The following is a 57671-nucleotide window of genomic DNA, read 5'->3' as shown; positions in this document are numbered from 1 at the left end:
TGCTGGGCATCACCGAAGGCCGCGAATACGCCGAGCCCGAGTGGTATGTCGACCTCTGGCTGACAATCGTGTGGGTCGCGTATCTGGTCCTTTTCCTCGGCACCATCCTGAAGCGCAAGGAACCGCATATCTACGTCGCCAACTGGTTCTACCTCTCCTTCATCGTGACCATCGCGATGCTGCATGTGGTCAACAACCTGTCGATGCCGGTCTCGTTGCTTGGCTCGAAGAGCTACTCTGCCTTCTCCGGCGTTCAGGACGCCCTGACCCAGTGGTGGTACGGGCACAATGCCGTGGGCTTCTTCCTGACGGCCGGCTTCCTCGGCATGATGTATTACTTCGTGCCGAAGCAGGCGAACCGGCCGGTCTATTCCTACCGCCTGTCGATCATCCACTTCTGGGCGCTGATCTTCCTCTACATCTGGGCCGGGCCGCATCACCTCCACTACACCGCGCTGCCCGACTGGGCGCAGACGCTCGGAATGGTGTTTTCGGTGATGCTGTGGATGCCTTCATGGGGCGGCATGATCAACGGCCTGATGACGCTGTCCGGCGCCTGGGACAAGCTGCGCACCGATCCCATCATCCGCATGATGGTCGCGGCCGTCGCCTTCTACGGCATGTCGACCTTCGAAGGTCCGATGATGTCGATCAAGACCGTCAACTCGCTCTCGCATTACACCGACTGGACCATCGGCCATGTCCACTCCGGCGCGCTTGGCTGGGTGGGCATGATCTCGTTCGGCGCGATCTACTACATGGTGCCGAAACTCTGGAACCGCGAGCGTCTCTACTCGCTGCGCCTCGTCGCCTGGCACTTCTGGCTGGCGAGCCTTGGCATCGTCGTCTACGCGGCCGTGATGTGGGTTTCCGGCATCATGCAGGGCCTGATGTGGCGCGAGTACGACGAGCARGGGTTCCTTGTCTACACCTTCGCCGAAACGGTCGCCGCCATGCATCCCTACTATGTCATGCGCGCCGCAGGCGGCGCCATGTATCTGTCCGGTGCACTGATCATGGCTTGGAACATCGCAATGACCATCTTTGGCCACCAACGTGAAGAGGATCCGATGCCGGGCTCAATCGACGCCCTCCAGCCCGCCGAATGAGGAGCCAGACATGGGCCTGATGGATAGACACGCGCTGATCGAGAAGAACGCCACGCTGCTTCTCGTCGGATCCCTGCTGGTCGTGACCGTCGGCGRCATCGTCGAGATCGCGCCGCTGTTCTATCTCGACAACACGATCGAGAAGGTCGAGGGGATGCGCCCGTACTCGCCGCTCGAACTCGCAGGACGCAACATCTACGTGCGCGAGGGATGCTATCTCTGCCACAGCCAGATGATCAGGCCGTTCCGCGACGAGGTCGAGCGCTACGGCCACTACAGCCTGGCGGCCGAGTCGATGTACGACCATCCGTTCCAGTGGGGGTCCAAGCGCACCGGGCCGGATCTCGCGCGCGTCGGCGACCGCTACTCCAACAGCTGGCACGTCCAGCATCTTACCGACCCGCGCTCCGTCGTGCCGGAATCCATCATGCCAAGCTATGCCTTCCTGAAGGATAGGCCGATCGACGTGAAAGACTTCTCCATGCACCTCGTCGCCAACCGGCGCGTCGGTGTCCCCTACACCCACGACCTAGTCGTGCAAGCCAACGCCGACCTGATGGCGCAGGCCAATCCTGACGCCGACACGTCCGGACTGGAAAGCCGCTATCCGAAAGCCAGGGTCGGCGACTTCGACGGCAACCCGCAGCAGGTCACCGAGATGGACGCCCTGGTCGCCTATCTGCAGATGCTCGDCACTCTTGTCGACTTCAAGAACTACGACGAAGCCGTTGGCTACCGCTGAGGAGAACAAACAGATGGACTACAACCTGATGCRCGAGTTTGCCGACAGCTGTGGCCTGCTTGGCATGGTGCTCTTCTTTGCTGGATGYGTTGCCTTCGCGCTCCGACCGGGCGGTCACAGTCAGGCTCATGAAGCCGCACACATCCCCTTCAAAGACGACTGATCATGAGCACGCAGTATATCGATGATATGTCGGGCGTCTCAACCACCGGTCATGAGTGGGACGGCATCAGGGAACTCAACAACCCCCTTCCACGCTGGTGGGTGATCACCTTCTACGTCACCATCGCCTGGGCGATCGGCTACACCATCGCCTACCCCGCCTGGCCGATGCTGAGTTCCGCCACCAGGGGCGTTCTGGGCTTCTCCAGCCGTGGCGAGGTCAAGAACGAGATGGCGGCGGCGGAAGCCGCCAAGACCAAATATGTCGCGGCGATCAAGTCCAAGAGCGTCTCCGAAATCGCCGGCGACGATGCCCTGCGCGAGTTTGCCGTCTCGGCCGGCGGCGCGGCGTTCAGGGTCAACTGCGTGCAATGCCACGGATCCGGCGCGCAAGGATCGAAGGGATTTCCGAACCTCAACGATGACGATTGGCTCTGGGGAGGCAAGATGGAGCAGATCCAGCAGACGATCACGCATGGCATTCGTTTCACCGCGGATGGTGACACCCGCCAGTCGGAGATGCCTGCCTTTGCCGATGTGCTCCAGCCCGAGCAGATCGCTCAGGTCAGCGCTTTCGTTGCCAGCCTTTCGGGGGCCGTCARGGACAAGAGCATGAGTGAGCCCGGCGGCAAGGTCTTCGCGGAAAACTGCGCTGTCTGCCATGGCGAGAACGCAAAGGRCAACAGAGAATTCGGCGCACCCGATCTGACCGATGCGATCTGGCTCTATGGGCCTGGCGAAGCTGCCATTGCTTCGCAGGTACGAGCCCCGAAGGGCGGGGTGATGCCCGCCTGGATCGAGCGCCTCGGCGAGATCAAGGTCAAGGAACTTGCAGTCTATGTCCATTCGCTTGGCGGCGGAGAATAGGCGGCGGCCTGTTCTCGGCCCTCCCCCCGCCAAGCGACGAGGCCCGGCGCGAGCCGGGCCTCGACCGCGTTGCGGCAGTCCGCGATTGAACTTCCTCAACCCGACGCTGCTCGCCATGCGGCAAGGGTCTCCCGACCATCGCCCAGAACCCGTGGTCGAGTGTCGGCCGCGAACATCGTCGCTGGTCCCCGGAGCGTCTCGTGCTTGATAACAAGCAGATAAAACGACTGGAGGCCGAAGCRGTCAACTCCGCCAAGACGCGACAGCCGCTCTACGCGGCGCGCAGAAAGATCTTCCCCAAGAGCGCCTCCGGCCGTTTCCGCCAGTTCAAATGGCTGGTGATGGCGATCACGCTCGGCATCTATTACCTGACGCCCTGGCTGCGCTGGAACCGTGGTGCCTTCGCACCCGATCAGGCCGTTCTCATCGATCTGGCAAACCGCCGTTTCTACTTCTTCTTCATCGAGATCTGGCCGCAGGAGTTCTACTACGTCGCCGGTCTTCTCATGATGGCAGGCGTCGGCCTTTTCCTAATCACGTCGACGGTCGGGCGAGCCTGGTGCGGCTATACCTGCCCGCAGACTGTCTGGGYTGACCTGTTCCTGGTCGTGGAACGCGCGATCGAAGGCGACCGCAATGCGCGCGTGAAGCTCGATGCCGCGCCCTGGAGGGCGCGCAAGCTTTTCCTGCGCGGATCCAAGCATGCCATCTGGCTCGTCATCGCGGTCGCCACCGGCGGCGCCTGGATCTTTTATTTCGCCGACGCGCCCAAGCTGCTTGGCGAAGTCTTGAGCGGCACGGCCGCCCCCGTCGCCTATGCCACGATCGCCGTGCTTACCGGCACCACCTATGTGTTGGGCGGGCTGATGCGCGAGCAGGTCTGCACCTATATGTGCCCCTGGCCGCGCATCCAGGCCGCCATGCTCGACGAAAATTCGCTGACGGTGACGTACAATGACTGGCGCGGCGAACCACGTTCGCGTCATGCCAAGAAGGTCTCGGCCGAAGGACGAGCGGTCGGCGACTGCGTCGACTGCAAGGCCTGCGTCGCCGTCTGCCCGATGGGGATCGACATCCGCGACGGCCAGCAGCTGGAGTGCATCACCTGCGCGCTCTGCATCGACGCTTGCGACGGCATCATGGACAAGCTCGGCCGCGAACGCGGGCTGATCTCCTACGCAACGCTGGCGGATTACAACRCCAACATGGCGCTGGCGACCGCCGGAGGCGCAAACCCGGTCGATCCGGCGCTCGTGAGAACGGCGAGCGGCGGCTTCGTCGACGGCCTCGCACATTTCCACCTGGGCAAGATCTTCCGGCTGCGCACCTTCATCTATCTCGGCGCATGGTCGGCGATCGGGCTGGTGCTCGTCTATTCGCTGCTGACGCGCGAGGGGCTGGAGCTGAACGTCCTGCACGACAGGAATCCGCAATTCGTGACGCTTTCGGACGGCGCGATCCGCAACGGCTACACCGTCAAGCTGCTCAACATGATCCCCGAGCCGAGGACGATCGAGGTCACGCTGGAAGGCCTCGACGGCGGCGAGATGAGCATCGTCGGCATCGACCAGGCCCCGAGCCGCTCTTTCTCCATTCCAGTCGAACCCGACCGGCTGAAGACGCTGAAGGTTTTCGTTCGTCAGCCGGCAGGCCAGATCAAGAAGCCGGTTCAACGCTTCGAATTCCGCATCGAGGACAACGCGAGTTCCGAATCCGCCGAATACACCGCCAGTTTCAACGCGCAGGAGAACGGCAGATGAGCACTGATACACAGAAGTCGCGGGAGTTCACCGGGAGCCACATGCTGATCGTCATCGTCAGCTTTTTCGCGGTGGTGATTGGAGTCAACGTCACCATGGCAACGCTTGCCCGAAAGAGCTGGACCGGCCTTGTCGTCGAGAACACCTACGTCGCCAGCCAGCAGTTCAACGAGGAAGCCAGGAAAGGAAGAGCGCAGGCCGCACTCGGCTGGAAAGGCAAACTGACCATCGCCTCCGGCGAGGTCCGCTACGGTCTTGTCGACCCCCAGGGAAAGCCGGTGCCGCTRCACGGCGTCAAGATACTGTTTCGGCATCCGGCCTACGAGGCCGAGGACGAAGTCGTAACCCTTGCCGCCCCCTCCGGCGGCGCCGCTGCGAAGACCGAGGAATTTGCCGCCCGGCACACGCCGAAGGATGGCGTCTGGATCGTCGAGATCGATGCCGACGCCGGGCTGGCCACTCCATTCCGCGATGTCCGCCGCGTGATGATCTCGAATGGGGCCCTGCAATGAGCTGCTGCGCGCCGGGATCTGAAATAGCATTGGAGGTCGCAGCGTCGGCTTTGCCCTCCAGTGACGAGATCAAGCTGGCCAGCCGTTCGTTGGGCGGTGACAGCCACCAGACGGATTTGTCGGTGCCGGCGGTCCATTGCGGTGGCTGCATCCAGGCGATCGAGGYCGCGCTCGCCAAGCTCGAAAATGTTGAATCCGCCCGCGTCAATCTCTCGACGAAACGCGTGTCGGTTCGCTGGCATGGCGACCAAGTCCCTCCGTTGTTCGCCACGCTTGGCCGGCTGGGCTATCAGGCGCACCTGTTCGACCCGGAAATTCACGAAAAGGACAAGACGCTTTCGGAGTTGATCCGCGCCGTCGCCGTGGCCGGCTTCGCGGCCGGCAACATCATGCTGCTTTCGGTGTCGGTCTGGTCCGGCGCCGAAGGCGCGACACGGGATCTGTTTCACTGGATATCGGCGCTGATCGCCATCCCGGCGCTCGCCTTCGCTGGCGGGATCTATTTCCGCTCCGCGGCGAATGCCCTTAGCCACGGCCGTATGAACATGGATGTGCCGATCGCTGTCGGTGTGTCGCTCGCCTACGCGATGAGCCTCTATGAGACCATCAATCAAGGCGAGCACGCCTATTTCGACGCCTCAGTATCGCTGCTTTTCTTCCTGCTGATCGGCCGCACGCTGGACCATGTGATGCGCGAGCAGGCGCGAACGGCCGTCAATGGCCTGTCGCGGCTTGCCGCGCGAGGGGCCGTCGTCCTGCGGGACGACGGAATACGCGAATATGTGCCGGTCGCCGAACTTGCGCCGGGAATGCGCCTGCTCATTTCGGCCGGAGAACGGATACCGGTTGACGGTGATATCGCCAGCGGGAATTCCGACCTCGATTGCTCGATCGTCTCCGGCGAGAGCGCGCCAAAGGCCGTCGGGGCCGGCGCCCATGTGCAGGCTGGCACGCTCAACCTGACGGGTCCGCTGACGATGCGGGCGACCGCCGCCGCGAAGGACTCCTTCCTGGCGGAAATGGTTCGGCTGATGGAAGCCGCCGAAGGCGGCCGCTCGCGCTACCGCCGGATCGCCGACCGGGTGTCGTCGCTCTATGCGCCCGTGGTCCATCTGGCGGCCTTTGTGACATTCCTCGGCTGGATGGTTGCGTCCGGCGATTGGCATCGCGCCATGACCATCGCCATCGCCGTGCTCATCATCACATGCCCCTGCGCGCTCGGCCTTGCGGTGCCGATCGTCCAGGTCGTGGCGGCGCGACGCCTGTTCGAGGCCGGCGTGATGGTCAAGGACGGCTCGGCCATGGAGCGCCTCGCCGCAATCGATACGGCCGTGTTCGACAAGACCGGGACACTGACTTTGGGGCGTCCGAAGCTTGTAAACGCGTCTGCGATCGATCCCGCCATGCTTGCAATAGCGGCCGACATCGCTGCTCATTCGCGCCACCCGTTCTCAAAAGCCATTGCCGCCCATGGCGGATCTGCCGATCAGCCTAAGCTTCTCTCCGTGCGGGAAGAACCGGGCTTCGGCATCGAAGCGCTCGCAGGGGACGACGTCTGGCGCCTTGGCCGACGCGGATGGGCCGGGTGGAAGGCACGCACCGGCAGCGAAGGCAAGCCCGGCGGCTATGGCGGCACGGTGYTTTCGAGGAATGGCAGCATTGTCGCATGTTTCGCCTTCGAGGACGCGGCCCGATCGGACGCCAAGGCGGCAATCCAGCAGTTGAAGGGCGCAGGCGTGTCGGTCGATATGTTGTCCGGTGATACCGAGAGGGCCTGCAGCGAGGTTGCCGACGCATTGGAGATCGACAATTTCGTGCCGGCGCTGCTGCCCTCGGGCAAGGTCGAGTGGATCGAAGCGCTGACCCGTGCCGATCATAAGGTGCTGATGGTGGGCGACGGCCTCAACGACACGCCGGCACTGCGCGCGGCGCATGTCTCGATCGCCCCGGCGACCGCGGCCGACATCGGCCGCAAGGCCGCGGACTTCGTCTTCCTGCGCGAAAGCCTCCTCGCGGTCCCACTCGCCATGGAGGTCTCGCGCAGGGCCGGCGGGCTCATTCGCCAGAACATCGCCATCGCGATCGTCTACAATGCCTTTGCCGTGCCGATCGCTATTCTTGGACACGTCACGCCGCTGATCGCCGCCATCGCCATGTCCGCTTCCTCGCTGCTTGTCATTGGAAACGCCCTGCGCCTGCAAGGCTTTGCAACCACCACGACGGCTCCTTCGGCAACGGGCGCGGGCTCATGACGACGCTCGTCTACCTGGTACCAGCAGCGCTGTTCCTTGGCGCGCTCGGGCTATCCGGCTTTCTATGGGCGTTGAGCAGTGGTCAATACGAGGATCTCCACGGGGCCRCTGAACGCATCCTCATCGACTGGGACGACAAGCTGGAACGCTGACCTGATCACTGTGCTGGCAATTGTGCGGATGGCGATGGTCAGCCGGGTCGACTTGGTCGCRGCCAGACTGCCAAGGCTCCCACAGCGAGCTCGCCAAGCCACGTTCAATTAGTCCTACCGCTCGAAGGACTTGTCGCCCGTTCCTCCGTGCGGGCGGCTCACGTGCCAAAGTACCTCGCATGGCAGATAGGAGCGTCCGATGTTTGCTTGAAAAATGCTGCCGAGCCGATGCGACTGGCGCGAAAAACGGATCAGCCAAGATTAAGTTTGCCGAACGTACGCCGCAGGGGCGCCCGTCATTCCAGGATGACGTGACCACATCGCATTTTCTTGGGCCGTTGACCAGTCGAGCATAAAAGCCGCCGCTGTCGACTTTGCCGCGCCTGGCTGATCCAGATCAAGGTTATCTTCTGGCCGGCGTGGTTACGTCGACCAATCCTTCAAGGGAGAGGGAGAATGTATGTCTAACGGACAGTGTGGTCGTTACGTTCAGCGAATAGCGGTGGTGAGAATCCCCCTTTCTGGCTGGCAATCTGCCTGGCTCGGCCCGTGGCTTAAGGCGATGCGGCGCACAACGGCAGCCAGGCCAACCGGTCCACGGGTTGCGGCTCAACAGAACCAGCAGCTCACCCAGATATCCGACGCGATGGCAGCGCGCTGATGGCCAGTTGCGACGACAGTTTCGACATCATCGTCGCCGGAGCCGGACCGGTTGGACTTTCCTTCGCCGCATCGCTTGCAAGGAGCGATCTCAAAGTGGCGGTGGTTGAGCAGCAGCCCTTCGAAAGCCTGGCAAAGCCGCCTTCCGATGGTCGCGAGATCGCGCTGACCTTCGCCTCGATCAACATCCTTCGCGAGCTCGGCGCCTGGGATGCCATCTCCGTTAATCACAAGTCACCAGTGCAAGGCGCGCGCGTGCTCAACGGATCGAGCCCTTTCGCTCTGTGTTTCGATCCTCCGAGAAGATCTGCAGAACCACTCGGATTTCTGGTCCCAAATTGTCGGATCCGCGATGCCCTGTTCAAGATCATCCGCTCGCACCACCGTGTCCAGCTGCTATGCGGCCACTCGGTCGTTGCTGTAACCAACAGCCGCAAAGGAGCGGTCGTAAAGCTTTCCGACGGCAGGCGGTTGACCGCTCGGCTTTTCGTCGCAGCAGATTCGCGTCTGTCGCGAACGCGCGACCTGCTCGGCATCGCCGCCGATATCAATCGGCTTGGCAGCTCGATGGTGATTTGCCGGGTCAGGCACGAACGCGCCCACCATCAGCTCGCAATCGAATGGTTCGATCACCATCAGACCATAGCGATCTTGCCGCTGATGGAAGGCGAGTCGTCATTGCTTGTCACATTGCGCGCAAACGACGCCAATAGACTTCTTGCCTTAGATGACGATCTGTTCCTGATCGAATTGACGGACCGGTGTCGAGGGCGCCTCGGAAAAATGGCCCTTGCAAGCAAGCGCCATATCTATCCGTTGGTCACGACTTGGGCGCACAGCTTCTGGGCTCCAAGCGCCGCACTCGTCGGCGACGCTGCCGTCGGCATGCACCCGGTGACCGCCCATGGCTTCAACATCGGCCTCGACGGCCAAAAGCAACTCGCCCACGGAATACTGACGGCTATTCGCAATGGTCACGACATCGCCCACCCAGACATGTTGCGCAGATACGAGAGCCGCCTGCGCTTGAGGGCCGCACCTCTTTATCACGCTACCAATCTACTGGTCGGGATCTACTCCAACGAGCACCCGGCGGCCCGATTCGCAAGACATGTGGGGCTTCGCTTGGGGCAATATCTTCCGTTCGTCCGACACGGCATTGCGAACATGCTTGGGCGATGAAAAAGCTGCCAGCAGATTTCGGGCTATTGCGGCGGATGAATTGCCAGGTGCGCTGCGACATTCCCCCGAGCAAGTTGCTGTCCCTGGCGCGCGGTTCGGCGGGGATTTCCGGCTGCACGTCCTTCGTTCCCGAGTTTCTGGGTGACATTTCGTCGGCCGCCGCGTCGCGTTGGCYGAAGGAAACGGAGCCTCCGCCGGACCTTGCCTCAGCCTGCATCGCCGTATGTTGGCACAAATGATCCCGCCCGCAGGATGAGGCGAAGCGCCCCGGTCCATATCTCGCCACTGGCACCGCCCCCCGGTGTCGGCCTGCCGTCTTTTTTCTTGTCGGAACGCCAGTCAGCCGGCGAACAATTCCCGGTAGCCGGTCGCCACCATCCAGTTCGCCCGATCGAGATGGCTGCGGGCCGCATTGCGGGCCCGTTCCGGTTCGCGTTCGGGATCGATGCCGAGGATCAACTGTGCCATTTCCTCGTAACTGGCACTGTCGGCGGCGGCGTCCAGAAACCGCATATAGGTCGTAAAATGCTCTTTGTCGTAAGCCGTGAGGCTATCCGACCAGGGAACTTCGTCTTGCATTTCGATGTCCAAGTGGCTTTGTGCGAGTTCGGATTCCGGGCGCGTCTTCCACGATCCCAGATGTGTTTTGAGGGCCTCACTATAACGAATAGGCACGATCGTTCCTAGAACGATAGTTCCGGTTCTGGTCCGTATACCGCCATGGACCTCAAAGAGGTGATGGCGATCAACATGCGTCGCGTGCGCCATCATCAGGACTTGACGCAGGAGGAATTGGCGGCTCTCGCGCAGCTCAGCATGCGTTATGTGGGCTCAATCGAGCGCGGCCGCGTCTCCGCGAGCGTAAGTGTCCTGGGCCGGCTCGCAAAGGCTCTTAATGTTGATCCTTGCGAATTGATCAAGCCGCCCCGGTGATCAAGCAATCCATATTCCCCGGTCGGCATGACTCGTTAGATGGCGGCGTTCAACCCCTTGAACTGAGCGGCGCCTGCGCGCAGACGGCGCTCACCGGACGCTCAGGAAATCGCGCCTGCTCGGCGATCGGCCCAATGGCCGCGTCAGTCTTTTCCACTGTAGCAAAACAGTAATGTCGTTGAGGGGCTGGGTAGCCGTGAGTGATTGTGGTCGATTGTTTAACAATGCCTCGGAGTTCCACAATAATTAAACAATGGTGTAACGCAAGTTTCACAAAAATCTGGCTTTTATTGTTAGGCATATCGTGTAATGTGCTAAGATGCTTTGGTGAGCCGGAGGAAGATTGTAAACATATTGGGTCGCCTACGTTATTGGTCTAAGGTCGGCAACCGGATTCCTAGGTATGATAAGAGATGTGACCGTAACCGCGAAYGCTAACAATGGAACTCGCCAAGCATCCACCGCATCGGCGTTGCGGTCTCTGGTATGTTCGAGTGAAATCGCTTTCCTTATGGAAGCCCACGACGCCCTGTCGGCGTCGGTCGCGGAGGCCGCAGGCTTTCGAGGTCTGTGGGCCTCAGGACTGTCGATCTCGTCCTGCCTGGGCTATCGCGATGCGAACGAAGCGTCCTGGACCGAAATCGTCGATGCTGTGCACAGAATCGTCGAGGCCACGCAAATACCTGTTCTTGTCGACGGCGACAGCGGATTCGGGAATTTCAACAACGCGCGCCTGTTCGCGCGCAAGCTGCACCAACGCGGGGCGGCCGGGGTCTGCGTCGAGGATAAGAGCTTCCCAAAAAAGAACTCGTTTGTCGCAGACCGGCACCCACTCGCTGAGATCGGCGAGTTCTGCGGACGTCTGCAAGCTATTCGGGACCACGTGCCGGATCCGGAATTTGTTGTGGTCGCCCGGACAGAGGCACTCATCGCCGGACATGGTCAGGATGAGGCGCTGACGCGGGCACATGCTTATGCTGAGGCCGGTGCCGACGCGATCTTGATCCACTCGCGCAAACCAGACCCAGCCGAAATTCTCGCCTTTAGCCGCGCCTGGGGGAACCGTCTTCCGGTAGTGATCGTCCCGACGAAATATTACCGCGCGCCGGTCGCGCAATACAGAGCGGCACAAATCTCAACCGTGATTTGGGCGAACCATAATATGCGTGCTGCGATCTCGGCCATGCGCCAGGTTTGCGACCGCATCATCCGCGAAGAGAGCACCGCCGGGATCGAGCGCGACGTTGCGACGCTCGAAGAGCTCTTTGATCTGCTGAAATATCAAGAGCTCTCCGCGGCCGAACAAAAATATCTGCCGCAAATAGCGAGCGGTGCCCCATAAGCGGGCCTGACTTCCCAAATCAAGGCAAGGAGGCGCCGATGCTTGCTCGACGCACAAGCTCGTTCGGTTCCTCTGGAACCGCCGCGGCGCGGGCCGCCGCAAGACAGGCAGCCCATAGCCGCCAAGAGGTGATCGACCTCACCGCTGGCGAGATCTGGAGCGAGCTCGCTCCGACCATTCGCGAAGGCGCGATCAATGCTATCAACAACGGCGTCAATCGATACACCGATACGCTCGGCATGATGGAATTGCGCGAGGCGCTGGCGCGGAAGGTCTCCTTCGATACGGGCCAAACCTGGAAAGCCGACGAGATCGCGGCAACGACAGGCGCCAAGCAAGCGCTCTTCAATGCAACCATGGTGCTGCTCAATCCAGGTGATGAGGTGATTATCCCTTCTCCCTACTGGACGACGTTCTCGGCCCAGGTCGTGATTGCAGGTGGCAAGCCGGTTTTCGTCGATACGCGTTCCAACGCCTACGTCCCGCGGATCCAGGACATCGCTGCGGCATTGACCGAAAAGACCCGAGCGATCGTCGTCAATACGCCCGCCAACCCGTCGGGTGCGGTCTACGATTTTGATACGCTGACGGCGATCGCCCAACTGGCGATCAACCGCGACCTCTGGGTCATTTTCGATGAATGCTATGCCAATTTCGTCTACGGTCATCATGCCCATCACCCGATCGTTTCGGTTGTGCCCGAAGTCAGGTCTCGAACAATTATCGTCAACGGATTCAGCAAGTCGCTCGCCCTGACGGGCTGGCGGATCGGCTATCTGGCGGCTCCAAAGGAAGTTGTTGATGCCGTCAGGGCCTTGCAGTCCCATACCACCTCAAATCCCAATGTGATCGCCCAACATGCGGTACTGRCTCACGTTGAGCGGGCAGACGGCCGCCATGAGAGCAAGCTGGCCTTGCAACTGGCAAGTTCCAGACAGATCGGTCTCAGCATCCTGTCCTCATTGAGGCGGATTCCCGCGCCTCGGGCGCAGGGCGGCATTTATTTCTATCTTGATCTTTCCAACTTGCGACCCGCATTCAAGAATGGTGCGGCGACAGCAGATGACGTTGTGACCTCGCTCCTTGCCGACGCCGGCGTCGCAGCCGTATCGGGCACCGCCTTCGGCGACCCCCTCGGTCTGCGCCTGTCCTATGGAATTCCTCCCGAAGAACTCGAAACCGGACTAACCCGGCTGGTTGATGTCCTCAACGGCTGGAAATGACACTCCCAAGAAAGGCAGATCGACATGCCTGTCGCCGCGCCCAAGAAAGCCGTCATCCTCGCCGCCGGAATGGGCTCCCGTCTGCGCCCGCTGACCGATCTGCGGCCGAAGCCCCTGATCGAAGTCAACGGCACATCGATTCTGCACAATGCGCTGCGAAACCTCGCGGCAATCGGCGTGGAAGAGGTCATAGTCGTCGTCGGCTACCGCAAAGACGCTATCCAATACGCATGCGGCAACCGCTTCCACGGCGTCCAGATCACGTATGTGGAGTCAACGGTTTTCGACCGCACCGGCAGCGCCTATTCGCTTTGGCTAGCCCGCGATATGCTGCTTTCGGGGGATTTCTATCTACTCGAAGGCGACGTCTTCTTTGAACAGAATGCACTCCACTATCTTAACATGGCCGATGCCGCCGATGTTGCCGCCGTTGTAACGTTCGACGCCACCATGCAAGGGTCGGCGGCGGTGCTTTCGGCGCGCGGCTTGATCTCGACTTTCCGCACAAAGCAGACCGCGGCAGATCTTGCCGCAAGCGGACCCAAGCTGTTCAAGACGATGAATCTACTGCGCTTGGCCGCGTCTACCCTCAGAGGCCTCATCGTTCCCGCGCTCGACGAGGTCATCGGCTCAGGTGCTACTCAGGCTCACATTGAGGAACTTCTTGCCTATCTCGTGGAAAGGCGCGGGCTCCAACTAGCCGCGGCCTGTTGCGATGGCGTGAAATGGTGCGAGATCGACAGTGCCGAGGATCTTAACAGCGCGCACAGCATCTTTGCTGATGCCGCGCAGCCGCTCCACCCCGCCCGGGCATAGCGCCTGCGATAATCACAGAGGAAGGTCTGGATGATCCGCCTTTTTGTCGATCCGGCAAATGCAATGACCGCCATGGGCCTCGCACTCTCCTCGATCGGCATCGATTTCTCGATCGCCGGGTTTCCGGAGATCGGCGTGGCAATCGTTTTGTGGGCGCTCTTGGCTGATCATTTTGACGGTGTCGTCGCGCGGCGAATGCGAGGCAGCCGGTCGGCGCAAACGGYAGAGGTCGGCAAGAATTTGGACTMGCTCGCCGATCTCGTCAGCGCTGGAATTTTCCCAGCCGTGACCCTGATCGTCGTCGGGCACGGATCGCCACTTTGTGTTGTTTCTGGAGCCGTTCTCGTCGTCGCCAGCGCCTTGCGGCTGAGTTTCTTCAACGTGGTCGGGTCTCCGACAGGGCGATTCGTCGGAGTGCCGACCAGCTGGGTCATGCCGGTGACGGCGATTGTGTTCTTGCTTCGCCCCACTCTCCCCGAAACTATTTTCGCAAAGCTGTTCGCATCCCTCCTCATCCTGCTCGCCATTCTCCACGTCTCGCCGGTCCGTGTGCCTAAAACGGCGGGCTTCATGTATTTGGTCGTGACGGCGTTTTGCGTCGTAGCATCCGCCGCGCTCGCATTTCGGGGCGCATCTTGAGGCCGCGGGAAGTGCCGCGAGCACGACAGGCCGAGGGTGCCCTTTGTGTCCGGGCGAGCGTGCTCAGCCATTGCGGCAGGCTGAACAATCGATAGGCATGTCCACATCGCGCTTTGTATCCTCATTCGTCCATCGCCAATGTTGCAATGATGCAGCTTCGCGTTTGGCTCTGTCGTTCCCGAGGTCGCGCGCCGTTCGCAAACGAAGACAGCCACGACTTCAATTTTCTTGCCCCTTGTCGGCACCCACGAAAACCAGGGAGCGCCTCATGAGCCGTCAGCAGACCAGCGCAATCGATCTTTCCACCGCGCTGCCGCCGTGCCCATCTTTTCTGGGAGAGGCTTTGTCTCGATCCCTCATCGAACTGGCCTCGCAATCGCAGCTCCACTGGCGGATCCGGAAAAATCGGCCCGGTGGAGAGGAACGCGATCGCCAGATCGGCTCCATATGGATAAGCCCGCGCGTCTGTGAGATCCTCCCCGCCGATCGCATCCTGGTGACCAACGGCACCCAAAACGCGCTCGTCGTCATACTGCGGCACTTGTGCAAACCGGGTGACGTCATTGTGGCCGAAAAGCTGGCTTATCTCCTGATACGCCCGATAGCCTTGTCGCTCGGCTTAATCGTAATCGGTGTCGAAATGGACGCGGAAGGGGTCGAGCCGGCCGCGCTCGAGGCTGTATGTCGGCGAGCCAGTCCCAAACTTCTCTACTGCACCCCGACAGTCCAGAATCCCACCACGGCAGTCATGTCAGCACGTCGGCGAGCCGAGATTGTCCGCGTGGCWCGAGCGCACAACATTGYGATCAYCGAAGACGATGTGCTCGGCCGTCTCCATCCGGAAGCACCACCATCTCTGTACGCCCACGCCCCGGAAATCACCTGGTACATTATGAGCGTTTCCAAGTGCTTCGCCATGGGCCTTAGACTGGCCTATCTGGCGATACCCGAGGGCCTCGCGGCGGCAGATGTATTGAGGCCGCATCTAAGGTCGTCGTCGATGTTTGCCAACTCTTTGTCCTGCGAGCTCGTTGCGCACTGGATCGAAGGGGACAACGCTCGGCAAATCGTCAACACCGCGCGTGTCGAAGTCACGGCAAGGCAACAATTGGCCCTTCAGCATCTTGGCCGATCCGGGGCCAAAACCGTGCCSGGGGCTTTGCACTTGTGGATAGAACTGCCTGCCAAGGCGAGCTGTGACGCAGTCGTCGAAGCCGCTCTGGCGGCTGGCGTCCAGATTAGATCCGCCAGGGTTTTTTCGGTGGACGATCAGCCACCTCCCAATGCGATACGCGTGGCGATCACAGGTCCCCAGGATCACGCGCAGCTTCATGCCGGATTGTCGGTCGTCGCGGAAATCCTTTCCGCCCATCTCTCACACGACCCACCATGAAGACGTTAAACAGTCGATCCATCAAGACAAGGAATACGGGAAATGAGCACAACAGGCCGTCAAATAATGACCACCGCGCCTGCGGATCTGTTTGCGGGAGCCGCTTACTATTTTGCGCGCTACCAAGCAGACTATCCGGCCGCGATGTTCGATTTCTTGACACAAAATTACCTTTCTGGCCGAGAGCCCGCCATCTTGCTCGATTTAGGCTGTGGAACGRGCCAGATCAGTGTTCCGCTTGCTCGAGTTGCCAATGAAGTCATCGCTGTGGACCCCGATCAAGATATGATCGGTGAGGCACGCCAATACGCCGCCAGGTCCGGCGCTCGCAACGTCTCCTTCGTGACCGGAAAATCCGAGGAGCTTGGCTTGGACATCGGCCCGTTCTCACTGGTCACGATAGCGGGCGCGTTCCATTGGATGGATCGGGAGCGGGTCCTGAACTACCTTGAGAAGGTGGCGGCGCACGACTGTGCTATCGCTGTCATTTCGAGGCACCGGTCGAACTGTTCACCCAATGATTGGTGGTTGGAACAACTCGCCTATACCGAGGCTTTCTGGGGCGGTTTCTTTCCGGCGGGGAGGCAAGGTATCCGACCTGCCTTGAAGGAATCGAATGGTGTCATCCTTGCCCGTTCCGCCTTCAGCGACATTCAGGACAAAAGCTTTCCTTACGAGCATCATTGGGATCTGGATTCGCTCGTCGGCTATATCTTGTCCACATCCAAGGCTTGCCCCGGGGTACTCGGAGACCGACGGCGCTTATTCGAGGATGGCTTGCGGTCCCGACTCTCGGCGATGTCGCCCGCCGGGACGTTCATCGAGCGCGGCGTCGCTTCTTTGCTCCTGGCAGCGCGGCCGTAACGAGCAGTGTCCGCCCGTATATGGCGAGCCTCATCTCAGCGTCGTTCAGCATGTCACGCCGAGGCTTGGCAGGCCATGCTGAACGGCTGACATCATGCAGAAACCGCTTCCAGTTTATATGGCGACTGCTTCAAACGACCAAGGAACTCACGAGCGCCATAGCTCAACATATGGTTCGCATGATCATAAACGAGCCGAACGCCCTTATCGACGAAGGACCCCACGTCGCTGTGGTTGACGAGCGTGCCGCAGATCTTGCCTGCGTCCACTATCGTTTTGATCGCACGATCGACGACTTCTGCAACGGCTTGCGGCATGTTGCCTTGCTGCCATTCGTAGGTGATGGGCTGAGCGCCGATCGTGAGGGCCAGGTCCCCAGGGGCAACCAGATAGGCGTCGACGCCTTCGACGGCCATGATTTGCGGCAAGTTGTTGACTGCCTCGATGGTCTCAATCATCAGGATAAGCAACCGGTCCTGGTGATCGAATGGCGCGGAGAACCTGAACCGGTCCACGATGCTCTGCGCTATTTTCGCGTCCGACACCAGCGGGATCATCAGACCATCGACACCGCATTCGAGATACTTGGTCACCATCCATGGCGAGGGATCTTCCGGCCGCAGGATAGAAACGGCTCCGGACAGACTCGCAGCGCGCGCCATCTCTTCCACCCGTTCCGGACCGGCCGAACCGTGTTCACAGTCGATGAGGACGGCATCGAACCCGCATTCAGCCAATTTTTCCACCAGGCTCGGCGAGGGATGACTGGAGTGTACCAGGGTGCCGATGCCCCCGCAGCGGAGTTTTTCTTTTAGCGCGCGAGAAGCCGACAAGTCACGCTTCAGGAATGATGCCATTTGATAACACCTTTGATTGAGGAGTGGTTGGGGTCAGGACGGTCAATGCAATGGCAAGAGATCGGAGACGTCACGTCCCATCTGCTCCAGTGCCTGCTTGGGTGCGACTTTCAGCAAAACCACCGACGCCAAGTGGTTCTTTATCACGGTGGTGATCTTGACTGAGTTCTCGCCCGGGAACGCTTCCCATGGTCCCATCGCCGACAAGGCCGGGATCAGAGCCTGGAGGTTGGGACGCGATGCATAATATTGCCGGAGTGCTTCAGTGGTGAGCGCGAGATCGTTGGCCGGCAGATAAGCCGTGCGCGTTGCCACGATCGTCTGCCCCGCGACACCTGAAGCGAACTTCATGAACTCCCATGCCTTTTGTCGCTGCTCCGGATCCTTGGAGAACATGATGCTGATGGGKCCGGCGGCGGGCAGGTGACCGGCTCCATTCGCAACCGGGAACGGCCGCATCGCAATTTGAAACTGCCCTTCGGCGCGCTTGGCGATGGCCGCGTAACTGCTGCTTGACGTACACAGGATGCCGATCTGGCCCGCGGAAAATGCCTGTCGTGCCTGATCGCGTGACATGTCCACTCGCGCTTGTCCGCATGCGCCGAAATCCCGCAAAATTCCGAGAGCGGCGAGCCCTTCGGGCCCGACAAATCCGACGTTGCGTTCGTCATCGGCCAAGATGCGGCCGCCAAACCCATTCAAGAGGCAATGGAACGTCCAGTTGCCGCCGTTGTCGTACTCCATAAACGCGCCCACGACCTCGCCTTTGCCCATGGCATCGAGGTTGCGGCCCAGCGCCGTGATTGCTTCCCAGGAGTCCGGCGGCTCGCTGACGCCAATTCGCTTCAAGAGATCGAGGTTATAGAGGATCACCGGCATCGAGACCGCAAAGCCAAGGCCATGCATGCTTGCTCCAAAGCGGCCGATTCGTGTCACGGCCGGTGAGAAACTTTGTCCCCAACCGGCCTCGTTGCGCTGGTAATCATCCAGGCTTTGCGCAAGCTTTCTGTCGGCGAATACACGAAGACAGTTCGGGCTGATGAACAGGACGTCCGGCAGTACCCCAACCATTGCCGAGCGCAGCACGGTGGTGACGGCGGTCTCATCCTCTCGAATCGAGGTGTCTATGTTCAACGCAACGTCATGTCCCGCCTGATAGGCAGCGCCCAGCGCAAAATACATGTCGGCGAATATGGAGGGGAGCGCGACTACGCGCAGCGCATCCGAGGGCGCCGCGCGCGCGAGAGACCCAGTGGTAAGGAAGATGGATGAACCGGCGAGAAAATGGCGCCGCGTGATTTCGGACATTGGTCGATCCTCATTGTATTTGTGAGCTGCGTTCATTTCACCGAGCCACCAGTCATTCCCTCCACGAACCACTTCTGCGCGGCCAGGAATGCGATGAGCAAAGGAGCGACGACCAGTGTCGATGCCGCCATCAATGGGCCGTAGTCATTCCCGGCCTCTTCGTTCTTGAAGGCCATGATCCCGAGCGGCGCAGGCATCAAGTTGCCGTCGCGCACCGCAATCAGCGGCCAGAAAAGATCGTTCCAGTGAGCGACAACCGAGAAGAYGGAAAACGCGATGACGGCAGGCAGCGCCATCGGCACCATGATTTTCCAGACGATGGCAAGTTCGGTCAGGCCATCAAGCCGCGCCGCGTGGACAATGTCGTCCGGAATCTTCCTGAAGAATTGGCGGAAGAGAAAAATGCCGAACGGTGAGACGACGTAGGGAATAACCAGCRCCAAATAGGTGTTCAGGATACCGAGCTTGTAGCACAGGATGAACAAGGGAAGGGACAGCACCTGGTGCGGCAGAAGCAACCCGACGAGAACCATGGCGAAAATGAAATCGCGACCCCAGAACTTGAGCTTGGCCAGAGCGTAAGCGGCCGGCGCGCACACGAGAATTTGTGCTGCCAGGATCAGAGCGCAGACAAGAAGGCCGTTGCCCWTATAGCCCGGCAGAGGCACCGAAGTGATCGCCTTGGCGTAATTGTCGACACCGTAAAATTGTGCCGGAAGGACCGAGAAGGTCGCCCGAAAAATCTCACCAGGCGATTTGAGCGACAGGCTGACCATCCAAACGAAGGGCACGAGAATGAATGCGGACGTGAGGACCAGCACGCCGTGGCGCAGGATAGCGGCCGCAGGAGAAAGGCGGATCGCGCTCATTGATAGTGWACCCGTTTGTCCATGCTACGCGCTTGGAGCAGGGTCAGCGCCACGACGATTGCGAGAAAGACGATGGCGACCGCGGCGCCATAGCCCGCGCGCAAATATTCAAAACTTTCCCGGTAGATCGTGTAGAGCAGCATTTCCGAGGAGTGGCCCGGGCCGCCTTGGGTCAGGATCTGGACCGTGTCGAAGGTTTCGAAAGCTCTAAGCGCCACAACAATGACGACGAACATGGACACCGGTCCAAGCATTGGAATGGTGACGGTTCGCAGGCGATCGAGCCAGTGATCGGCCCCGTCAACATCAGCGGCGTCGTATAGATCGAGCGGGATCGACTTCAGCCCCGCCATGAAGAGCACCATGGCGTAACCGAGATTCTGCCAGATGCCGATAACGGCGAGAACAGGCAGGACCGTCGTTTCGTCGCGCAGCCAGTTGGCGACAGGTAAATCAAGGGCAGCCAGGCTGTGGTTGACCAGGCCGATGGTGGGATGGAGCAAGGCCTCCCACGAGATCGCCATTGCAGTTGCCGTGGCCATGAAGGGCAAAAAATGAACTGCGCGATAAAGAGCGCGGCACGAATGGCTGCTCTCTATGAGCAGCGCGATCAAAAGTCCTGCAAGTACGGTTCCTGGAACAACCATCACTACATAGACGACAGTATTGATCAGCGACGCTCCAAAACCCTCGTCAAAGATGACTTCGCGGAAGTTTGCCAGGCCGACGAAGGAAAGCGAGCTGGCGCCGAACTGCCAGTCGCTAAACGCTATGACAAAGACGCCGATAACCGGCAGGAAGAACAGAACGACCAGAAAGACGAGAGCGGGCGCAATAAGTGCCCAACCCCACATCGCCTCATAGAACGAGTGTCTTCGTGGCAGCGACACGCGCGACGATAGCTTCGCCGCGGCCCCTTCCGCAGACTGCGCAAGCCGACTGACAGCAGGCAGGCTTGCGCTCATCAGGCCCACTCCCTCACTGGCGTGGACGGGTTCGTGCGCGAGACGTCTCGCGCACGAACCCGACGACCGTCGCGGTTGAAGACGAGCAGCTGGTCCGGCCTGACTGAGACATGCAGCGTCTGTCCGGCGACAATATGGGGTGCGCGCTCGGCGGAAAGCCTGGCTATCAACGGATGCTCGAGGCCGCACGGGTCGAAATAAACGTACAGATCGGAGCCCATATGCTCGACCATGCGTACCGAGCCGGTGATTACCCCCGGGCCGGAATGTTCAGCAAACTGGAAAGCCTCTGGGCGAATGCCGACAGTGAATTTGGATCCCGGCGCTATCTCGCAAGCAACCGAAAGGGCGGAGCCTGCAAGATCGACCAAGCCGGGTTCGCGCATTGTTGCGTCCACCATGTTGATCTTTGGCGATCCGAGGAACTCAGCCACGCGTATGTCGTTCGGATCGGCATAGATCTCCTGGGGTGGGGCAACTTGCAAAATCTCGCCGTCGCGCATGACTACGACTCGATCAGACAGCGTCATCGCTTCCGCCTGGTCGTGCGTCACATAGACAAATGTCACCCCAAGGCGCCTGTGCAGGTCCTTGATCTCGGCACGCATTTGGACCCTCAACTTGGCGTCGAGATTGCTGAGCGGCTCGTCCTTCAAAAACACGGCAGGATGGCGCACCATGGCGCGACCGACCGCCACCCGCTGACGTTGTCCGCCGGACAGTTGTCCCGGTCTGYGATTGAGCAGATGCGCAATTCCCAGCGCTTCGGCGGTGCGAGAAACCTCCATCTCGATCCCGCTTATCACCGGCCCGGAGCCTGGTAGCCATCGGCCGATGAGCGGCAGGCGCTGCGCGCGGCTCAGCCGTCGCATTCGCAACGGCAGGGCGATGTTCGCGGCGACACTCATATGCGGGTAAAGCGCATAGGATTGGAACACCATCGCCACGTCGCGACGCTTCGGGCGTATTCCATCCACCACACGACCGCCAATCTCGATGCTGCCCGTATCCTGGACCTCGAGCCCGGCCAGTATGCGCAACAATGTCGATTTTCCGCATCCTGACGGGCCGAGCAGGGTCAGGAACTCGCCATCCGCAATCGAGAGCGAAACGTCATGCAGCACCCTTGTGGCCCCRAACGACTTGCGAATATTTCYGATAGCAATCCCACTCACGCGRCAGCCTCCTCATTCCTCACGCGCGACGACACGGCCAACCGACCTCGTCGCCGCGCACCTCGGATGCAAAGGACGCAGCGCTCAAGCGGTCCGATAGACCAGCTGTCAAACGTGCCCAACGCAAGACCATTGGGTGCCTGCGCCAGATTTGACGGCGACATGCAATGCGAGCTGTCGGCTCACGTTGCACAAAGCAATAAGTAAGGAACCCAACGCTATTGAGTGGAAATGTCATGCACCCATCCTGGGGCCGGAACTCATGGCCACGCGGTACCGCTGGGACACGACAGTCCGGTGACAAATATCGAATAATGTGATGGATGGTCCCAGTTTGGAGATGAATTGCCGTAACGGGATCAGCCCTCAAACTCTTTTTCCGGAGCTACAGATGACGAGCGAAGACGAAGCAGTGCCTTTGAACGCAATCCGCGCTTTCGTGACGATCGTGCGCGAAGGAAGCCTGACCCGGGCAGCCAACGCATTAGGCACGACGCAGAGCTCAGTCAGCCGCTATCTAGCCGTTCTGGAAGGATATCTCGGGACAGACTTGATGGAACGGCGGGGCAGGCGAAGCGAACTGACCGAGTTTGGAAGATTATTCGCCAACACTGTCTCGGAGCCGCTCGATACAGTGTGCTTCACCGCTCAAAGAATGCGGCGGCGAACCCGACCGAACGCCAACCGGATTGTCGTGCGCACATCRCTTTCGACTTTTGCCTATTCGTTCTTGATCCCAAAACTTCAGGCATTCTCCACCGAAATGGGCGGCGTGATGGTCGACGTGATCAGTTCGCTTTCRCTGCCGACATCCACCGACGATTTCGACATCTTGATTACACGCGACCTTTCGGTCGTCGAACCTGCCGATCATTGGGAAATCTACAACGAGCAACTCGTGTGTGTGGGCTCTCCAAATCACATAGCGGGCAAAAGTCTTTCGGTCGTTCGCTCCATGCCGATAATCAACGTCACATCTCGTCCCGACATACTCCCCACCTGGCTCAGAGGAATGAATCTGACATCAAGGGATATCAAGTCGGGCGCGCGATACGATCACAACTACCTTGCGCTGCCTGCCGTCATGACGGGAAAAAGCCTTCTTGTAGCGCCCGAGATCATCGTCAGCGACCTGGTGCGCACTGGCGCTTTGAATGTGGTGCCGGGATCGCTCACGCCAAGCGGTATGCAATACCGGGCCTATGCGGTCGACCGCTCTGACAATCCCGAACTCGCTCGCGCCTTTTGCCGGTGGTTGGCTCGACTGTGTAAGAAGGCGGCGATTTCGGAGGCTCGCTAACATCGCATTCGGCTATGGAAAGGTCTCAAAAATCGATCGATCCGTTTGATTGCCAACGACGTCGCCGAATACAGGGGGCAGTCATTCGATCATTCGTCGATTCCAGAGGCGCGCAAGATGCTRCAAACTGGTCAAAACCCCAAGCACATCTCCGYAGCCTCCACGCTGACGAGCAGGGCATCTCTGCGAACCCAAATCTGCGCCGGCCGTCTGGCCCACGTCATGGCGGCGCACAGTCCCTTGTCGGCAATCCTGGYCGAGGAGGCAGGCTTCGATGGCATCTGGGCCTCCGGTTTCGAACTTTCCGCTCTTTATGGACTGCCCGATGCAAGCCTCGTGTCCATGACCCGGCACCTCGACATGGTTCGTGCGATGGCCGAACGATCATCGCTGCCGATCATAGCTGATATCGACACCGGCTTCGGCAACGCCATCAACGTCATCTACGCCATCGAGCAATACGAGCGTGCGGGTGCCGCCGCGGTCGTCATTGAAGACAAGGCTTTTCCAAAGATGACGAGCCTCCTGGCAGATGGTCGTCAGGAACTCATCCGGACCGAGGAATTCGCGGGAAAGATTCGGGCGGCCGTTGCCACGCGAATAGACGCGGACTTCCTCGTTATCGCGCGCACTGAAGCGCTGGTCGCCGGACTGGGTGAAGCCGAGGCCTTGAAGCGGGCCAGGGCGTATGAAGAAGCTGGCGCCGACATGATCTTGATCCACTCCAAACGGAAGGTGCCCGACGAGGTCGAAAGTTTTGTGCGAGCCTGGCGCGGCGAAGTTCCGATAGTCATCGTGCCGACGGCCTATCCGGAAATGAACGAGTCGCGCATCCGCGCGCTCGGYAAGATTGCGATGGTGATCTATGGCAATCATGCCATTCGGGCAGCAGTCACCGCCATGAAGGACGTCTTTGCCCGCATCCRCGCCGACGGCGGTATTCACCGCATCGACCCCGAAATCGTGCCGGTGGAGGAAATCTTCCGACTGCAGAAAATGGACACCGTCAAAGCCAACGAGGATCGGTTTCTGTGGTGATGTCACAAGAGCTGCCTTCAAACCCGGACCATCGAAAATAGGTCTGAGGATGACCTCCTGATGCAGCCAAGTTCGTCCGTTTCTGGATTTTCAGTGTCGGGTTCGAGGTGCCGAGCCCATTTCCGTTTTGAGTTGCGGGCACTGGGCTTCAGGCGCCCGCGTGTCTCTGGCGGAAACGGATTTTTCGATGCCATGGCGTGCGACCGAGTTTTGTTGTCTTTCCATCCATGGAACTCAGGCTGCTGCATGGTTCGGCGCCACCATCGTGCGCGCAGGCGCCGCTTGGCCAGCTACTTTTCGCGCGACGTATGCGTCGCAAGGTGCCCTATGGCAAATGAGGAAATGGAGGTGTCGCCGAATTGGAAATTTTCGAAAGGCTTGAAGTGTTGGTCGATGCGCCGGGCGCGGAAACGGTCAATGAAGYACGCTCAATGCTGCGTCAGTTCGAGTCGGTCGTGACTGCCGACGCGATCCACCAATTCTTGCTGGATCTGATGACCTTGGTGTTTGTGGTGGACGCTGCTCCTCAAAATTATCACGCGCCGGTGCGCAAGCTCGTCAAGGTCCGGCTGGCAGTGCTCAAGATGCTTGGCGAAGCCTCGGCTTGAGCATCGCCTGTCGCTTGGCGCAAGCGMTATCAGCCGATGGCGAAACGGCTGAAAATCCGTCGCTGGAGCACCTTGAATGGCGCGGGCCACGGATCCGGTGTCATTGCCTGTCGGTTCGAATTGGATGCTGAAGAGACTCGAATCGCTGTTCTCCCATCATTGGAATGCCAACCGGAAGGTGACGGACTGGCGATCGCGTAATGYGCCGTGCCGCCGAACTTGGCCACGTCACCTTGGCAATCTRCCCGCCGGCTTCCGCGACTCCGAATGCCGCGCGGCCCAAGAGGCTGGGGATGACTAGGCATGCAATTTGTCTTCGAGACCTTTCTGGAGCAGCTTTCCGAAAGCGTCGATGAGACGGATTTCCGTGACGCGATGGCGCGTGCTGCCGCGGCATTCGATCTCGTCAAATTCGCTTATCTGTGCCTGCCGCCACGGGCGCCGGGAAAGCCAAGGCTGATCTCGAACTATCCGCAACGCTGGACCGCTCATTACCTGAGCAACCACTATCACGCCATCGATCCGGTGATCGCGCGGGCGCAGGGCTGCCAATGCCCGTTTCTGTGGGGGCTTCACTACAGCCGAACCGGCCTGTCGGATTTCGAGCAGAAGCTCTTCGACGAGGCGGCCGCGTTCGGCATCCGCTGCGGTTTGACCATCCCGATCCTCGACAAGCGGGGCAACGTCGCCGCCATGAGCTTTGCCGCCGACGGGCTCAGTCCGGCCCTCCTGCGGGTGAGCGAGCGCTACCAAGAGGCATTTCGCTTCATGGCGACCTGCTTTCATATCTGCGTCCGCCGCAAGCTCTCCGCCGATCGGTTGGTCAACGGCGTGCAGCTGACGCCGCGCGAGTATGAATGCCTGGAATGGGCCGCGCAGGGCAAATCCGCACGCGATATCGCCTCGATTGTTGGCATCAGGCGCCGCACCGCCTCCTTTCACCTGGAGAACGCCAGGAAGAAGCTTGGTCTGCGCACCCGCATGCAGGCCGTGGCGCAATTCTCAGCCGCCAGAACGGGTCTCGGCTGACCAGGCACCTGTACCGCTGTACAGGCTGCTTCGGCCTGGCGCTTGGCCTCCAATGGCAGGGTCAATCCTGCCAGGAGGCCTATAATCATGCTGCAGCTCATTGCCCCCGAATGGTACGGCGACTTCGCCGACGAGCTCCACGAAATGCACCGGCTGCGCCACCGTGTCTTCAAGCAGCGGCTGGACTGGGACGTCGACACCAGCGGCGGCTACGAGATCGATCGCTTCGACGCGCTGAAGCCCCATTATCTGCTGCTGCGCGGCTCAATTGGCAGCGTCGACGGCTGCGTCCGCCTGCTTGCCTCGACCGGGCCGACCATGCTTGGCGATATCTTTCCAGCCCTGCTGGACGGACAGCCGACGCCGCAGGATCCAAGAATCTGGGAAAGCAGTCGTTTCGCGCTCGACCTGCCGCCGTCGGCCGCCAAGGGAGCAGGCGGCATCGCTGTCGGCACCTACGCGCTCTTCGCAGGCATGATCGAGTTCGGCCTGTGGCGAGGTCTCGACCGCATCGTCACCGTCACCGACCTGCGCATGGAGCGCATCCTGCGCCGGGCCGATTGGCCGCTCGAGCGGCTCGGCGAGCCGCGCGCGATCGGCCCCACCCGAGCCTTGGCCGGCTGCCTCGAGGTCTCAAGCGAGCGCCTCGATGCCGTTCGCCGCAATGGCGGTCTTGCCGGTCCGGTGCTGTGGGCGCCGGTCAATCCACGAGGCCGCATGACGGCTTCGCTTCATGCTTCGGGCGCAGATACCTGATGAGCCTGCCAGAACCTGAAGCCGCCCGGCCGGACTGGCGCGATGATCGGTCCTATGACTACACCCTTGCGCTGACGCGGCGCGGCTGGGCCTGGGAATTCCTGCGGCGCAATCCGGCCTTCCGGCATGATCTGTCCCACGCATTGGAACGGGCGAGCTCCGTCGATCAGCGGCCGTCGCTCGACGTTATCGCCTCCTCCGCCGACCTGTCGCGCTGGGGGCTTTTGTTTCGCGTCCTCTATGCATCGTGACGCAGCCACGTTCTGGTGTCCGAGCCGATGCGCTCAGGTGTTGCCGGTCGTCGCCGAACGCGTGTCCTCCTCGCCGGCGATGCCGGCGTTCGAAGCGGCGCGTCTGCCCTGCCGTGCGAGTGTGCTCAGGCTGGTTGACGGCTCTGAGCATCTTCTGCTGCACAGCGCCGGCCGGCAGCTGCAGCTCGCCGTTTTGGGGCAGAGTATCCTCGGCCCCGTTCTGCTGCGCACCGATGCGGTCTGGCCGGCCGGTGAGTGGCGGCAACGCCTCTGGTCGCTCAAATGCCTCAATAGTCTCGTTGCAGGGGGGCGCTTTCCGAAAAGACTGTTTGCGCCGGAAGCGCGCGGCCGTCGCCTGCGCTTTGTTCTGCGGGCGCTTGACGGCTCAGTTGCAGGTGCCTCGTACCGAGACATCGCCGAAGCGCTGATTGGTCAGACGCGCGTGCGGGCCGACTGGACAGATCCGCGCGACCATCTGCGCGATCGCATCCGACGTGCCGTGGCACGGGCCCGCATGCTGATGAACAGCGGCTATCTCGGCTTTCTTGCCTGACGTGTCTCGCGCCGTATAAATGCGTCAGCTGGTGAACAGCTCCCTGTAGCCCGTCGTTACCATCCAGTTCGCCCGGTCGAGATGGCTGCGCGCCGCATTGCGGGCGCGTTCTGGTTCGCGCTCCGGATCGATGCCGAGGATCAGATCGGCCATCTCCTCGTAGCTGGCGTCATCGGCGGCTGCATCCAGCAAGCGCATATAGATGGTGAAGTGCTCCTTGTCGTAAGCCGTRAGGCTGTCCGACCATGGCGCTTCATCCGCTACCGGCACGCTCGAGTGAGGCTGCAACATCGCTGATTCTATCTCCAAGGGCGGTCTCGCAAAACCCGTCCGCGAGTGGATTGAGACGCCTGGTGTGGAATACATACTATAGTTGATAAACTCAAGGAGCCTGATCCGCTGACTTCTCACGCATGGACATGCGTCAGTTGGTCGGTCGGAATGTGATTAGCATCAGGCTGAAGAAGGGTCTGACGCAGGAACAGCTCGCTGAGGTGTCAGGCTTCAGCCAGCAGTATATCAGCGGTCTGGAGAAGGGCCGCCGCAATCCGACGATCGTCACCATCTATGAACTGGCATTGGCGCTCGGCGTCAGCCACATGGATCTGGTTCGTCCCGACAAATAATCGATCTCAGCGCRCAATTTGCTGGGCACCTGCGCGCCTGAAGGCGCGCATCGGGTGCTCGTGAACCGAGCCCGCTTGTCTTCGCGTCGCTCAGGCGGTCTCGGCCATTCGGCTTCGCCCCCTGGCGCGGGCAGCCCTTGCGGGCTGTGCCGGTCGCCGCCCCAGGGGCGGCGTTGTTTTTTTGATTTGGCCTTCCCGGCGGCGCGGTGTGGGCGGCTCTCCCTTCTAGGCCCGCCGCGGCGGCCCGCAACCCTTCGCTCGCGCTCCGGGTCCTCCACTTGCGTTCCGGTCCTTCGGATGCAGGCCACCTCTGACGGCGGGCCTTTCCGGTCGTTTTTCGCCGCCCACCCCGCTTTGCGGGGAAGGGCGCGGCGAGATTGGCGAGCGGAGGTCAAGTCATGCGCAAGACCGGCAAACACAGTGCTAGCGGAGAAGTTGGCGGCAAGCGGAGCGAGCCGCTTAAGCGCAGCCTTTATTCCGAGATCACAGACCGCATCATCGCCGATCTGGAGCGGGGTTGCGTGCCTTGGGTGAAGCCTTGGGGCAGCGCCAAGGCCAGCCTTGGCCTGCCGAAGAATGCCGCCACGGGGCGCGGCTATTCCGGCATCAACATCCTGATCCTGTGGGGCGCGGTCATCGAACACGGCTATGCCGRCCAGAACTGGCTCACCTTCCGGCAGGCGCTTTCCCTTGGCGGCAATGTCCGCAAAGGCGAGCACGGCACGACCATCGTGCATGCCGATCGCTTCATCCCGAAAAACGAGAAGGAACGCGCCAAGGCGGAAGATACCGAGCCGCAGGCGGTGCCGTTTCTCAAGCGCTTTACCGTCTTCAATGTCGCGCAGTGCGAGGGCCTGCCCGACGAGCTTTGCAGCCAGCCCGAGCCGCTGCCCGAACGCCACATCATCCCGCATGCCGAGGCGCTTGTTCGCAAAACCGGTGCCGATATCCGCATCGGCGGCGACCGCGCCTTTTACATGCCGTCTGCCGATTTTGTTCAACTGCCGCCGCAACCGGCGTTCTTCGAGCAGATCAACTATTACCGAACCTGCTTCCACGAGCTTGGCCACTGGACCGGGCATCCAACACGGCTTGCGCGTGACCTCTCCGGCTCGTTCGGCACCAAGGCCTATGCCCGCGAGGAACTGGTGGCAGAGATCACGGCTGCCTTTACCTGCTCGAGCCTCGGCATCGAGCCGACCGTGCGTCACGCCGACTACATCGCCTCATGGCTCGAGGTGCTGCGCGAAGACAATCGCGCCATTTTCCGCGCTGCCAGCCTTGCCTCGAAAGCCGCCGATTTCCTGCTGGCCTTCCAGACGGATGCCGAAACCAAGATGCGGGAAGGGATCGCGGCATGAGCGCTCCCGATCCCGTTGCGCTGCAGAGCGAGYCGACGCCGAAAGGCGAGCAGATGCTCGATTTCGGCCTCTTCGATGAAGCCAAACGAAACCAGTTCGACCTGTTCTGACGAGGAAGCTTTGCCATGATCCTGATCACCGACGAATTGCGCGCCCGCCTGCTCGCCAATGGTGCCGCCGAAATCGAAACCGACCATGTTCCGGTCGTCAAACTGTTCAATCCGGTCGGCGCCGCGACTTGGCTTCTGAGCGAACTCGACGCTGACGGCGACACGCTGTTCGGGCTTTGCGATCTCGGTTTCGGCTTCCCCGAACTGGGCAGCGTCAGCCTCGCCGAACTGCAAGCCGTCAAGGGACCGCTTGGCCTCGGCATCGAGCGCGATCTCTGTTTTCGTGCGCGGTTTCCGCTCTCGGTCTATGCCGAAGCCGCCCGTATTGCCGGCCACATTACCGAGGCCGAGCGGCTTTTGCGGCAGGCCGCCGCCGCTCTCGAAATCCCCACTCCCGAGCTTCCGCCAGACCGGGCGGAATGACCGCGCCGCCAGGCGCAAACACCCCGCCGCTCGGCCTGCGGCCTCGCGGTGGGCTTTTCAAGCCCAGACAAAGGAGAAAGACCCATGCAGCTTGCCCATGTTTCCATCGACCAGTTGAGCGTTTCGGCCATCAACATGCGTCATTCAAAGCGCGCGCCAGACATATCCGACATCCTGCCCTCGGTCAGGGCGCGCGGCGTGCTCGTGCCGCTTCTGATCCGGCCCAATGGCACGCCGGACAGCTTCGAAATCGTCGCCGGGCGGCGGCGCTATTTCGCAGCCAAAACGGTCGCCGACGAGCGCGGCGAGGCCGAACCGCTGCCCTGCGCCATCATGGACGAAGGGGACGACGCCGATGCGCTGGAGGCTTCGCTCATCGAGAACATCGCCCGCCTCGACCCTGATGAAGTCTCGCAGTGGGAGACCTTTACGCGCCTGATCAAGGAGGGCAGGGGCATCGCCGACATTGCCGCCACCTTCGGCCTCACCGAGCCTCAGGTGAAGCGCATTCTGGCGCTCGGCGACCTGTTGCCGAAGATACGCGAAGCCTATCGCCGCGAGGAAATCGACACCGAGACGGTGCGCCATCTCACCATGGCGTCCAAGGCGCAGCAGAAGGACTGGCTGGCGCTCTTTTGCGATCCCGAGCAACGTGCCCCGCGCGGCTGGCAATTGAAGCAATGGCTGTTCGGCGGTCAGTCGATTTCGACCAAGGTGGCGCTGTTTCCAATCGAGGACTATCCCGGCCTGATCGTCTCCGACCTGTTCGGCGAGGACAGTTTTTTTGCCGATGCCGACCTCTTCTGGTACAAACAGAACGAGGCGATTGCCGCCAAGCGTGACGCCTATATCGAAGCCGGTTGGATCGAGGTGGTCGCGCTCGAACCCGGCCAGTATTTCCATTCGTGGGACTACGAAAAGACGCCCAAGAAGAAGGGCGGAAAGGTGATCATCACCGTCTCGCAGCGCGGCGAGGTGGAATGTCATGAGGGCTATGTGTCGCGCAAGCAAGCGCGCCGCGCCCGCGCAGAAGGCGAGTTTGGCGAGGAAGTCGAACCGCCTGCCAAACCGTCGCGTCCCGAGTTGAGCGGGCCGATGCAGAACTATGTCGATCTGCACCGTCACGCCGCCGTGCGCACCGCCTTGCTCGATCATCCGGGCGAAGCCCTGCGCCTGATGGTGGYGCATGCCGTTGTCGGCTCGAGCCTGTGGCAGGTGCGTCCCGAGCCGCAGCGCGCGGCCAACGAAACGGTGGCCGCCAGCATCGCCGCTTGTAAGGCCCAAGCCGTCTTCGGCGAGAAGCAACGCGAGGTTCTGACCCTGCTCGGTTCTGTCGATGAGGATGGTCCGGTGAGCGGTGGCCATGGCGACGACTTTGCGCTGGCCAGCGTCTTCGCCCGTCTGCTGGCACTCCCTCACGACGATGTCTTGCGCGTTCTGGCGCTGGTCATGGCCGAGACGCTTTGCACCGGCAGCGCGATTGTCGAAGCGCTCGGCAATCATCTTGGCCTCGACATGCGCGGCCATTGGCAGGCCGACGATGCCTTCTTCGAGCTGTTGCGCRACAGGCAAGTCGCCACCGAAATCCTCGCCGATGTCGGCGGCAGGCTCGTCGCCGATGGCAATTCTTCGGAGAAGGTGAAGACGCAAAAGAAGATCATTCGCGACTTCCTTTGCGGCGAAAACGGCAGGCAGAAAGTCGACGGCTGGYTGCCGCGCTGGATGGCATTCCCGGTGTCGAGCTACACGAACCGTGGCGGGTTCCGCACCGCCGATCAGTGGGCGAAGGTCCAGACGCTGTTCGTGTCAGAATGATCCTCGCATGGCGGACGGCGACGTTTTCTGGCGTCGCCGCTCGCGCGCCAACCGGGCAGCATTTACCGCTCGGCAAAGTCTCCTGTAGAGCGCAGCGCCGGTCCGGTTTCAGCCGCGCGCACCGGGCGACGGAATTTCGAAACCACCCGGCCCGGTGGTGGCAATCTGGCGCTTTTTGCTTGGCACGATAGCGCTGGCGCGGCGCCGGAGCGTGCGCAAGCTCTCCTCGGCCAACATCTGCCTGGCTACCGCGACCCGCGTCTTCGCGACATCTCCTTTTGCTCGTGCGAGCACCATTTCCCTGCCGCTGGCTTGATGACCTATGGGCGGATCCGGCCCGCCCGAAACCCTCGGCCAGCAGCTTTTTTCCCCGCCGCCTGCGGCGGCTCCTCGCGCCCGCTTCGCTTCAAAAAAGCCGCCCGCTCGGGTCCTGCGCTGCCGCTGCGGCCCTGCGGGTTCAGCCGGCCCGGACGCGCCCATCACGGTCCGCCATCGCAGGGGAATGGTCCCCGGCGACAAGCAAAAAGGAGACTTTCAAATGACCGCGATCGGATACGTTACCAAGCAGGACAATGGCAGCTACAAGGGCCAGCTCAAGACGCTCAGCGTCCGCGCCGACATCGCCATCGTGCCCAACCAGTCAAAGAGCGCCGACACCCATCCCGACTTTAGGGTGCTCACGCAAGGCGTCGAGGTCGGTGCCGGCTGGATCAGGATCGGCGAGGCATCCGRCAAGGACTATGTGAGCCTGTCGATCGCAGCACCGGAGTTCGGCCCGAGAAAACTCTACGCCAATCTCGGCCGCGCCGCCGGCCAGGATGACGACGACACCTTCGCCATCATCTGGAACCCGGCCGACTGAGGCAACAGGCCCCTGCGCCACCGGCGCGGGGGCTCTTTCAGCCGAACTCAGCCAGCCCGCAGCGGCGGCGAAAACTCGCCGTTGACTCTTCGCCCGTCCCGCAAGCGCTTTTCCTTGCCGATCCTCCCCCCGTCTTCAGCCGACGAAACGAGGATCATCATGGACGACGAAAACGAACGCGCCGCCCGCGCCAAGAAGGGCAGTCCGTTCCTCAACACCGCGCAGGCCGCCTTCTATATCGGGCTCTCTCAGCGCACGCTCGAAAAGATGCGGCTCAAGGGCGGCGGCCCGCAATTTCGCAAGCACGGCCGCTTCGTGCGCTACCACATCGACGAGCTCGACGCCTGGTCGAAAGGCCAGCCGAGGGGCTCCGACGCCGATGACAATCGCGGAGGCCGGTCATGATCGCGCGGCCTTCTCTTCATCTGATCGGCAGCCGTTTGTGGCGCGTTCGTGCGCGCAAGACGCTTGCCGCGGCAAGCATCGGCCTTGGCCTGATCGGCTTCACCGCTTTCGTCAAGCCGACACCCGTACTGGTCTGGAATGCCTCGGCCAGCGCGCCAATCGGGCTCTATGGCCTTGGCCTTGGTGCCGCTCGCGTCGGCGATTTCGTGCTTGTCCGCTTGCCCAAAATGGCCGCTCACCTCGCCGACCAACGCGGCTATCTGCCTCGCAACGTGCCGCTGGTGAAGCGTATCGCCGCACTGCCGCATGAGCATGTCTGCGCCTTCAATGACGCCATCATCATCGGCGGCGAGATCGTGACACGTCGCGTTCCAGTCGACACGCAAGGTCGAACCTTGCCTTGGTGGAACGAATGCCGGGCACTCACCGGCGACGAAGTTTTCCTGATCAATGGCGAGGCTCCCGGCTCCTTCGACAGCCGGTATTTCGGACCGGTCCCGACCCAAAACGTCATCGGGAGGCTCGTGCCGCTATGGACCGAGTGACCCTCCTGATTTTGGGCATGGTGTCGATTGCGCCATGCGCCTGTTCCGCCGCGACCGGCGCTGAGCCGGCCGTCGTCTCCCAAAGTCCGCAGCTGGCAAGATGGCAAGAGTTCGTAGCCGAGGCAAGCCGGCGCTTCAGTGTTCCTCAAGGCTGGATTTATGCCGTCATGGACGCCGAAAGCCGGGGGCAGACCATGCTCAACGATCGGCCGATCACTTCACGAGCCGGCGCGATTGGGCTGATGCAGGTGATGCCCGACACCTATGAGGAACTGCACGTCGAGCATGATCTCGGAGCCGATCCGCACGATCCGCGCGACAATATTCTGGCCGGTACAGCCTATCTGCGCGCCATGTATGATCGCTTCGGCTTTCCTGGGCTGTTCGCAGCCTACAACGCCGGRCCGGATCGATATGAGGCGCATCTGGAACGCGGGAAGCCGCTGCCGAGAGAGACAGTTTTGTATCTGAAACAGCTTAAGGCGGCGGGTGTTTCGGCGGCCGACATGGATCAGTTCAAGCGCAAATCTCGACCGCCAAAAGCGCCTAAAATCTCCTTAGGGCGCGAATTGTTTTTCCTAAGGGATGGCGTTTCGGCGGCCGGTTCGAGTGGCGCAATTCTGGTGCCGCTCGGGTCTCAGCCAGGGTCAGCGCGGCCGGCCGGCAGATGAGGGGAGGCGTGACGATCAGCCCGAGCGCGGGGCGAGGGGCTGGGGGCTGGGGGCTGGGGCTGGCGGCTGAGTTGAGGGCTGAGGGCTGAGTTGAGGGAAGGCAAGATAAAGACACCGCCTCCACGAGGCGGCGAAGTCTTTGTCTGCACATCGTTTTTCCTGGAGGTTGCCTTCAGAAGCAGGAGAGCGAATCTATGCAAGTAGTTGATTTTGCTGGAGTTCTGTAGGAGGCTTCCGTGCAGGATGAAGACTTCAGGCCCAAGCTCGGCAAGATTGGGTCGCGCGGCTCGAAGGCGGGCAAACGCTTCGTGGGCCAGGTCCGGGCAGCAATCAACAGAGCCGGGGGCAGGCCGAAGCGCGGCGCAAGCTTCACGGGAAGCCGGGTTGGGCGCGGTGGGGCTGCCGCAGCGCTGCTCAAGTCACGCGACCGATATGCTGCCTTCCGGCGACGTCGTGTGATCGTCAAGGCACGGGTTGTGAAGCTCGCCGGCAAGGCCGCGGACGGAGCGCGTGCGCATCTGCGCTATCTCCAGCGCGACGGCGTCACCCGCGAAGGCGAGCCTGGCGAGCTTTACGGTGCCGAGAGCGACGGCGTCGACGGCAAGGCCTTCGTCGATCGTGCAGACGGCGACCGGCATCAGTTCCGCTTCATCGTCGCACCTGAGGACGGTATCGAGTATGACGATCTCAAGCCGCTGACCCGGCGCCTGATGGCGCAGATGGAAGAAGACCTCGGCACGAAGCTCGATTGGGTGGCCGTCGATCATTTCAACACTGGCCATCCGCATACGCACGTCATCATCCGCGGCAAGGACGACCGCGGCGAGAATCTCGTCATCGCGCGCGAGTACATTTCCTCTGGTTTGCGAGAGCGCGCGGCGGAGCTGGTGAGCCTCGATCTTGGTCCCCGTACAGACCGCGAAATCGAGCAGCGCCTGCGTCAGGAAATGGAGCAAGAATGCTTCACCARCATCGACCGGCAACTGCTACGAATGCGCGACGACGATAAGCTTGTCTCGCCGGACAGTCGCAATGCGTTTCGCCAGACGGTGCAGCAGGGGCGCCTGCGCAAGCTCGAGCGGATGGGTTTGGCTGAGGAGGCCGGCTCCGACCGCTGGYGGCTGAACGATCAGCTTGAAGCGACGCTGCGCCGGTTAGGCGAGCGCGGCGACATCATCAAGACCATGCATCGCGAACTGACCAGTAAGGGAATTGCGCGCAGTGCCGCCGACTATATTGTGTACGATGCGGGACAGAATGCCGAGCCTGTGGTCGGCCGCGTGGTCGCGCGCGGGTTGGCAGACGAAATCCAAGACCGGCATTACCTCATCGTCGATGGTTTGGACGGCAAAAGCCATTACATCGATATCGGGAAAGGCGAGGCAACCGAACCGACGCCCGATGGCAGTATCGTGYGGGTCACGCCGCGGAACACCGAGCCCAGACGGGTCGACCGTACGATCGCGGACATCGCTGCAGCGAATGGCGGGCGCTACAATGTCGATATCCATCTGAGGCAGGACCCTTCCGCCACCGAACGCTTTGCGGAGACGCATGTCCGGCGGCTGGAAGCGATCCGGCGAGCCGCCGGCGGCTTGGAGCGCCAGCCGGATGGCACCTGGACGATCGACCCGGACCATCTCGATCGTGTTGCGGAATACGAGCGCGATCGCGCGAAGGCGGAGCCAGTCCTGGTCGATAAGCTCTCATCACTGCCGCTGGAGAAGCAAGTCAGTTTTGACGGTGCCACCTGGATTGATCAGGAGCTAGGTTCCGATGCGCCTGAGACACTGCGCAAATCCGGCTTTGGCCGTGACGTGCATGAGGCGCAGGCTCGCCGGAGGCAATGGCTGATTGCGCAGGGTTTAGCGCACGAAGAGCAGGACCGAATTGTCTATCGCGCCAATCTGATATCGATCCTGCGCCAGCGCGAGCTGAACCGCGTTGCCGGTCGGCTTTCGAGCGAGCTCGGGCTCTCCTATTTTGAAGCAAAGCCTGGAGATCGACTGGAGGGCAYGCTTCGACGCTCAGTCGAGCTCTCGGGCGGAAAATATGCTGTAATCGAAAAATCGCGCGAGTTCACGCTGGTGCCGTGGCGRYCGGTGYTCGATCGTCACGTCGGCAAGGAGGTTTCCGGGGTTGTGCAGCGCGAGGGCATCTCCTGGAGGGTCGGTCGGCAAAGAAGCGGACTCAGCGTTTCGTAATGGCGCCCCGCATTGTCATTTTTCGGTGGCAGCTTGGAGCACCCCGGCTGGGAAGACGTCAGATTGCTCAGGCGGCAGACACCTTGCTCGGCTGTTCCACGGTGTTGCCGTATTTCCGCCTATACGCGCCAATGAAATCCTCATCACTACAGATGCAGCGACCGCTGGAATCTTTGGCCTTCGGATCATGCAAGTGGGATCCAAGCGGACGCAGAAGATTCAGGCGCGTGCTCGTCGTTGGGCTAGCGGGAAGACCTGAACTGTGTTTGACCAGCTCCGCGGCGAGCATGATGCCGGCGAGCGCTGACTGAAATGCCATCGGAACCACGGTTCGAACGAGACGACTTCCGCCGCTTAGCTGGAACACCACACCGCCACAGATTGCCTGCTGGTAGAAGGAACGGAGCGGTTGGCCAACGAACCGAGCGAGAGGCTCGAACGGCACGCCCATGGCTGTTGCCACCCGAGCTACAAAGTCGTGTGGGACTGCAGCGTTGGTCTGGAGAAGCGTTTTTACCTGGTCATGTGCTTCCGGCATCCCGAGTTCTTCGGCGAACAGTTGGTGCTCGTCCTTGGATCTTCCTGTTGGCAGGTACATGCAGCAAAGGCAAGCCCGGCCATCATCAAAACCATGGCGCGACACCCCTAGATCATGCTCCTGTGTCCAGGCATTTGCGATCCAACGGGGGAGAGTCCCTTGTACAGCGAGGCGGTCAGCGGCGGTGTCGAGTGCGACACCAACGCGCTCGAAGCGCCAATCACCTCGATGCGCAACATAGTCAGCCCATCGCAGCGGGTGCGCCTCAACCTTGAGAGCGGTCGATCCAAGCGCATTCATCGCGAATTCGGTCTTGAGCATCCCCACATCCGACTGACCGGCCAACACGTAGCGCTGGAGGTTTGAGAGTTCGATGGATTCGTGGTCGATCACATGCAGGCGGCCGGAAAGACCGGATTGCCTTGCTAACGTCCAAAGCGAGCCATGGCCGATCGCGCCGAGCCCCACGAGATGGGTTTCGCCCAGGTCGACAGGAAATTCAATCGGGCTTGGATCGCCTGATTTTCTTCTGCTGTAGGTGAATAACGAGAGATCGATGTACTCGTCCAACTCGGCGCCGGTCAGCTGCAAGCCGAAGACGGTTCGAAAGACGTTCGCGGCGGCAAAGCAGCTTGCGGCGCCCGCTCCATAGGGCAGCGAACTCGAGCCGGAGCCCACGGGGCCCGTACGTGAGAGCTTTGYCGCCCAACCCTCCGATCCCATAAAGAAGGTCGGGCACCCAAGTGATGGACGCATTGYGCCTGCAACCACACAGATCGTGGCAGACTTGCCGGAACGCCGGATGCCAATTTTTGGATTGATCGACTTTGCCAGGCGCTCGAGGGCTTGGGCTTGAGTGCTCGCCGCGTCATCAAGGGGGAGTATTGCCAGAATCGGATACAGTCGAGCAAGCAACCTCACCGTGAGATCAAGCGTCGCCCGGCCTTCGGCACACGAGACGGCATTGTCGTCGAAGGCCACAGCCACGACTTGCTTTTCGARCGCTGTCTTGAAGTCGCCTAGATGAAAGTCGGTCAGGACCTGAGATGCTGCCGTGGCCGCGCGGTCAATGAAGTTTGCGAGGGCCATTATTCAGCTCGTAATCGTGATCATGCTCGTCAGGGCCGCGGATGGCACCTCGATCCACGTGGCCYTTCCATCAAGTCGATAGGCGGCGATCCGAGCAAGATCGAAGGGYTCGCGGGCGAAATTCGGCACCACCAGTGACAGACACCCAACCGTGGTGGCGACCGCGTATGCGTCGTCGGTTGTGGAATGGTAGGCTCGGCCCGGATGGCTATGTATCTGCGCGACGAGTTTCAACCCGCTCTTGTAGAGCCAGACATTGAGCCGATGGAGTTCTTCGGGCGGAATCATGACGCAGACACCGTCGTCCGTCCGAATGTGACGTTGCGCCGGGATCACGGCTTCTGTTATCTCAAAGTGCTGCCCTTGCTGAACGCCTACCCATAGGCCCATTCCCTCATGACCTTGGCGGCCTACCGAGCGCATATGCGCCTGCACCTTCGACACGCAGTCTTGCGGCAGAGTGACTGTTACTACCTCTTTCAATGCAGTCATTCYGGAATCGCCTGAAGTGAGACGACCATCGGTCCGACTACGGGTTGAAGCTGAATCTGAAGCTGATCCACCGGGCCGGTCCCATACTTGATGATTTTGTCCAGGATGAAGGCCAAAGAGCCTTCGCCAGAACCGCGATGGAGAAGCCATGAATCACCTGAATGAGCCGGGTTGTCGTGGTATTCCCGAATTCCGGYCATGCACAGAAATGGCGGGTCGTCGGGACTATTGGACTGGATGAAGTCCGTAAGCGACACAGCGTTCTGCTGGATCAGTGTGGCGATCATCTCCGGAGGAGTTCCAGGAAGCGGAGGACGTCTCAGCATCCTGAGCTGTAGATCCTTGCGGGCAATTGGCTGAAGCGTGAAGGGATCGACGAAAACCAGGGACGGAGGTCTCAAGTCGTAATTGGAGAAGTCGATCTCGACGGCTGCACCGATCACCCGGGGCTTCAGCTTCGGCGTTGCAAAGATGAAGAAGGCGGACGGGAATGTCGCCTCAGTCAGGAAGCACCCTTGCGCCCGGTAGAACCTTGCCTGTGCCCGGAACCTGTCGATCTCTCGGTCGAATTTTGCCCGGGAGACCTCAGGGTCCACGTACTGGGTTTCAGCCACCGGCTACCCCCGCCTTCAGACTGAGGAACAGGGTCACGGAAGTCCCGAAACCGAACTCGCCAACTTTCTTCCCGACGTCCAGCAAGGTGCCGGACTCGTCCTTAAGCTCCCAATTTTCCGGTGGTTGGGCAACGTTTTGTGTATTTTCAAGGGCTTTTGCGAGAACGACGTGAAGTGRCTGATTAGGATTGGCCTCTATCAGCGTGGGCTGACCGTTCACCACGACCGTGATCTCAATCTTCCCCGGGCCGCCGCCGTGATTTTCGTCCTTGCCGGAACTGTTCGACATTGTAGCACTCCTGTGGCTTGCCAACGAAGGCCCCAGGGCGCTAGTTGCCGACCCGGTAGGGAACGGACTGGCGGTCTTCAATCGCCCACTCGGTGCCACAGCCCGAGAGTACGCAAAGACAGAGGCAGGCTACCGATTCGGTACGCCTCCTTCTTATGCAGGAGTCGACTGGCAAGTAAACGATCAAAACTGCTCTTCACAACAAAAACAGCTTCAAGCATTGTGTAAATATTGGCCTCATGCCAATTGCGGGGACATGACGAGGCCGCGAAAAAAAGCCTAGCTGGGGCCACGCAGCCATTCTACGTCGCGATCGGTGCAGCCCTTGCTAGCGCCTGCCATTGACCTCGGCACCCGAAGATAGCTTTCTTGAGGAGCGCGCGCCGTCTTTGATGAGGTCCGAGCAAGCCGGGTATCTCGGATCGGAGACGCTGCCGGATTTCCATATCGCGATTGGCCTCCCGGAGGCGATTGCGGTGACGGCGAGCGACGGCTTACCGATCGCAAAACTGGACCGATGCCGCGGTCGCGGGTGCCTCGCAGAGCAAATTGCGGAAGTTTAAGCGACTGATATGGCAACATTATCATTCGTTTTGGTGTTCCGACAAGCAGTGCGTTTTAGGGCGAAAATTGTGGTGCAAAGCGCACGCACCATTTACCCTCAAAGTCATGATTCGCCTCGATCCAGCGACCGCCAATCTTCCTCCGCCGACCGTCCCGGGTTGGGCGCTTGAGACCGTGGGCGTTACGCATGACGTGGACGCAGCCTTCCGGGCCGGTGCCGCGCTCGCTTCTCTGGACAGTCTCGCCCGCGCGCAGCCGGCTTGGGCCGGCGCATGGCGTCAGCGGCTGGCGCTCAAATGCGCCGCCGCCAGCATGCGGCTCGCCGGCCGCGCCGAGGACGAGGCAGGTTTGCGCGATGCCTGGCAGCTTTGCCCGGCCGGCGCCGATCCCGGTCCCGCCGGCGCCATTTTTGGCGCCTGGCGCCAGCTGGCGCTGCAGCCGCCGGCGGTCAGCGCCGATCGGCTGGCAAAAGTGGTCGAGATGCTCGGGCTCGCCTGGGACGACGAGGCGCTCGCCGAACTCAGCACGAAGATCGATGACGTGGCGGGCTCGTGGCGCCCGGCGTCATTCGCCGCGGCGGCGCTCGCCGCGCACGTCGTCGCCATGCGCACACATTCAGAACTCTTGGCCTGGTGGCTCGCCGACCTGGTGCTGGCGCAAAGCCTGCGCTGGCCGCGGCCGCTGCCGCTGTTGATGACGCAGGCCTTTGGCCCGGCCTTCCGGACCGAAGGGGGCGGCGGCAAACGCATCCGACCGGGCGAAAAAGGTTTTGAGCGCGCGGTTTGCCTAGCGCTGGTTCAAGCCGCGGCGGAGGCCTGCCGGCTGGCGGCCGAGCTTTCGCGCCGCTCCGAAAAACTTCTGGCGGTGGCGCCAAAACTGCGCGCCAAGGGCGCCGGCGACGTGATTTTTTTGCTGCTCAATGAAGATGCCGTCGCCGGATCGCTGGTGACAAAGAACCTGTCGCGCTTTGCGGCGCGGCGGCTGTTCGAGCGCCTCCAACACCTCGAGGCCGTGCGTGAGCTGTCGGGCCGCGCCAGCTTCCGGTTGTTTGGGCTGTAGCGATGAGCCAGGCCTCCGTCCGCCGCAAGCCTGACTATCAGCCGGCGCTGCTTGACATCGAGCTCGAGCACCTGCCGCCGGAACTGCGCTGGCGCGAGTGGATGGGCCGCGTCGAAGCGGTGATCTTTGCGGCAAATGAGCCTGTGCCACGCGAGGTGCTGGCGCGGGTGGTGGGAAAAAACTGCAATCTCGACCTGGTCATCGACGACATCCGCGCCGAGCTCGYCGGCCGCCCCTATGAGCTGGTCGCGGTCGCCGGCGGCTGGCAGCACYGGACGAAGAAGGTTTTTGGAGACGTCATCCACGCCGCATTCGGCACGGCCGCGGAGCACGGGGACAAAAGAACTGTCGCAGTCGGAGGCGCTTGTGCTGATGTGCATCGCCTATTTCCAGCCGATCACCCGTGGCGAGCTGTCGTCTTTCTTCGGCAAGGAGGCGTCGCGTGATCTGATCGGCGTGCTGCGTGCGCAGGACCTCATCGCATCGGGGCCGCGCAGCCCGCAACCGGGCGCGCCCTACACCTATGTGACGACCAAGAATTTCCTGTCGCAGTTCGGGCTCGACACACTGCGCCAGCTGCCGGATTTCGAGGCGCTCGAGGACGCCGGGCTGCTGTCGAGGGAAAAGCTGCTCGCCGGCGCCATTCCAGCCGGGTTGGCTAACGGCGAGGGCGATGTCGTTGAGGACGACGGGCCGTGAGCGGGGCGTTGTCGCGTTCCGACGCAGCGATGGACTCGAGCGCGGCTGGTTGAAGAAATTCGAGAGAAATCACGTTCTTTCGCAACTCGACGGGAGGACCCGCAAAGCGGGCCTCCTTTTTCGCAAATTATCTACTCCTCCTCTCTTGCAAGAAAGCATGGGCGTTCACATCTCACGTCAAGACTTCGGCAGAGAAGTCCAAATTTGTATTATTCAAATTATTGGCGAGAGGAATATCCAAAAAATGGCGGACTATTTTGAGATCGATTTTCTTGGCGTTGAAACCAAGAAGAGCGGAGACGCGATCGCGCTGCGGTACGAGAAGGACGGCGCGACCTATATCCATGTCGTCGATGGCGGCTACGTAGACACCGGCAAGTCGTTGCGTGACCACATCGTTGCCCACTACGGAAACCCGACGTTCATCCACCACGTCGTCVCTACCCACAATGATGGCGACCACGCCCGCGGCCTCGTGGAGATCCTCGAGCACTTCGATGTCGGCGTGCTTTGGATGAACCGGCCTTGGATCTATGCTGCGGAGATCATCGACCGGTTTGAGACGTACAATGACGTCGACCGGCTCCRCTCCAAGCTGCGCTCGGCGTACGCGAACCTGGCAGCACTGGAAGAAATCGCAGAGCGGAAGGGCATCGAGATCCGCGAGGCGTTTCAGGGGGCCGCAATCGGTGCGTTCCGCGTGATGGCGCCGACGCGTAACCGGTTCCTGGACCTTGTGGTCACCTCTGACAAGACGCCGGAAGCCAAGACCGAAACGTCGGCCTTCGACGGGTTCCTGACCACGTTGGTGGAAAAARCCAAGAGCGCGGTGGCCTACATCCGGGCGGCGTGGGGCGCGGAGGCGTTCCCTGCCRAGGATACCAGCAACGAGAACGAGATGAGCGTCGTGCAGTACGCGAACCTGTGCGGTAAGAAGATCCTTCTGACCGCCGACACCGGGCGGGATGGGCTGGCGGAGGTCATCGCCTATGCGCCCGCTGYGGGCCTGCAGCTTCCCGGCATCGACCGCCTCCAGGTGCCGCACCATGGCGGCCGCCGCAACCTAACGACAGAACTGCTGAATTCGATGCTCGGAGAGCCGTTGGACAGCAAGCCTCAACAGGGTCACTTCACCGCGGTCATCAGCTCCGCAAAAGAAGACGAAGACCATCCGCGCAAGGTGGTGATGCGCGCAATGATCCATCGAGGCGCCAATCTGCACATGACGGAAGGGGTGAGCTTCCGGACATCATGGAATGCTCYGTCCCGGGAGGGGTGGAGCCCCGCGACGCCGGCTACCTATCCTGAGGAGTATGAGGAATAGGCCATGGCGATCCCTTTGACCACCGATATCGCCCAAATGTTCGACGGCTATGGCCGGCAGGCCCGGCTGTTTCCAGGCTTGCTAACGATCTTTCCGCCCCTGCTGGCGGTCTTTGCCTGGTTCCCCTGGCTGCTTCTGTCCAGCATCGGCGCAACGCTGCTGACGGTGGCCACCTCGTGCGGCCTCCTCTACGCGCTTGGATCCTATGCCCGCACCAAGGGGCGGCGCATCGAGYCCGGCCTGCGAAAGGCATGGGGAGGGTGGCCGACGACCATCATCCTGCGCCACCGCGACAGTCATCTCGATCGGCACACGCGCCAGCGTTACCACAGCTTCTTGAGCTCGGCGGTACCGGAATTGCCGGCAATTCCGACGGYCGAACAGGAGGCTGCCGATCCGTCAGGGTCTGATGCGGTCTATGACTCGGCGGTTGTCTGGCTCAAGGAGATGGCGCGGGGCAAAGACTTCCCGATGGTTCATCGTGAAAATGCGCAATACGGCTTCCGCCGCAACCTGCGTGGCCTRAAATCGTTGGGCATCWTCATCTGCGGCCTGACCCTGGYCGCATCGACCGGTGCGATCCTCTACAACAATCCGGGGTTTCTCGATCTGCTGCAAAAGCACGACTGGCGCGCGGCGATCGGCACAATCGTGCCGCTCGGGCCGGCTGTGCTTTCGGCCATGGCCGTCAATGCGGCCGCAATTGTCATCTGGGTCTTTGTCGTGACCAGGCAATGGGTCTGGGAGGCCGGGGTGCAGTACGCCACCGCGCTGCTCGCCGCTTGTGACACGATTAGGCTGCGCCGGGCGCAGCCTGATGCTCCGACAGCGGCGGCTTGAATGGATCTCAGGATTTTCGACGTCGAGCACGGTCAGTGCTCGCATATTGTCACCGATACGGGCCGGCACGTCCTAATCGATGCGGGTCATAATTCGACAACGAATTGGCGCCCGTCCACTTACCTGCCCGGCAAGGGCATCCGCCATATAGACAAGCTGATCATATCGAATTTTGACGAGGATCATGCGAGCGACCTGCACAATCTGGTGAGGGCTGTTGACATCCGCACTCTGACCAAAAATCCCTCGGTATCTGCGCATAACCTTCGCCGTTTGAAGGAAATCRGCGGGATTGGCCGGGGCATTGACGCCCTGGCGGGTATGATGGCGACTTATACTGGACCGGCCGGCGGCGATGTCGATTACGGCGATTTCAGGCTCCGGTGTTTCTGGAACAACTACCCGTCCGAATTTGAAGACGAAAATAACCTGAGCCTGGTCTCCATCATCGAGAGCCACGGTGTCCACATCTGCTTTCCCGGTGACATGGAAGTGGCAGGATGGGAGAGGCTGTTGCGGCGGCAAAGCTTTCGGGCAGCCATGCGCGAGGTCGATATCTTAATCGCTTCCCACCATGGCAGGCTTAACGGCTGCAGCGAACGTCTGTTTCGGGAAACCGGCCTGTTCCCATATTTTGTTGTCATTTCCGATTGTGGACGGGAATACGCCACCCAAGAGACGCAGCGTTGGTACCGGGAGCGATGTCGTGGCATCGATCTGAACGGTCAACGTAGGCGAGTGCTTACCACCCGGAAGGACGGCCGTATACGGGTCCAGACAAGCCCACTGGGGGCGATCRTCGACGTGTTTTGAAGCAACTGAAGGCCAGTACCTCCTATCGACTTTGGTCAGTCTCGGTTGCGCTCTGGTTCAATTTCAGTTTGGACGAATGGCCCCATGGTACACCTGCACGTCACCTCCATTGCACAAAAATTGCCCACGACAATTCCCGCCTAAGGGGATGAGAATGCCCGACCGAGTTGTCAGGGAGATTTTGGTCTCGCAAGTCTRCACGAGGCACAGTCTGCTCAGGGGAAGTGGCTCAAATTCATTTGYCGATATTTGGCCCTTCGACGGCAAGAATTTCGAGGCCTTCGATCTCCTGCATTACTTTGCCCACAATCCCTTGTAGGTCGCCGTACATGCCGACAGTCGACTCGATCACACCCTGGATCTGTGCTTCCCGCTTGGCCCAGCCGCGGATGGTGTTTTTGCGCTCCTTGGCGAGGTCGTCCTGCATGTCGGAGAATTTCTCGACGATGGCCTCGATCCGCTGGCGGAAACGGGGTCCAGTCAGATATCCATAGACCAACTCCATCTTGGAGGCTTGTCCGACCTGAACAAGGCGAGAGTTCGCCAATTCGATCAGGGATTGCCGCAACATTACTGCAATCGGCACCGCACAGCGCGGGTGGGCAACGTACACACCCTCGACCAGGTCAAACGTCTCGACGCCGGCCGGTAATGCCTCGGAGATCAGCAGGGCAATGTCCGCCTTCGCGCTGCGCTGATCCGTGCGCAGCTTGGCCAACCAGCCTGCGCTCCAGTTCTTGGTGCGCTTCGACTCCCATAAAATGGCGCCACACTGCTGGCCGGCAGGGCCGACGATCCGTTGCAGAACGTCGCCGCCATATTCACCTTTGGCAACCGGTTCGATGACGTCGACCGGGAACCTGCTGGCGATCAGCGACTCGAGCTCAAGCTCGAGCACCTCGCCCTGAAGCTGCTGCGAACCTTGCTCGGCCTTGCGCTTCAGCTCCTCAATCTGCCGCTGCATACCAGCGATCTGTTCCTCCTTTTCGGCCACCTTCATCCGGAGCCCGTCTTCTGCTTCCGCTTTGGCCTTGGCGCGGACGAGAGCTAGCCCCTCTTGGACCTTCTTTTCGACCGTCAGATCTAGTTCGCGCTTTTCGTCGTCGAGGGCACGTTGCTGCTTCAGGAATTCGGCCTGCTGTTGYTGAGCCAGCGCCAGTTTTTCATTACGAGCCTGAAGCGTCGCCTCGAGGTCGGYAAGCTTCCGGTCCCGCTCCTGGAGGTCCGCCGACACCAATTGCTTCGCCTTGCGGGCTTCATCAGCCTCGATCCGAGCCCGTTCCGCCGTAAGCTTCTCGGCAACCTTGCCGTCGATGTTTRCCATCGCGGCATCAACCTCCGCTCGCTGTCGCTTGAGGTCTTGTTCCTTGGCCGTCATCGCGGCGTTGGCTTGAGACAGCCTCCGTTCGTAGTCTTCCTTCGTCGCCGCAATCAACGGCGCAGCGAGTGACTCGTTCAGCTTGATGTTGGTTTTGCAGCTCGGGCAGCTGATTGTCGGTTCGTTGAAAATCCTGGGCTGTTCGGTCATTGCCGCCCTTCCAAAAGGAATCTGTTTTGGGCTGTTATCTTACACCGGAACGGTATACATCGAAAGAACAAACAGTGAACAATTTTATTATCCCCTGATCAGATTTACAGCTCGGCACCGCAGCCGGCGCCGCACATACAAAGGTCGTGGATTCGTATGTGCGAACATCGGCAGAGCCCCTATCCGGCATCTGCAATCGCCAGAAACTGGCTCGGAGTTGCAATGAGCAGAACCGAAGGTGGCGGCCTAACCTGTGCCAGGTCGGCCGCGGTCTTCCAATCCAGCGCGGACGGGCCTTGTTCAGCCAAGTGACTGTGCCAGGTTCCGACGTCGAGAAGAGCGCCGCCGCTCTCCCGATTTCGGTCCATGATCTTGTCGTGAAGCCCCCGCGTCCCTAGAACAAATAGGGTAGGGGAGCGCGTGCTGTCTTCCGGCGCGTCGATAACATCGACCACCGTGATGGTCTGGGTGCGCGAGCAACAGGTTCCGATCAGAACACCGCCGGTCTCGACGCCGGGATAAGCAGCGATGTCCGCCCTGATCTTGGCTTGGGCTGAGGGYGAAACCCGTAAGTGCCATCCTAGCTTTTCAACTCCGACCTCTACAAACGGTGGCACGATCACGCGGCGGATCGTCGTGGACACCCCCTCGGCATCTCGAGTGAACACCAACAGCTCGCCGTTCTCCGCGGTCGAGCTCATCAGACGCATGACCTGTTCGGCGGCCAGCCCAGTCATTGCCGACAGTCTGGCGTCAGTCATCGGCATGGTCAGTGTTCCGCAACCCTCGCCGATTTGGATATTGCTGAGACCGAACTCCGGATCGAATAGAAGTGTACGTTCACGAGGCGTGACGTCGGCGTAGAGATGGGCGACTAAGTCGTCCAGCGACGGGTTTCGTGCAGGCCCTTCCCATAGGACGAAGGCGCCTTCGCCCCTGCCGAAAAGCGCTATCTCGCCGATCTTTGCCGGCAGGTCCTCATAGGAAATGGTTGACAGCGAACTGCGAACGAGTAGCGACGCTGTCGTATTCAACAGCACCTTAGTGTCCGGCGGCGCGATCACTTTAAGCTGGTCGGGATCGCGGATACCGTCAACGACGTCTCCATCAAAGATCGTCGGCGTTCGGCCCAGAGGCTTGAGTTCATTTACCAACTCTTGCGCCTTGCCCTGTCCAATGCCATCGCGCACCAGCGCGTGGCGGGCCATGTTGTGGGGCTGGAGAAGCCTTGCGTCGGATAACGCGGTAATCTTTGCTCCGGCTCTCGCGAGATGAAGCGTCGTCTTTGAGCCGACACTACCACAACCAACAATCGCCACAGGCGCAAGGTCCGGGGCACCGGATACCTCTCGCAGCAGCGACGGCGTCGGCTTCTCGAGTGGTCGGAGCGGCACCACGGCCTTTCTGGCGGGCCATTCGAACAATGACCTGCGCCCAGGGAGCGCCGCAATCTCAAAAGCATAGGGGATGAGCTCGATCGATGAGTCGCGATCCATCATCCGAAACGGCCGTCGAACGCAAAGGACCACGCCCACCGGGCCGAGAAATGCGGTATTCCGACCTCTCCACCGAGTTGCAAGCCGCTGGAGGAACGTGTCGAAGCCGGCCCCCACGCCGCATTCCTTAGCCCGGGCGGACAACTCGTCCAAGTTCTCGACGGTGTCCGGCAGGAAATTGGCGTTCACGGTCTTTTCGTCCGGCCAGAAAACACCGGTGACGGTCGTTCCAATGGTGAAGCCGCTCTCGTGCACCCTGGAATTGAACGGGAAAGCCTTGAAGTTGCCAACGAGGGCCGACAATTCGTTGTCGGGTTCGAGCCAAACGTCTTTGCCGGCACCAAAAACACCAGACCGGCCGGCCAGAAAGCGGGTCGACAAGACGATCGAACCAGTGCCTTTGCTAACCTGGCTCCGAACGTAGGAAGTGTCGAACACCATCCAATCCGGCAGTTGGCCTCGCAAAGGTGGTTCCCAGCCCTGCTGAGCCGACATGAGTGTTCCCTGGGCTGCCTTGACCAGCCAAACGCACATTTGTTCGATGATGAAGGCGACCCCCAATTCCAGCATGCMATGCTGGTTGAAGAACTCGTCCAGCGAGCCATCAATCAGACAGGGCACTGGCGGTCGCCGAATCGAGCCGGGTGTCAAATGCGGGAGATCACGGGGAAAATCGTCGCGTAGATAGAAGCGAGGGCTACGCCGCGGATAATCGGACAATAGGCGCACTTCGACGCGCTCGACCTTCCGCACTCCGTTGGGGCTCTGGCCCCGTGTCCGGAATACGAACGGCATGTTCACGTCAAGATTAAGGGCGATCCGTGCCTCGTCTTCGGTCACGCTCGCGAGATCGGCGAACCTAACGTTCGGGTGCTCGTGAGCGACACGCAGAAAATGTTCCGCGTGTCGCTGCATGTCAGCAAGAGCCATCAGCCATGCGCCCTGGCCGTCGTGGTGACGGTGGTGACGCCGGCAATTGCTGCAGCCTTGACGGCACCCAACATCTGTTTCTTGGAAATTCCGGTGCTGGCGATAGTCAGTTCGAGGGGGYGGTCGTTGGCGTTCGTGTACTCGGACGTGCAGATGAAGCGGTCATCATCGCCATCGACGATCGACACGTATTCCCGCTTCGCGCGCTCGTGCGGCGGGTTATCGTCGTCCTTCTTGATCGGCTTGCAGCTGGCCACGATCACGGCACCTTCGCGGATCTGCGAAAGGGCCTTGCGCGCGTCCTCTGAGACCTCGGCATCTTCGCCATAGATCGACCAGCGGTCATGGCTGAGGGTGCGCCAGCTGCAGTGGTGGGGTGTTTCCATCACATCGAAGCTGAACCAATCGGGATGGTTCTCGCCGTTCTTCTGCCAAAGGAGTTCCCAGATGCTCACATCGGCGTCGCCGCCCGTGAGGAACCGGCATTTGTCCGAGTAGCCGTCAGCGGCGATCGAAAAACGCAAAATGACACTCGAGTTGTTACGTTCAAGCGTTTCGATGAGCTCCTGATCCTCGGAGTCGACGTATCCGGGCGCAAGCAACCTCGCCTCAAAAGCTCCCGCGATGACGCGGTCGGCGGCATAGATCATGCCGTCCTGCCTGATGAGGATGCCCTGAATGTCGTCGGTCTTTCCGTCCTTGTCCTCGCCAAGGACGAGGATGCGATCACCCGGCCCGGTCCCGAACGCGCCACCGTCTTTGTAAAGCTTGACCCGCCGTCTGGCTTCAGTCGCCCAAGCCAGAGCGTCGTCGCAGAGCTTATGGTTCTTACTGGCCCGGCGGAAGACGATCGGCGAAGACCACATCTCTCGGATTATGATCTTGCCGGAGTCCTTCGGGTAATCACCAGGTGCACCCAAATGGAAATGGTTGCGCAGTCCGGTGACGTGGTCTTGGTCTGGATGCGAAAGCACGAAGACATCGACGTAGGGGCGCCCTTGGTCGTCTTTCTTCAAACGGTCCTTAAGGTCCTTGGCGACGTCGTAGGCTTCATCGTCGTCCGGATCATCGGCGGCCCCGCGGATATTGATATCCACAAGAATGTTCTGGCCATTATCGAGCGTGAGCAAGGCCATGTCCCCGTTGTCGACGGGGAAAAATGTAAGATTTGCAGTCATATCAGTTCCCATGAAGGCGAGCGTCGGCATCCACGCTAACGCGTGGTCCAACAACTCGGCGCGCCGGCGCCTTGTCAGTGAAGCCTCTGGGCACTAGACGAACTTGTCAGGGATCGTTCTGGTGGTCTGTCGGGGCCCCGTGCGGCGCCAGCTGAGCCACAGGAACGAACAAACGAAAGGCAGGCGATGAGAATCATCGTCTGCCTTTTTTATAGGCGTTTTCGCCCGAAAAAGCAACTACCTCGGCGGCGTGCGAGCACCTAAAATAATGATTTTCTGTGGATTGTCAATTCGGTCTTGACAGGAAGTTCACGACAAAACGTCGCAGTCCAATGTCTAGGACCTTATTCCTTTTATATAAGAACCTGAGCTATTGCTTTCAAGACCGGTCAGAGCAGGCGAAACGTGACCCRCACGGCCCAGGGAAGTGTTGTCTCCAATGTTGTTTGCCGCTTTTGCTCGGATGGCCCCTAAGGTACAATCGAGTGGTCGGCCGATGCTTCAGCTTGAAGACGTAGAGCGGGTGTTCTTGGAGGAGGGCATGTTGAAGTCAGGCTCTTTGCTACAGCTACCGCAGGTGAGGCTAAACCGCCTGGTACGGACCACAGCCAGCGCCGTGGTCCTCGGAACGATGATGGTGGGTTGTCCTATTGGCCCGGCGGCTGCCTGGGGACCTGAAGGCCATTCTATTGTCGCCGAGATTGCCCAAAGACGCCTGTCGGCGACGGCGCTGACAGAGGTCAAGCGCATTCTTGGTGGTGAGGTCTCGATGGCTTCGGTGGCCAGCTGGGCGGACGATGTGCGGTACTCCGTCCATCCCGAGAGCTACAACTGGCATTTCGTCGACATTCCGCTCGCCAATGACACCTATGACCCGGTTTCGGAATGCGCCGCCAATGCTCAATGCTCAGGGCGACTGCGCGATCGCCGAGATTGATCGTGCAGAGCATGAAATCACCTGTGCTTCGGACCCGGTGCTGCGCCGCGACAGTCTCCGCTATCTGATCCACATTGTCGGCGATATCCATCAGCCATTTCATACGGTCGCTGATAACATCGGGGAGAACACACTGACCGTAACCGTGAAGTTCGGCGGATTGATCAAGAGCCCCCCAAAGTTTCCGGGCGACAACCTCCATGCCGTATGGGACAGCACCATCATCAAGCAGACGACCTATGCGTGGGGTTCCTATGTGGACAGGCTCGAAGGCGACTGGCTGCTGAAGCACCCCGAAGCTTCGCAGACGCTGGATCCGGTCGCCTGGACCCTGGAAGCGCACGCGTTAGCCAAGGAGATGTCAGCCGGCGTCGCCATAGGGACTGTTCTAGATGACGCCTACTACAATAAGGCTCTGCCGATCGTCGACCAGCAGCTCGGCCGCGCCGGTTTGCGTCTAGCTGCCGTGGTGAACCGTTGGCTTTCGACTGCGCCGGCATGTCCGCTGCCGTAAGGCAGAGGCTGGCTTCCACTAACACCTGGGTCGGCTGTTCAAAACCAAGCCGCCCTTGCAGCTAGGCGCGGTCGGTTAAAAYGGTGAGAGCGACAAGGGAACCGCAATGGAGCGCCTGACGGGGGTCGAACCCGCATCTGCTGGGTAGAAGCCGGCCGTTCTGCCGTTGAACCACTGACGCGCGAGAAGGCGCCAACCGGYCGCCACCCGAAGGTGTAAGGGAGTGCTAGATTCTTTCCGGGTAGAAGCCGGATACGCATCGTCTACGCGACGGTGCGTTTTTTATTTGCCGTAAGCGCACATCCTTTCCCTCTCTCTAGATCGAGAGTGGAAACTGAACATGCAGACGTCACCGGCTCTTCTACTTTCTAATTGACAACGATATAACGACTGCGGGGAAGGGGGAAGTGCTATGGGCGACATCGCCGCGAAACTCTCATCTTACAATATTTTCACCAATCTCATCCCTGGCGCCGTCTTTGCGTTCATCATGAAACGCCTCGACATTTATGACTTCGGCTCGCTCTCCGCCGTCGTTGACGTCATCATGTATTATTTCCTGGGTGTCGTCGTAAGCCGCGTCGGCTCGGTCATTCTCCAGCCGGTCCTCAACGGAATAGGCTTCGTAAAGCACGACGACTACTCGAAGTTCATCGTTGCCGAGTCAAAGGATCCGAAGATCGCGGTCTTTCTCGAATCCAGCAATCTCTATCGGTCGATTTGCTCCGTCTTGCTAACGACGCTGGCAGCCTACGGTGTTAAACTGGCGGCGGGATATTTCGCCTGGTCGTTGCGCTCGATCGAGTTAGGCACGGTCATTTTCCTGCTGGTGCTTTTTCTGCTGTCCTACCGAAAGCAGACCATGTTCATCGAAAACCGTGTGCAGCACCATAACCAGCAGCCATAGCTTGGTGAGCCGACTGATCCCAATCTTGAAATCAACGGATGATATAGAACATGCCGACGCCGCCTCCTGACTTAGCTGGCCTCTCGAAATACCCAAGGATGACCGGGTGGTTCGGTCCTGTTTTGCTGTTGCGCCTGCTATGGAGGGTCGTGCTGTCAGATCTATTTGGTCAGTACGCGGATCGGCGCCTTATCGTCGCCGCTCTCGACACAGTCACGCCTGAGGAGTTGGTCRGACGCGCAAGGCAATTCATGCCGGGGCAGGGGAATGAACAGGTATGGAGCCTTGAGCCCGATGCCGACGGCGCCGTCTGGGTCGACTTCGTCGCCGACCTCGGTGATGGCTTCGACGCCACCTTCGCCATAGCGTCGCTGCTCGCACAGGAATCGCTGTTGGTGGACGGCCAGCAACTGAAGCGCGGCCAGATGTTGGTCATGGGTGGCGACGAGGTCTATCCGCGCGCCGCACCAGAGACCTATCAGAAACAACTCCGCGACCCCTATGACTGGGCCTTTCCGGATCCCAATCAGGGTCTGCTCAAGGGCCCGCCCGTCTTTGCGCTTCCGGGAAACCATGATTGGTATGACGGACTGGTTCGGTTTCTCGCCCTGTTTTGTCGCAAAGACCACATGCATCTTGGCGGGTGGCGCACCCACCAGCGGCGGAGCTATTTCGCCGTGCAGTTGACGGACCAGTGGTGGCTATGGGCGATCGACGCTCAGCTCGCTGACGATGTGGATCAGCCGCAGAAGGAGWACTTCCGCGAAATCGCCAAGGCCATGTCTGACAACGCTAAAATCWTCCTTTGCGGGCCAGAGCCTGGATGGCTCTATACAGGTCAGACAGGAAACAAGGCGCTTGGCGTGATGAGCTACATCGGCTGGATCGCCTTGAATCAGCACCGCGGTCTGACAATCCCTCTCGTGCTCTCAGGCGACACCCACCACTACAGCCGCTATGTGGCGGACGACGGCAACACCCAGTTCGTGACCTCCGGGGGTGGCGGGGCATTTCTGCATCCGACCCACCAGGTCGAGCCGCGCGTCGATCTCGACAGGGGCAAGAACGGTTATTCTTGGCTCGCGGGGCACATTAGGGCTCTCACGCTGGGTTCGAATGCGCAGGGTAGGGAAGCCGTCTACCCCTCGAAAATCGAGAGTCTGTCGATGCTTCGCGGGAACTTCGGGTTTGTGGCATACAACCCGGGCTTCGCGCTGGTCCTTGGGGTTCTTTATTGGATCGTTTCCCTGATTGGAAAAGCGCTGCCGTCCGACGTCTACTATATCGCTCCAATCCTGCTGATTGGCGGCTTCTGGGGGTATACCAAGAAGCAAGAGGGCGGCGGCCTCAAGACGGCGCTGGTCTCGGCGGCCAATGGCCTAGCGCACTGCCTCGGCGCGGCAGTGACCGCATTGGCCGTGGCATGGATCAACAACCACTATGTCGACTTGGCCGGTTGGCCGAGAAGCTCTTTCCTGTTGTCAGCGGCCGAAACGATCCTGCTCGGCGGACTGATCGGCGGCACTCTTTTTGGAGCCTATCTTTACGTCACGTCCCGCTGGCTCGACATGAACCACAACGATGCCTTCAGCTCCATGCGACGCAACAGTCATCGGCATTTTCTCAGGATGCGTATCAAGGGCGATACCGTGACCGTCTTTCCCGTCGGACTTAAGGATATTCCGAAGAGGGAAGATTGGCGGCCGAATGCGGAAAACGCGGGGCAACCGCCGCCGGCGTACGTTCCGAACTCACCCCTCAGGCCTGAACTGATCGAGGAGCCGTTTTCTGTTACCTAGTCTGAGAGCTAATATTTGACCTCCAACCAGCGTCTGCGCGCGGCAGCTTTGCGCCGCAAGTCGGCCGTTTGAGATCCCAGTCGAGCCTCTCGGTAGCCGACCGGCGTTTCCACCGGCGCGCGGCGCCTCTCAAAGGATCGCTGCGCCGATTTCTAGACGAGCGGACCGGGCCAAAGCGTTGGCGAACAAGGCGGCTGATATTGTAAGTTTTAGAGCGCTGGGTGCAGTTTGTCGCCACGACCCCGGATTGCTCGTGCAGATACTATATGGGACAGGCTGTGACAGAGGTTATTGAACTTCCACGCCAATCGGATGGCACCGGCTTCTATTTGCATTTCACAGGCGGTTTCCGCGCCGCCAACCTAGCCCAAGGTGGTTGGAGGATTGAACCCGTCTTTGTCAACGATAAGCCGTGTGCAACGGGTCCTCTGACAATGGCCCAGCTTCAATTGCTCGCGACACAGAATAAATTCCGCGCAGTTRCATTCCAACGATCGGGTTGGTTGGATGGCGTATACCATTCCGCTTGGGCGCCGATTGTTCCTGGGAAAAGCAACCACTCCGAAGGTCCGGCAGAGCTCTGGAGCAACATTGCGCGAAATATTTTCCGCTCTCGCACCAAAGAGTTTTTCGATTCTGCCAAGCACCCCGCTGAAGAAGAAATTGCAAAAACATTAGACGATCAAGACCCGGTGGAGGCGCTGGCGGGTTACGTCAGCCTGAGTTTGCGCAGCATGGATATCAATGTGGAGCAAATTGCAGAACACTACCACGAGCAACTTGTAAACCATATGGCCGCTGGGCGCGTTGACGGCCAAAGATCCGCGAATACTTTGTCGCAGACACTGTATGCGCACGTTCACTCGTTCTTCCTGCACCTTGGAGCTGCGCGAGACTACCTGGGTGCGCTTATCTCCTATCGCAGTGGCCTCGATCATGCGAAAAACGACTCAATGGCGCGGCTCGTCGGGGAACTCCGGCTGGCAACTTTGCCGAAGGATGCATTATTGCAGCTGTTGATTGCGGGTGGCGACATCGCCGCGCATCCTCAAAAACCCGGAAATTTCGCCGTGGCCGGATGGATGCAGGAAGTAACCTTGATCCGAAACGAACTCGTACACAAGCGCCCGTATGGCTCCAAGTTTAAAGAGCGCTTTGGTTGGGTATTCCCGACGCAAGAAGAGGCAGGTCTATACCGTTACTTCCGCCCGCTGCACTTGAACGGAAGTCCGGACGAGGATGTGTTTGAAGTGATCCGCCATCACTATGCGCGTTGCAACGATCTTATGCACAAGGTCGCGAGAGCATCGGGGTACAACGCAGCCATGACGCATATCACGGACAAAGATGTGATTTCCTTGAAGATTCGCCGAGGGGACGAGGCAGGTGGGTAGCATTGATGCGGACACATGGGAGATCTTTGTGTCCGTTTCTGCACGTCTCTGAGTTCATTGTTCACACAGCATCTGCCATCACGGGCTAGGCAATGCCTCGCCGCCCGACATCTTACATTGTTTGGAGTTGGCAAGGGGTCGGGAACACCGGCCAACGTGCTCGACTCGGCGGCACCGCGCTCTCGCCGAATCCGTAAATCTGCTGCGCATTTCGCAAAAGCCGGACAGGGGTTCCGCTAATTCCCGGACAGTGGTTTCGCTAATGTCGGGACAGATTGGCGGCGTCGGTCCTCGGGTGCCTTGTTGCGTTCATGGATGATTGATTTCGCCGTTTTCGGTGCCGGTCAAGAGGGGCGCGGCCTTTTGCTTTCGCATGCTATCGCCCTGGAGCACGATGCGGTGGGCGTTGTGMACGATCCGGTCGAGAATGGYGTCGGYGACGGTGGGGTCTGYGATCAGATCATGCCATCTGGCTACCGGGACCTGGGCCGTGATCAGGGTGGATTTGCGGCGATAGCGTTCCTCGACGATTTCGAACAGATGGAAGCGCTGTTGGTCAGTGAGGCTGTGGGTTCCGAAATCATCGAGGATGAGCAGTTGCGCGCGGGTGAGTTTGTCGATCAGGCGTGGAAAGCGGCCATCGAGACGGGCGAGCGCCAAATCCTCGAACAGGCGCGGCACGCGCACATAGAGCACGGAATGATCGAGCCGTGCTGCTTGCCGGCCGAAGGCGCAGGCCAGCCATGACTTGCCGGTTCCGGTCTGGCCGGTGAYGATCAGGTTCTCATGCGCCTTCAGCCATTMACCCTGGGCGAGCGCCATGGTGTTGCGGCGGTCGAGCCCGCGCGGCGCGGCAAAGTCGATGTCCTCGATGCAGGCTTCGGGAAAGCGCAGCCTGGCTGAGGCGAGCCGGTTCCGGACGCGCTTGTCGGCCCGCATGGCGACCTCGCGGTCGAGCATCAGGCCGAGCCACTCGTCACGGCTGAGCTCGTTGGCGTTGCTCCGTTCGGCCAGTTCGCGCCAAGCGGCAGCCATGCCGACCAGACCGAGGGCCTGCATCTGATCGAGGGTGGGGTTGGTCAGCATTCTTTCTTCCTTTCCTTCACTGGTAATAGGTGGAGCCGCGGATGTTGGCGTGCTGGGGTGTCGGCTTTGCCGGTTCTGCGGAGCTGGCTCGGTCGAGGCCGGCCTTGAGGATGGCGGTGACGGAGGAGTAGGCGATCGCGTTGATCAGCAGCGCCCGCTCGCAGGCGGCATCGAGACGCTCCGGCCCATAGCGCGGCGCCAGCGACAGGATGCCCATGGCCGAGCGGTATCCCTGTTCCGGATGCGGTCGGTCGCGCATCATGCGCTCGACCAGGATGGCGGCATTGGGGCCGATCTTGGCCGCCCGGCTGATCAGGCTAGCCGGTGTGGTGTTGGCGTAGCGCTGGTGCGCTTTGGGCATGTGTTCGTTGACGGTGACATGGCCGGAACGCTGTGAGCGACGGACATGGCTGGCAACACGCTGGTGATCGTGAAAGATCTCGACCACTCGATGCGTGAGCCGCACCTCGACGGTACGCCCGATCAGCCGGTGCGGCACCGAGTAGAAGGTCTTGTCGACCTCGACATGGTAGTCAGGATGGACCTTCGCCGACTTCCACTCGGCGTATTCGAACGGCACCGCCGGCAGCGGCTTCAAGGCAGCCCGCTCGATCTCCTCGAACAGTTCGCGGCGGCTTTGGCCGATATGGCGCATCGGCCGGTTGTTCAGTTCCTCGAGCAGTTCGGCGATCGCCGCGTTGAGCTCGGTGATCGAGAAGAAGGATCGATTCCTCAGCCGTGCCAGAATCCAGCGCTCGACGATCAGCACCGCGCCCTCGACCTTGCCCTTGTCGCGCGGCTTGCGGCTGCGGGTCGGCAAGATGGTGGTGTCGTAATGCTCGGCCATGGCGGCAAAGGTCGCGTTCAGCGTCGGCTCGAACCACAGCGCCTTGACGACACCGGCCTTCAGGTTGTCGCAGACGATCGCCTTGGTGACCCCGCCAAAGAAGGCAAGCGCTCGCACCTGGCCTTCGATCCAGTCCGGCAGCTTCTGACTGGAGCTGGCAAAGGCGAAGGTCAGATTGGAGGCGCCCAGCACCGCGACAAAAATCTGCGCCGGGCAAATGACGCCGGTCGCCGGATCGATCACCGGCACCGTCTGCCCGGCATAGTCCGTCTGCATCACCGCGCCCGCCGCATRCCGATTGCGGAATGTCGCGCTCGTCCGGCGCTCGAAAGCGGCGAAGTGCTCGCAGAACCAAGTGTAGCCGTAGCCGTCGGGATGGGCGGCGCGATACTCCT

Annotated in this window: 58 protein-coding genes and 1 pseudogene (1 of these 59 running past the window's edge); 42 read left to right on the top strand and 17 right to left on the bottom strand. The window is 60.7% G+C overall.

From position 1 onward, the window contains the following. The 9 genes from ccoN to ubiM form a co-directional block, all read left to right on the top strand. Positions 1-1109: the 3' portion of a cytochrome-c oxidase, cbb3-type subunit I gene (gene ccoN, locus ORS3428_RS17715; RefSeq protein WP_071099591.1), read on the top strand. Its footprint begins 502 nt before the window's first position; the window shows 1109 of its 1611 coding nt (coding positions 503-1611); its start codon lies beyond the left edge, outside the window; it ends in the stop codon at positions 1107-1109. Between the two features lie 10 nt (positions 1110-1119). Next, positions 1120-1851 carry a cytochrome-c oxidase, cbb3-type subunit II gene (gene ccoO / locus ORS3428_RS17710; protein ID WP_071099590.1) on the top strand — a complete coding sequence of 244 codons (732 nt, stop codon included), beginning with the start codon at positions 1120-1122 and terminating at the stop codon, positions 1849-1851. Between the two features lie 13 nt (positions 1852-1864). Beyond that, on the top strand, positions 1865-2014 hold the full coding sequence (locus ORS3428_RS17705; protein ID WP_071035201.1) for a CcoQ/FixQ family Cbb3-type cytochrome c oxidase assembly chaperone: 150 nt from the start codon (positions 1865-1867) through the stop codon (positions 2012-2014). A gap of 2 nt (positions 2015-2016) precedes the next feature. Next, entirely contained in the window at positions 2017-2880 is an 864-nt protein-coding gene (gene ccoP, locus ORS3428_RS17700; RefSeq protein WP_071099589.1) for a cytochrome-c oxidase, cbb3-type subunit III, read from the top strand. 200 nt (positions 2881-3080) lie between these two features. After that, the gene (ccoG, locus tag ORS3428_RS17695) at positions 3081-4640 is read left to right on the top strand and encodes a cytochrome c oxidase accessory protein CcoG (RefSeq protein WP_071099588.1); all 1560 of its coding nucleotides are present in this window, start codon (positions 3081-3083) and stop codon (positions 4638-4640) included. Next, complete coding sequence (locus ORS3428_RS17690; RefSeq protein ID WP_071099587.1) at positions 4637-5152, top strand: FixH family protein; 516 nt, start codon at positions 4637-4639, stop codon at positions 5150-5152. Before ccoG ends, ORS3428_RS17690 begins: the two co-directional genes overlap by 4 nt. Next, complete coding sequence (locus ORS3428_RS17685) at positions 5149-7404, top strand: cation-translocating P-type ATPase (RefSeq protein WP_071099586.1); 2256 nt, start codon at positions 5149-5151, stop codon at positions 7402-7404. Before ORS3428_RS17690 ends, ORS3428_RS17685 begins: the two co-directional genes overlap by 4 nt. Continuing rightward, complete coding sequence (gene ccoS / locus ORS3428_RS17680) at positions 7401-7556, top strand: cbb3-type cytochrome oxidase assembly protein CcoS (protein WP_071035199.1); 156 nt, start codon at positions 7401-7403, stop codon at positions 7554-7556. Before ORS3428_RS17685 ends, ccoS begins: the two co-directional genes overlap by 4 nt. A 660-nt stretch (positions 7557-8216) precedes the next feature. Next, a complete protein-coding gene (gene ubiM / locus ORS3428_RS17675) occupies positions 8217-9398 on the top strand; it encodes a 5-demethoxyubiquinol-8 5-hydroxylase UbiM (protein WP_041000661.1) in 1182 nt (393 codons plus the stop codon). 339 nt (positions 9399-9737) lie between these two features. On the opposite strand, the gene ORS3428_RS17665 is transcribed toward ubiM, so the two are convergent. Further along, positions 9738-9977 (bottom strand): DNA -binding domain-containing protein, encoded by a 240-nt coding sequence (locus tag ORS3428_RS17665; RefSeq protein WP_040980206.1) that lies wholly within the window; start codon positions 9975-9977, stop codon positions 9738-9740. Between the two features lie 141 nt (positions 9978-10118). Here ORS3428_RS17665 and ORS3428_RS17660 point away from each other — a divergent pair, with 141 nt between their 5' ends. From ORS3428_RS17660 to ORS3428_RS17630, 7 genes are all read left to right on the top strand, one after another. Continuing rightward, complete coding sequence (locus ORS3428_RS17660) at positions 10119-10331, top strand: helix-turn-helix domain-containing protein (protein ID WP_040972957.1); 213 nt, start codon at positions 10119-10121, stop codon at positions 10329-10331. A gap of 403 nt (positions 10332-10734) precedes the next feature. Next, positions 10735-11673, top strand: a complete 939-nt coding sequence (aepX, locus tag ORS3428_RS17655) for a phosphoenolpyruvate mutase (RefSeq protein ID WP_052457608.1) — start codon at positions 10735-10737, stop codon at positions 11671-11673. Positions 11674-11711: 38 nt separating this feature from the next. Then, the gene (locus ORS3428_RS17650) at positions 11712-12896 is read left to right on the top strand and encodes an aminotransferase class I/II-fold pyridoxal phosphate-dependent enzyme (protein WP_071099584.1); all 1185 of its coding nucleotides are present in this window, start codon (positions 11712-11714) and stop codon (positions 12894-12896) included. A 24-nt stretch (positions 12897-12920) separates the two neighbouring features. Continuing rightward, positions 12921-13712 (top strand): phosphocholine cytidylyltransferase family protein, encoded by a 792-nt coding sequence (locus tag ORS3428_RS17645; protein WP_071099583.1) that lies wholly within the window; start codon positions 12921-12923, stop codon positions 13710-13712. A gap of 30 nt (positions 13713-13742) precedes the next feature. Continuing rightward, positions 13743-14351, top strand: coding sequence for a CDP-alcohol phosphatidyltransferase family protein (locus tag ORS3428_RS17640; protein ID WP_071099582.1), 609 nt, complete (start codon positions 13743-13745; stop codon positions 14349-14351). A gap of 268 nt (positions 14352-14619) precedes the next feature. After that, entirely contained in the window at positions 14620-15744 is a 1125-nt protein-coding gene (locus ORS3428_RS17635) for an aminotransferase-like domain-containing protein (RefSeq protein WP_071099581.1), read from the top strand. A gap of 42 nt (positions 15745-15786) precedes the next feature. Then, on the top strand, positions 15787-16608 hold the full coding sequence (locus ORS3428_RS17630) for a class I SAM-dependent methyltransferase (RefSeq protein WP_083355179.1): 822 nt from the start codon (positions 15787-15789) through the stop codon (positions 16606-16608). 92 nt (positions 16609-16700) lie between these two features. Here the strand turns inward: ORS3428_RS17630 and ORS3428_RS17625 are convergent, their stop codons facing one another. From ORS3428_RS17625 to ORS3428_RS17605, 5 genes are read right to left on the bottom strand one after another with little or no spacing between them, the layout of a single operon-like run. Continuing rightward, positions 16701-17465: an HpcH/HpaI aldolase family protein gene (locus ORS3428_RS17625; RefSeq protein ID WP_083355178.1), complete on the bottom strand. Its 765-nt coding sequence runs from the start codon at positions 17463-17465 to the stop codon at positions 16701-16703. A 42-nt stretch (positions 17466-17507) separates the two neighbouring features. Beyond that, positions 17508-18773 (bottom strand): extracellular solute-binding protein, encoded by a 1266-nt coding sequence (locus ORS3428_RS17620; RefSeq protein WP_071099578.1) that lies wholly within the window; start codon positions 18771-18773, stop codon positions 17508-17510. A gap of 32 nt (positions 18774-18805) precedes the next feature. Continuing rightward, entirely contained in the window at positions 18806-19642 is an 837-nt protein-coding gene (locus tag ORS3428_RS17615) for a carbohydrate ABC transporter permease (protein WP_071099577.1), read from the bottom strand. Further along, positions 19639-20607 carry a carbohydrate ABC transporter permease gene (locus ORS3428_RS17610; protein ID WP_083355181.1) on the bottom strand — a complete coding sequence of 323 codons (969 nt, stop codon included), beginning with the start codon at positions 20605-20607 and terminating at the stop codon, positions 19639-19641. The genes ORS3428_RS17615 and ORS3428_RS17610 overlap by 4 nt, the downstream gene beginning before the upstream one ends. Beyond that, on the bottom strand, positions 20607-21782 hold the full coding sequence (locus ORS3428_RS17605; RefSeq protein ID WP_071099575.1) for an ABC transporter ATP-binding protein: 1176 nt from the start codon (positions 21780-21782) through the stop codon (positions 20607-20609). Before ORS3428_RS17605 ends, ORS3428_RS17610 begins: the two co-directional genes overlap by 1 nt. A gap of 391 nt (positions 21783-22173) precedes the next feature. Here ORS3428_RS17605 and ORS3428_RS17600 point away from each other — a divergent pair, with 391 nt between their 5' ends. The 7 genes from ORS3428_RS17600 to ORS3428_RS17570 all read left to right on the top strand — a co-directional run bounded on the left by ORS3428_RS17600 (position 22174) and on the right by ORS3428_RS17570 (position 27317). Beyond that, positions 22174-23082: a LysR family transcriptional regulator gene (locus tag ORS3428_RS17600; protein WP_071099596.1), complete on the top strand. Its 909-nt coding sequence runs from the start codon at positions 22174-22176 to the stop codon at positions 23080-23082. A 45-nt stretch (positions 23083-23127) separates the two neighbouring features. Beyond that, positions 23128-24120 (top strand): phosphonopyruvate hydrolase, encoded by a 993-nt coding sequence (locus ORS3428_RS17595; RefSeq protein WP_244508014.1) that lies wholly within the window; start codon positions 23128-23130, stop codon positions 24118-24120. A gap of 359 nt (positions 24121-24479) precedes the next feature. Beyond that, positions 24480-24728, top strand: a complete 249-nt coding sequence (locus ORS3428_RS17590) for a hypothetical protein (protein ID WP_071099574.1) — start codon at positions 24480-24482, stop codon at positions 24726-24728. Between the two features lie 303 nt (positions 24729-25031). After that, a complete protein-coding gene (locus ORS3428_RS17585) occupies positions 25032-25757 on the top strand; it encodes a LuxR family transcriptional regulator (protein ID WP_071099573.1) in 726 nt (241 codons plus the stop codon). Positions 25758-25844: 87 nt separating this feature from the next. Next, positions 25845-26513: an acyl-homoserine-lactone synthase gene (locus ORS3428_RS17580; RefSeq protein WP_071099572.1), complete on the top strand. Its 669-nt coding sequence runs from the start codon at positions 25845-25847 to the stop codon at positions 26511-26513. Continuing rightward, positions 26513-26764 carry a transcriptional regulator domain-containing protein gene (locus ORS3428_RS17575; RefSeq protein ID WP_071099571.1) on the top strand — a complete coding sequence of 84 codons (252 nt, stop codon included), beginning with the start codon at positions 26513-26515 and terminating at the stop codon, positions 26762-26764. Before ORS3428_RS17580 ends, ORS3428_RS17575 begins: the two co-directional genes overlap by 1 nt. A gap of 37 nt (positions 26765-26801) precedes the next feature. After that, positions 26802-27317 (top strand): DNA -binding domain-containing protein, encoded by a 516-nt coding sequence (locus ORS3428_RS17570; RefSeq protein ID WP_244508012.1) that lies wholly within the window; start codon positions 26802-26804, stop codon positions 27315-27317. A gap of 24 nt (positions 27318-27341) precedes the next feature. Here the strand turns inward: ORS3428_RS17570 and ORS3428_RS17565 are convergent, their stop codons facing one another. Further along, positions 27342-27608 (bottom strand): DNA -binding domain-containing protein, encoded by a 267-nt coding sequence (locus tag ORS3428_RS17565; protein ID WP_071099569.1) that lies wholly within the window; start codon positions 27606-27608, stop codon positions 27342-27344. Positions 27609-27730: 122 nt separating this feature from the next. Between ORS3428_RS17565 and ORS3428_RS17560 the strand changes: the two genes are divergently transcribed. From ORS3428_RS17560 to ORS3428_RS17545, 4 genes are all read left to right on the top strand, one after another. Then, a complete protein-coding gene (locus ORS3428_RS17560; protein WP_040972971.1) occupies positions 27731-27943 on the top strand; it encodes a helix-turn-helix transcriptional regulator in 213 nt (70 codons plus the stop codon). A gap of 398 nt (positions 27944-28341) precedes the next feature. Then, positions 28342-29304: an ArdC family protein gene (locus ORS3428_RS17555; RefSeq protein ID WP_071099568.1), complete on the top strand. Its 963-nt coding sequence runs from the start codon at positions 28342-28344 to the stop codon at positions 29302-29304. A gap of 125 nt (positions 29305-29429) precedes the next feature. Continuing rightward, the gene (locus ORS3428_RS17550; protein WP_071099567.1) at positions 29430-29837 is read left to right on the top strand and encodes a DUF2958 domain-containing protein; all 408 of its coding nucleotides are present in this window, start codon (positions 29430-29432) and stop codon (positions 29835-29837) included. Positions 29838-29921: 84 nt separating this feature from the next. Further along, the gene (locus ORS3428_RS17545) at positions 29922-31652 is read left to right on the top strand and encodes a ParB/RepB/Spo0J family partition protein (protein ID WP_071099566.1); all 1731 of its coding nucleotides are present in this window, start codon (positions 29922-29924) and stop codon (positions 31650-31652) included. A gap of 108 nt (positions 31653-31760) precedes the next feature. On the opposite strand, the gene ORS3428_RS17540 is transcribed toward ORS3428_RS17545, so the two are convergent. Then, complete coding sequence (locus ORS3428_RS17540) at positions 31761-31949, bottom strand: hypothetical protein (RefSeq protein ID WP_071099565.1); 189 nt, start codon at positions 31947-31949, stop codon at positions 31761-31763. A 241-nt stretch (positions 31950-32190) separates the two neighbouring features. Between ORS3428_RS17540 and ORS3428_RS17535 the strand changes: the two genes are divergently transcribed. The 5 genes from ORS3428_RS17535 (at position 32191) to rlxS (ending at position 36339) form a co-directional block, all read left to right on the top strand. Next, complete coding sequence (locus tag ORS3428_RS17535) at positions 32191-32514, top strand: DUF736 domain-containing protein (RefSeq protein WP_071099564.1); 324 nt, start codon at positions 32191-32193, stop codon at positions 32512-32514. Positions 32515-32673: 159 nt separating this feature from the next. After that, complete coding sequence (locus ORS3428_RS17530) at positions 32674-32919, top strand: helix-turn-helix transcriptional regulator (RefSeq protein WP_071099563.1); 246 nt, start codon at positions 32674-32676, stop codon at positions 32917-32919. Next, a complete protein-coding gene (locus ORS3428_RS17525) occupies positions 32916-33464 on the top strand; it encodes a S26 family signal peptidase (protein WP_071099562.1) in 549 nt (182 codons plus the stop codon). The genes ORS3428_RS17530 and ORS3428_RS17525 overlap by 4 nt, the downstream gene beginning before the upstream one ends. Then, positions 33452-34135 carry a lytic transglycosylase domain-containing protein gene (locus ORS3428_RS17520; RefSeq protein WP_071099561.1) on the top strand — a complete coding sequence of 228 codons (684 nt, stop codon included), beginning with the start codon at positions 33452-33454 and terminating at the stop codon, positions 34133-34135. The genes ORS3428_RS17525 and ORS3428_RS17520 overlap by 13 nt, the downstream gene beginning before the upstream one ends. A gap of 236 nt (positions 34136-34371) precedes the next feature. Then, a complete protein-coding gene (gene rlxS / locus ORS3428_RS17515; protein ID WP_071099560.1) occupies positions 34372-36339 on the top strand; it encodes a relaxase/mobilization nuclease RlxS in 1968 nt (655 codons plus the stop codon). Positions 36340-36406: 67 nt separating this feature from the next. Here rlxS and ORS3428_RS17510 read toward each other — a convergent pair whose 3' ends face one another. Genes ORS3428_RS17510 through ORS3428_RS17495 form a run of 4 tightly spaced genes read right to left on the bottom strand, consistent with a single transcriptional unit; the run spans position 36407 to position 39361 of the window. Continuing rightward, entirely contained in the window at positions 36407-37966 is a 1560-nt protein-coding gene (locus ORS3428_RS17510) for an E2 ligase fold family C protein (RefSeq protein ID WP_071099559.1), read from the bottom strand. Between the two features lie 3 nt (positions 37967-37969). Beyond that, positions 37970-38458, bottom strand: coding sequence for a Mov34/MPN/PAD-1 family protein (locus ORS3428_RS17505; protein WP_071099558.1), 489 nt, complete (start codon positions 38456-38458; stop codon positions 37970-37972). Beyond that, a complete protein-coding gene (locus ORS3428_RS17500; RefSeq protein WP_071099557.1) occupies positions 38455-39072 on the bottom strand; it encodes a putative metal-binding protein in 618 nt (205 codons plus the stop codon). Before ORS3428_RS17500 ends, ORS3428_RS17505 begins: the two co-directional genes overlap by 4 nt. After that, on the bottom strand, positions 39065-39361 hold the full coding sequence (locus ORS3428_RS17495) for a DUF2604 domain-containing protein (protein WP_071099556.1): 297 nt from the start codon (positions 39359-39361) through the stop codon (positions 39065-39067). Before ORS3428_RS17495 ends, ORS3428_RS17500 begins: the two co-directional genes overlap by 8 nt. Before the next feature lie 669 nt (positions 39362-40030). Here ORS3428_RS17495 and ORS3428_RS17490 point away from each other — a divergent pair. The 5 genes and pseudogenes from ORS3428_RS17490 (at position 40031) to ORS3428_RS17470 (ending at position 44660) form a co-directional block, all read left to right on the top strand. Next, positions 40031-40984, top strand: coding sequence for a DUF1403 family protein (locus tag ORS3428_RS17490; protein ID WP_071099555.1), 954 nt, complete (start codon positions 40031-40033; stop codon positions 40982-40984). 2 nt (positions 40985-40986) lie between these two features. After that, positions 40987-41683, top strand: a pseudogene (scpB, locus tag ORS3428_RS17485) (SMC-Scp complex subunit ScpB). A gap of 157 nt (positions 41684-41840) precedes the next feature. Then, a complete protein-coding gene (locus tag ORS3428_RS17480; protein ID WP_244508010.1) occupies positions 41841-43007 on the top strand; it encodes a competence protein ComEC in 1167 nt (388 codons plus the stop codon). Positions 43008-43010: 3 nt separating this feature from the next. Then, positions 43011-43847, top strand: coding sequence for a hypothetical protein (locus ORS3428_RS17475; protein ID WP_131802912.1), 837 nt, complete (start codon positions 43011-43013; stop codon positions 43845-43847). Next, positions 43848-44660: a ComEC/Rec2 family competence protein gene (locus tag ORS3428_RS17470; protein WP_071099553.1), complete on the top strand. Its 813-nt coding sequence runs from the start codon at positions 43848-43850 to the stop codon at positions 44658-44660. Between the two features lie 235 nt (positions 44661-44895). Here the strand turns inward: ORS3428_RS17470 and ORS3428_RS17465 are convergent, their stop codons facing one another. From ORS3428_RS17465 to ORS3428_RS17455, 3 genes are all read right to left on the bottom strand, one after another. Beyond that, a complete protein-coding gene (locus tag ORS3428_RS17465; protein ID WP_071099552.1) occupies positions 44896-46188 on the bottom strand; it encodes a DUF2130 domain-containing protein in 1293 nt (430 codons plus the stop codon). 179 nt (positions 46189-46367) lie between these two features. Then, positions 46368-48614 (bottom strand): Mov34/MPN/PAD-1 family protein, encoded by a 2247-nt coding sequence (locus ORS3428_RS17460; RefSeq protein WP_071099551.1) that lies wholly within the window; start codon positions 48612-48614, stop codon positions 46368-46370. After that, positions 48614-49822, bottom strand: a complete 1209-nt coding sequence (locus tag ORS3428_RS17455) for a metallohydrolase (RefSeq protein WP_201788326.1) — start codon at positions 49820-49822, stop codon at positions 48614-48616. Before ORS3428_RS17455 ends, ORS3428_RS17460 begins: the two co-directional genes overlap by 1 nt. Before the next feature lie 466 nt (positions 49823-50288). Here ORS3428_RS17455 and ORS3428_RS17450 point away from each other — a divergent pair, with 466 nt between their 5' ends. The 5 genes from ORS3428_RS17450 (at position 50289) to ORS3428_RS17425 (ending at position 55343) form a co-directional block, all read left to right on the top strand. Next, positions 50289-50729 carry a S1/P1 nuclease gene (locus tag ORS3428_RS17450; RefSeq protein WP_157895969.1) on the top strand — a complete coding sequence of 147 codons (441 nt, stop codon included), beginning with the start codon at positions 50289-50291 and terminating at the stop codon, positions 50727-50729. Then, a complete protein-coding gene (locus tag ORS3428_RS17445) occupies positions 50689-51243 on the top strand; it encodes a S1/P1 nuclease (RefSeq protein ID WP_071099549.1) in 555 nt (184 codons plus the stop codon). Before ORS3428_RS17450 ends, ORS3428_RS17445 begins: the two co-directional genes overlap by 41 nt. 412 nt (positions 51244-51655) lie before the next feature. After that, positions 51656-52150: a hypothetical protein gene (locus ORS3428_RS17435; protein WP_071099548.1), complete on the top strand. Its 495-nt coding sequence runs from the start codon at positions 51656-51658 to the stop codon at positions 52148-52150. Between the two features lie 98 nt (positions 52151-52248). Beyond that, on the top strand, positions 52249-53949 hold the full coding sequence (locus ORS3428_RS17430; RefSeq protein ID WP_244508005.1) for a metallophosphoesterase: 1701 nt from the start codon (positions 52249-52251) through the stop codon (positions 53947-53949). Between the two features lie 266 nt (positions 53950-54215). Next, positions 54216-55343: a hypothetical protein gene (locus ORS3428_RS17425; protein WP_071099546.1), complete on the top strand. Its 1128-nt coding sequence runs from the start codon at positions 54216-54218 to the stop codon at positions 55341-55343. 309 nt (positions 55344-55652) lie between these two features. Here ORS3428_RS17425 and istB read toward each other — a convergent pair whose 3' ends face one another. After that, positions 55653-56429 (bottom strand): IS21-like element helper ATPase IstB, encoded by a 777-nt coding sequence (gene istB, locus ORS3428_RS17420; protein ID WP_071099545.1) that lies wholly within the window; start codon positions 56427-56429, stop codon positions 55653-55655. 16 nt (positions 56430-56445) lie between these two features. Further along, a partial coding sequence (gene istA, locus ORS3428_RS17415; protein ID WP_071099544.1) for an IS21 family transposase occupies positions 56446-57671 on the bottom strand: 1226 nt, incomplete at its 5' end.

The sequence above is a fragment of the Mesorhizobium sp. ORS 3428 genome, from assembly GCF_001854785.1.
Lineage (GTDB): Bacteria > Pseudomonadota > Alphaproteobacteria > Rhizobiales > Rhizobiaceae > Mesorhizobium.
This window is presented reverse-complemented; position numbering and strand designations above follow the sequence as displayed.

Excerpts from the sequence above, each read along its gene's own strand:
- ubiM (WP_041000661.1), top strand. The coding sequence starts at position 8,217 with ATGGCCAGTTGCGACGACAGTTTCGACATCATCGTCGCCGGAGCCGGA.
- ORS3428_RS17665 (WP_040980206.1), bottom strand. The coding sequence starts at position 9,977 with ATGCAAGACGAAGTTCCCTGGTCGGATAGCCTCACGGCTTACGACAAA.
- ORS3428_RS17660 (WP_040972957.1), top strand. The coding sequence starts at position 10,119 with ATGGACCTCAAAGAGGTGATGGCGATCAACATGCGTCGCGTGCGCCAT.
- ORS3428_RS17645 (WP_071099583.1), top strand. The coding sequence starts at position 12,921 with ATGCCTGTCGCCGCGCCCAAGAAAGCCGTCATCCTCGCCGCCGGAATG.
- ORS3428_RS17625 (WP_083355178.1), bottom strand. The coding sequence starts at position 17,465 with ATGGCATCATTCCTGAAGCGTGACTTGTCGGCTTCTCGCGCGCTAAAA.
- ORS3428_RS17585 (WP_071099573.1), top strand. The coding sequence starts at position 25,032 with ATGCAATTTGTCTTCGAGACCTTTCTGGAGCAGCTTTCCGAAAGCGTC.
- ORS3428_RS17580 (WP_071099572.1), top strand. The coding sequence starts at position 25,845 with ATGCTGCAGCTCATTGCCCCCGAATGGTACGGCGACTTCGCCGACGAG.
- ORS3428_RS17575 (WP_071099571.1), top strand. The coding sequence starts at position 26,513 with ATGAGCCTGCCAGAACCTGAAGCCGCCCGGCCGGACTGGCGCGATGAT.
- ORS3428_RS17560 (WP_040972971.1), top strand. The coding sequence starts at position 27,731 with ATGGACATGCGTCAGTTGGTCGGTCGGAATGTGATTAGCATCAGGCTG.
- ORS3428_RS17550 (WP_071099567.1), top strand. The coding sequence starts at position 29,430 with ATGATCCTGATCACCGACGAATTGCGCGCCCGCCTGCTCGCCAATGGT.
- ORS3428_RS17540 (WP_071099565.1), bottom strand. The coding sequence starts at position 31,949 with ATGGTGCTCGCACGAGCAAAAGGAGATGTCGCGAAGACGCGGGTCGCG.
- ORS3428_RS17530 (WP_071099563.1), top strand. The coding sequence starts at position 32,674 with ATGGACGACGAAAACGAACGCGCCGCCCGCGCCAAGAAGGGCAGTCCG.
- ORS3428_RS17525 (WP_071099562.1), top strand. The coding sequence starts at position 32,916 with ATGATCGCGCGGCCTTCTCTTCATCTGATCGGCAGCCGTTTGTGGCGC.
- ORS3428_RS17490 (WP_071099555.1), top strand. The coding sequence starts at position 40,031 with ATGATTCGCCTCGATCCAGCGACCGCCAATCTTCCTCCGCCGACCGTC.
- ORS3428_RS17450 (WP_157895969.1), top strand. The coding sequence starts at position 50,289 with ATGCTTCAGCTTGAAGACGTAGAGCGGGTGTTCTTGGAGGAGGGCATG.
- ORS3428_RS17445 (WP_071099549.1), top strand. The coding sequence starts at position 50,689 with ATGCTCAATGCTCAGGGCGACTGCGCGATCGCCGAGATTGATCGTGCA.
- ORS3428_RS17435 (WP_071099548.1), top strand. The coding sequence starts at position 51,656 with ATGGGCGACATCGCCGCGAAACTCTCATCTTACAATATTTTCACCAAT.